The 55,971-nt window shown below is 47.2% G+C and carries 60 protein-coding genes (2 of these 60 only partly in view); 31 read left to right on the forward strand and 29 right to left on the reverse strand.

Annotation, left to right across the window (positions count from 1 at the left end):
- Together CWI81_RS07690 and CWI81_RS07695 are read right to left on the reverse strand one after the other, a co-directional pair.
- Positions 1–851, reverse strand: the 5' portion of a protein-coding gene (locus CWI81_RS07690; RefSeq protein ID WP_126784725.1) for an efflux RND transporter periplasmic adaptor subunit. Its footprint begins 151 nt before the window's first position; only the first 851 of its 1,002 coding nucleotides appear in the window; its start codon is at positions 849–851; its stop codon lies beyond the left edge, outside the window.
- Between the two features lie 72 nt (positions 852–923).
- On the reverse strand, positions 924–3,473 hold the full coding sequence (locus CWI81_RS07695; protein ID WP_126784726.1) for an EAL domain-containing protein: 2,550 nt from the start codon (positions 3,471–3,473) through the stop codon (positions 924–926).
- Positions 3,474–3,595: 122 nt separating this feature from the next.
- On the opposite strand from CWI81_RS07695, the gene greB reads away from it, so the two are divergent.
- Positions 3,596–4,084, forward strand: coding sequence for a transcription elongation factor GreB (greB, locus tag CWI81_RS07700; protein ID WP_126784727.1), 489 nt, complete (start codon positions 3,596–3,598; stop codon positions 4,082–4,084).
- A gap of 41 nt (positions 4,085–4,125) precedes the next feature.
- Complete coding sequence (locus CWI81_RS07705) at positions 4,126–6,444, forward strand: Tex family protein (protein ID WP_126784728.1); 2,319 nt, start codon at positions 4,126–4,128, stop codon at positions 6,442–6,444.
- Between the two features lies 1 nt (position 6,445).
- Here the strand turns inward: CWI81_RS07705 and CWI81_RS07710 are convergent, their stop codons facing one another.
- The 3 genes from CWI81_RS07710 to CWI81_RS07720 form a co-directional block, all read right to left on the reverse strand.
- Positions 6,446–7,261, reverse strand: coding sequence for a putative metalloprotease CJM1_0395 family protein (locus CWI81_RS07710; RefSeq protein WP_241970386.1), 816 nt, complete (start codon positions 7,259–7,261; stop codon positions 6,446–6,448).
- Positions 7,262–7,295: 34 nt separating this feature from the next.
- The gene (locus tag CWI81_RS07715) at positions 7,296–7,607 is read right to left on the reverse strand and encodes a flagellar basal body rod C-terminal domain-containing protein (RefSeq protein WP_126784729.1); all 312 of its coding nucleotides are present in this window, start codon (positions 7,605–7,607) and stop codon (positions 7,296–7,298) included.
- Between the two features lie 88 nt (positions 7,608–7,695).
- Positions 7,696–8,829 (reverse strand): acyl-CoA desaturase, encoded by a 1,134-nt coding sequence (locus CWI81_RS07720; protein ID WP_126784730.1) that lies wholly within the window; start codon positions 8,827–8,829, stop codon positions 7,696–7,698.
- A 167-nt stretch (positions 8,830–8,996) separates the two neighbouring features.
- Between CWI81_RS07720 and fabR the strand changes: the two genes are divergently transcribed.
- Together fabR and CWI81_RS07730 are read left to right on the forward strand one after the other, a co-directional pair.
- Positions 8,997–9,647, forward strand: coding sequence for an HTH-type transcriptional repressor FabR (gene fabR / locus CWI81_RS07725; RefSeq protein WP_126784731.1), 651 nt, complete (start codon positions 8,997–8,999; stop codon positions 9,645–9,647).
- A gap of 16 nt (positions 9,648–9,663) precedes the next feature.
- Positions 9,664–11,694, forward strand: coding sequence for a S9 family peptidase (locus CWI81_RS07730; protein WP_126784732.1), 2,031 nt, complete (start codon positions 9,664–9,666; stop codon positions 11,692–11,694).
- A gap of 53 nt (positions 11,695–11,747) precedes the next feature.
- Here the strand turns inward: CWI81_RS07730 and CWI81_RS07735 are convergent, their stop codons facing one another.
- The 3 genes from CWI81_RS07735 to pckA form a co-directional block, all read right to left on the reverse strand.
- Positions 11,748–12,950 carry an ABC transporter permease gene (locus CWI81_RS07735; protein ID WP_126784733.1) on the reverse strand — a complete coding sequence of 401 codons (1,203 nt, stop codon included), beginning with the start codon at positions 12,948–12,950 and terminating at the stop codon, positions 11,748–11,750.
- Positions 12,950–13,882 carry an ABC transporter ATP-binding protein gene (locus CWI81_RS07740; RefSeq protein ID WP_126784734.1) on the reverse strand — a complete coding sequence of 311 codons (933 nt, stop codon included), beginning with the start codon at positions 13,880–13,882 and terminating at the stop codon, positions 12,950–12,952. Before CWI81_RS07740 ends, CWI81_RS07735 begins: the two co-directional genes overlap by 1 nt.
- A gap of 104 nt (positions 13,883–13,986) precedes the next feature.
- Positions 13,987–15,588 carry a phosphoenolpyruvate carboxykinase (ATP) gene (pckA, locus tag CWI81_RS07745; protein WP_126784735.1) on the reverse strand — a complete coding sequence of 534 codons (1,602 nt, stop codon included), beginning with the start codon at positions 15,586–15,588 and terminating at the stop codon, positions 13,987–13,989.
- Between the two features lie 194 nt (positions 15,589–15,782).
- Between pckA and CWI81_RS07750 the strand changes: the two genes are divergently transcribed.
- On the forward strand, positions 15,783–17,108 hold the full coding sequence (locus CWI81_RS07750) for a sodium-dependent transporter (protein WP_198678658.1): 1,326 nt from the start codon (positions 15,783–15,785) through the stop codon (positions 17,106–17,108).
- A 17-nt stretch (positions 17,109–17,125) separates the two neighbouring features.
- Here CWI81_RS07750 and coaD read toward each other — a convergent pair whose 3' ends face one another.
- Positions 17,126–17,614: a pantetheine-phosphate adenylyltransferase gene (coaD, locus tag CWI81_RS07755; protein WP_126784737.1), complete on the reverse strand. Its 489-nt coding sequence runs from the start codon at positions 17,612–17,614 to the stop codon at positions 17,126–17,128.
- Between the two features lie 148 nt (positions 17,615–17,762).
- Between coaD and CWI81_RS07760 the strand changes: the two genes are divergently transcribed.
- From CWI81_RS07760 to CWI81_RS07775, 4 genes are read left to right on the forward strand one after another with little or no spacing between them, the layout of a single operon-like run.
- Entirely contained in the window at positions 17,763–18,953 is a 1,191-nt protein-coding gene (locus tag CWI81_RS07760) for a glycine C-acetyltransferase (protein ID WP_126784738.1), read from the forward strand.
- A gap of 23 nt (positions 18,954–18,976) precedes the next feature.
- Positions 18,977–20,002, forward strand: a complete 1,026-nt coding sequence (gene tdh, locus CWI81_RS07765) for an L-threonine 3-dehydrogenase (RefSeq protein ID WP_126784739.1) — start codon at positions 18,977–18,979, stop codon at positions 20,000–20,002.
- A gap of 4 nt (positions 20,003–20,006) precedes the next feature.
- The gene (gene glpE / locus CWI81_RS07770) at positions 20,007–20,330 is read left to right on the forward strand and encodes a thiosulfate sulfurtransferase GlpE (protein ID WP_126784740.1); all 324 of its coding nucleotides are present in this window, start codon (positions 20,007–20,009) and stop codon (positions 20,328–20,330) included.
- Positions 20,331–20,335: 5 nt separating this feature from the next.
- A complete protein-coding gene (locus CWI81_RS07775; protein ID WP_126784741.1) occupies positions 20,336–21,142 on the forward strand; it encodes a rhomboid family intramembrane serine protease in 807 nt (268 codons plus the stop codon).
- Here the strand turns inward: CWI81_RS07775 and CWI81_RS07780 are convergent.
- Entirely contained in the window at positions 21,136–21,594 is a 459-nt protein-coding gene (locus tag CWI81_RS07780) for a flagellar basal body-associated protein FliL (protein WP_241970387.1), read from the reverse strand. The two genes, CWI81_RS07775 and CWI81_RS07780, sit on opposite strands and share 7 nt — an antisense overlap.
- Positions 21,595–21,623: 29 nt before the next feature.
- Here CWI81_RS07780 and CWI81_RS07785 point away from each other — a divergent pair, with 29 nt between their 5' ends.
- Together CWI81_RS07785 and ubiA are read left to right on the forward strand one after the other, a co-directional pair.
- The gene (locus CWI81_RS07785; RefSeq protein ID WP_126784742.1) at positions 21,624–22,193 is read left to right on the forward strand and encodes a chorismate--pyruvate lyase family protein; all 570 of its coding nucleotides are present in this window, start codon (positions 21,624–21,626) and stop codon (positions 22,191–22,193) included.
- Complete coding sequence (gene ubiA / locus CWI81_RS07790) at positions 22,190–23,044, forward strand: 4-hydroxybenzoate octaprenyltransferase (RefSeq protein WP_126784743.1); 855 nt, start codon at positions 22,190–22,192, stop codon at positions 23,042–23,044. The genes CWI81_RS07785 and ubiA overlap by 4 nt, the downstream gene beginning before the upstream one ends.
- Here ubiA and plsB read toward each other — a convergent pair.
- Positions 23,039–25,492: a glycerol-3-phosphate 1-O-acyltransferase PlsB gene (plsB, locus tag CWI81_RS07795; protein WP_126784744.1), complete on the reverse strand. Its 2,454-nt coding sequence runs from the start codon at positions 25,490–25,492 to the stop codon at positions 23,039–23,041. The genes ubiA and plsB overlap by 6 nt on opposite strands.
- Positions 25,493–25,646: 154 nt before the next feature.
- Here plsB and lexA point away from each other — a divergent pair, with 154 nt between their 5' ends.
- The 6 genes from lexA (at position 25,647) to CWI81_RS07825 (ending at position 31,192) form a co-directional block, all read left to right on the forward strand.
- Positions 25,647–26,264, forward strand: a complete 618-nt coding sequence (gene lexA / locus CWI81_RS07800; RefSeq protein ID WP_126784745.1) for a transcriptional repressor LexA — start codon at positions 25,647–25,649, stop codon at positions 26,262–26,264.
- Complete coding sequence (locus CWI81_RS07805; protein ID WP_126784746.1) at positions 26,261–26,695, forward strand: polysaccharide deacetylase family protein; 435 nt, start codon at positions 26,261–26,263, stop codon at positions 26,693–26,695. The genes lexA and CWI81_RS07805 overlap by 4 nt, the downstream gene beginning before the upstream one ends.
- Positions 26,696–27,000: 305 nt before the next feature.
- Positions 27,001–28,122 carry a cytochrome c oxidase subunit II gene (gene coxB / locus CWI81_RS07810; protein WP_126785010.1) on the forward strand — a complete coding sequence of 374 codons (1,122 nt, stop codon included), beginning with the start codon at positions 27,001–27,003 and terminating at the stop codon, positions 28,120–28,122.
- A 10-nt stretch (positions 28,123–28,132) separates the two neighbouring features.
- Positions 28,133–29,719 carry a cytochrome c oxidase subunit I gene (gene ctaD / locus CWI81_RS07815; RefSeq protein WP_126784747.1) on the forward strand — a complete coding sequence of 529 codons (1,587 nt, stop codon included), beginning with the start codon at positions 28,133–28,135 and terminating at the stop codon, positions 29,717–29,719.
- A gap of 5 nt (positions 29,720–29,724) precedes the next feature.
- Positions 29,725–30,303, forward strand: a complete 579-nt coding sequence (locus CWI81_RS07820) for a cytochrome c oxidase assembly protein (RefSeq protein ID WP_126784748.1) — start codon at positions 29,725–29,727, stop codon at positions 30,301–30,303.
- 13 nt (positions 30,304–30,316) lie between these two features.
- On the forward strand, positions 30,317–31,192 hold the full coding sequence (locus tag CWI81_RS07825; protein ID WP_126784749.1) for a cytochrome c oxidase subunit 3: 876 nt from the start codon (positions 30,317–30,319) through the stop codon (positions 31,190–31,192).
- Positions 31,193–31,230: 38 nt separating this feature from the next.
- Here the strand turns inward: CWI81_RS07825 and CWI81_RS07830 are convergent, their stop codons facing one another.
- Entirely contained in the window at positions 31,231–31,446 is a 216-nt protein-coding gene (locus tag CWI81_RS07830) for a DUF2909 domain-containing protein (protein ID WP_126784750.1), read from the reverse strand.
- On the opposite strand from CWI81_RS07830, the gene CWI81_RS07835 reads away from it, so the two are divergent.
- Genes CWI81_RS07835 through CWI81_RS07855 form a run of 5 tightly spaced genes read left to right on the forward strand, consistent with a single transcriptional unit; the run spans position 31,424 to position 35,245 of the window.
- The gene (locus tag CWI81_RS07835) at positions 31,424–32,170 is read left to right on the forward strand and encodes an SURF1 family protein (RefSeq protein ID WP_126784751.1); all 747 of its coding nucleotides are present in this window, start codon (positions 31,424–31,426) and stop codon (positions 32,168–32,170) included. The two genes, CWI81_RS07830 and CWI81_RS07835, sit on opposite strands and share 23 nt — an antisense overlap.
- Complete coding sequence (locus CWI81_RS07840; protein ID WP_126784752.1) at positions 32,167–32,709, forward strand: hypothetical protein; 543 nt, start codon at positions 32,167–32,169, stop codon at positions 32,707–32,709. The genes CWI81_RS07835 and CWI81_RS07840 overlap by 4 nt, the downstream gene beginning before the upstream one ends.
- 6 nt (positions 32,710–32,715) lie before the next feature.
- The gene (locus tag CWI81_RS07845) at positions 32,716–33,705 is read left to right on the forward strand and encodes a COX15/CtaA family protein (RefSeq protein ID WP_126784753.1); all 990 of its coding nucleotides are present in this window, start codon (positions 32,716–32,718) and stop codon (positions 33,703–33,705) included.
- 11 nt (positions 33,706–33,716) lie between these two features.
- Positions 33,717–34,613, forward strand: a complete 897-nt coding sequence (gene cyoE / locus CWI81_RS07850; protein WP_126784754.1) for a heme o synthase — start codon at positions 33,717–33,719, stop codon at positions 34,611–34,613.
- Between the two features lie 14 nt (positions 34,614–34,627).
- Positions 34,628–35,245, forward strand: a complete 618-nt coding sequence (locus CWI81_RS07855; protein WP_126784755.1) for an SCO family protein — start codon at positions 34,628–34,630, stop codon at positions 35,243–35,245.
- On the opposite strand, the gene CWI81_RS07860 is transcribed toward CWI81_RS07855, so the two are convergent.
- The gene (locus CWI81_RS07860; protein ID WP_126784756.1) at positions 35,242–36,333 is read right to left on the reverse strand and encodes a polysaccharide deacetylase family protein; all 1,092 of its coding nucleotides are present in this window, start codon (positions 36,331–36,333) and stop codon (positions 35,242–35,244) included. The genes CWI81_RS07855 and CWI81_RS07860 overlap by 4 nt on opposite strands.
- A gap of 40 nt (positions 36,334–36,373) precedes the next feature.
- Between CWI81_RS07860 and CWI81_RS07865 the strand changes: the two genes are divergently transcribed.
- A complete protein-coding gene (locus tag CWI81_RS07865; protein WP_241970388.1) occupies positions 36,374–37,693 on the forward strand; it encodes an MATE family efflux transporter in 1,320 nt (439 codons plus the stop codon).
- Here CWI81_RS07865 and CWI81_RS07870 read toward each other — a convergent pair.
- The 3 genes from CWI81_RS07870 to CWI81_RS07880 all read right to left on the reverse strand — a co-directional run bounded on the left by CWI81_RS07870 (position 37,667) and on the right by CWI81_RS07880 (position 40,534).
- Positions 37,667–39,064 (reverse strand): DUF4397 domain-containing protein, encoded by a 1,398-nt coding sequence (locus CWI81_RS07870; protein ID WP_126784757.1) that lies wholly within the window; start codon positions 39,062–39,064, stop codon positions 37,667–37,669. The genes CWI81_RS07865 and CWI81_RS07870 overlap by 27 nt on opposite strands.
- A gap of 115 nt (positions 39,065–39,179) precedes the next feature.
- Complete coding sequence (gene nfuA / locus CWI81_RS07875; RefSeq protein ID WP_126784758.1) at positions 39,180–39,758, reverse strand: Fe-S biogenesis protein NfuA; 579 nt, start codon at positions 39,756–39,758, stop codon at positions 39,180–39,182.
- An 80-nt stretch (positions 39,759–39,838) separates the two neighbouring features.
- The gene (locus CWI81_RS07880) at positions 39,839–40,534 is read right to left on the reverse strand and encodes a ComF family protein (protein WP_126784759.1); all 696 of its coding nucleotides are present in this window, start codon (positions 40,532–40,534) and stop codon (positions 39,839–39,841) included.
- Positions 40,535–40,568: 34 nt separating this feature from the next.
- Here CWI81_RS07880 and bioH point away from each other — a divergent pair, with 34 nt between their 5' ends.
- The gene (gene bioH / locus CWI81_RS07885) at positions 40,569–41,339 is read left to right on the forward strand and encodes a pimeloyl-ACP methyl ester esterase BioH (RefSeq protein ID WP_126784760.1); all 771 of its coding nucleotides are present in this window, start codon (positions 40,569–40,571) and stop codon (positions 41,337–41,339) included.
- 1 nt (position 41,340) lies between these two features.
- Here the strand turns inward: bioH and mutM are convergent, their stop codons facing one another.
- Entirely contained in the window at positions 41,341–42,153 is an 813-nt protein-coding gene (gene mutM / locus CWI81_RS07890; protein WP_126784761.1) for a bifunctional DNA-formamidopyrimidine glycosylase/DNA-(apurinic or apyrimidinic site) lyase, read from the reverse strand.
- A 4-nt stretch (positions 42,154–42,157) separates the two neighbouring features.
- Entirely contained in the window at positions 42,158–42,649 is a 492-nt protein-coding gene (locus CWI81_RS07895) for a hypothetical protein (protein WP_126784762.1), read from the reverse strand.
- A gap of 85 nt (positions 42,650–42,734) precedes the next feature.
- On the opposite strand from CWI81_RS07895, the gene CWI81_RS07900 reads away from it, so the two are divergent.
- Positions 42,735–43,364 carry a 2OG-Fe(II) oxygenase gene (locus CWI81_RS07900; RefSeq protein ID WP_126784763.1) on the forward strand — a complete coding sequence of 210 codons (630 nt, stop codon included), beginning with the start codon at positions 42,735–42,737 and terminating at the stop codon, positions 43,362–43,364.
- A 59-nt stretch (positions 43,365–43,423) separates the two neighbouring features.
- Here the strand turns inward: CWI81_RS07900 and rpmG are convergent, their stop codons facing one another.
- The 3 genes from rpmG to radC all read right to left on the reverse strand — a co-directional run bounded on the left by rpmG (position 43,424) and on the right by radC (position 44,705).
- A complete protein-coding gene (gene rpmG, locus CWI81_RS07905; RefSeq protein WP_006953863.1) occupies positions 43,424–43,579 on the reverse strand; it encodes a 50S ribosomal protein L33 in 156 nt (51 codons plus the stop codon).
- Between the two features lie 12 nt (positions 43,580–43,591).
- On the reverse strand, positions 43,592–43,828 hold the full coding sequence (rpmB, locus tag CWI81_RS07910; RefSeq protein ID WP_126784764.1) for a 50S ribosomal protein L28: 237 nt from the start codon (positions 43,826–43,828) through the stop codon (positions 43,592–43,594).
- A gap of 202 nt (positions 43,829–44,030) precedes the next feature.
- Positions 44,031–44,705 (reverse strand): RadC family protein, encoded by a 675-nt coding sequence (gene radC, locus CWI81_RS07915; RefSeq protein ID WP_126784765.1) that lies wholly within the window; start codon positions 44,703–44,705, stop codon positions 44,031–44,033.
- A 112-nt stretch (positions 44,706–44,817) separates the two neighbouring features.
- Between radC and coaBC the strand changes: the two genes are divergently transcribed.
- Genes coaBC through slmA form a run of 3 tightly spaced genes read left to right on the forward strand, consistent with a single transcriptional unit; the run spans position 44,818 to position 47,133 of the window.
- Positions 44,818–46,044 (forward strand): bifunctional phosphopantothenoylcysteine decarboxylase/phosphopantothenate--cysteine ligase CoaBC, encoded by a 1,227-nt coding sequence (coaBC, locus tag CWI81_RS07920; protein ID WP_126784766.1) that lies wholly within the window; start codon positions 44,818–44,820, stop codon positions 46,042–46,044.
- A 13-nt stretch (positions 46,045–46,057) separates the two neighbouring features.
- On the forward strand, positions 46,058–46,513 hold the full coding sequence (dut, locus tag CWI81_RS07925) for a dUTP diphosphatase (RefSeq protein ID WP_126784767.1): 456 nt from the start codon (positions 46,058–46,060) through the stop codon (positions 46,511–46,513).
- Between the two features lie 29 nt (positions 46,514–46,542).
- Positions 46,543–47,133, forward strand: a complete 591-nt coding sequence (gene slmA, locus CWI81_RS07930) for a nucleoid occlusion factor SlmA (protein WP_126784768.1) — start codon at positions 46,543–46,545, stop codon at positions 47,131–47,133.
- 13 nt (positions 47,134–47,146) lie between these two features.
- Here the strand turns inward: slmA and gpsA are convergent, their stop codons facing one another.
- The 3 genes from gpsA to CWI81_RS07945 all read right to left on the reverse strand — a co-directional run bounded on the left by gpsA (position 47,147) and on the right by CWI81_RS07945 (position 49,194).
- Entirely contained in the window at positions 47,147–48,154 is a 1,008-nt protein-coding gene (gene gpsA / locus CWI81_RS07935; RefSeq protein ID WP_126784769.1) for an NAD(P)H-dependent glycerol-3-phosphate dehydrogenase, read from the reverse strand.
- A gap of 24 nt (positions 48,155–48,178) precedes the next feature.
- Positions 48,179–48,679, reverse strand: a complete 501-nt coding sequence (gene secB, locus CWI81_RS07940; RefSeq protein WP_126784770.1) for a protein-export chaperone SecB — start codon at positions 48,677–48,679, stop codon at positions 48,179–48,181.
- A gap of 83 nt (positions 48,680–48,762) precedes the next feature.
- A complete protein-coding gene (locus CWI81_RS07945; RefSeq protein ID WP_126784771.1) occupies positions 48,763–49,194 on the reverse strand; it encodes a rhodanese-like domain-containing protein in 432 nt (143 codons plus the stop codon).
- Positions 49,195–49,373: 179 nt separating this feature from the next.
- On the opposite strand from CWI81_RS07945, the gene gpmI reads away from it, so the two are divergent.
- The 3 genes from gpmI to CWI81_RS07960 are packed head-to-tail and all read left to right on the forward strand — an operon-like array spanning position 49,374 to position 52,854.
- Complete coding sequence (gpmI, locus tag CWI81_RS07950; RefSeq protein ID WP_126784772.1) at positions 49,374–50,909, forward strand: 2,3-bisphosphoglycerate-independent phosphoglycerate mutase; 1,536 nt, start codon at positions 49,374–49,376, stop codon at positions 50,907–50,909.
- Positions 50,910–50,915: 6 nt separating this feature from the next.
- Positions 50,916–52,076, forward strand: a complete 1,161-nt coding sequence (locus CWI81_RS07955) for a murein hydrolase activator EnvC family protein (protein ID WP_126784773.1) — start codon at positions 50,916–50,918, stop codon at positions 52,074–52,076.
- A gap of 4 nt (positions 52,077–52,080) precedes the next feature.
- A complete protein-coding gene (locus CWI81_RS07960; protein WP_241970389.1) occupies positions 52,081–52,854 on the forward strand; it encodes a divergent polysaccharide deacetylase family protein in 774 nt (257 codons plus the stop codon).
- On the opposite strand, the gene CWI81_RS07965 is transcribed toward CWI81_RS07960, so the two are convergent.
- The 5 genes from CWI81_RS07965 to ftsY all read right to left on the reverse strand — a co-directional run.
- Positions 52,822–53,073, reverse strand: coding sequence for a YkgJ family cysteine cluster protein (locus CWI81_RS07965; protein ID WP_126784774.1), 252 nt, complete (start codon positions 53,071–53,073; stop codon positions 52,822–52,824). The genes CWI81_RS07960 and CWI81_RS07965 overlap by 33 nt on opposite strands.
- 67 nt (positions 53,074–53,140) lie before the next feature.
- Positions 53,141–54,001, reverse strand: a complete 861-nt coding sequence (gene rpoH, locus CWI81_RS07970; protein WP_126784775.1) for an RNA polymerase sigma factor RpoH — start codon at positions 53,999–54,001, stop codon at positions 53,141–53,143.
- 149 nt (positions 54,002–54,150) lie between these two features.
- Positions 54,151–55,140, reverse strand: coding sequence for a permease-like cell division protein FtsX (gene ftsX / locus CWI81_RS07975; protein ID WP_126784776.1), 990 nt, complete (start codon positions 55,138–55,140; stop codon positions 54,151–54,153).
- Complete coding sequence (gene ftsE / locus CWI81_RS07980; protein WP_126784777.1) at positions 55,137–55,817, reverse strand: cell division ATP-binding protein FtsE; 681 nt, start codon at positions 55,815–55,817, stop codon at positions 55,137–55,139. The genes ftsX and ftsE overlap by 4 nt, the downstream gene beginning before the upstream one ends.
- Positions 55,814–55,971, reverse strand: the 3' end of a protein-coding gene (gene ftsY / locus CWI81_RS07985) for a signal recognition particle-docking protein FtsY (RefSeq protein WP_126784778.1). 1,054 nt of this gene lie beyond the right edge of the window; 158 of the gene's 1,212 nt are visible here — the last part of the coding sequence; its start codon lies beyond the right edge, outside the window — the gene reads right to left on this strand; its stop codon occupies positions 55,814–55,816. Before ftsY ends, ftsE begins: the two co-directional genes overlap by 4 nt.

The raw sequence follows: 55,971 nt of genomic DNA on the forward strand, positions 1-55,971 counted from the left end.
AATTCGCCACGCTCGAGCACCGCAGACGCTGGAATTTGTAATACCTCACGTTCACCAACCGCAACGTTAACTTTTACTAACATCCCCGGAAACAGAGAACCATCAGAATTAGTTAAATTAAGTCTTAACCTGAAGGTATGAGAACGTTCATCGGCATAGGGATAAAAAGTCATTGACCCGATAGTTAAAATTTTTCCAGCAGACGTTTCTATCTGCGCCTGTTGACGCTCACGAACATACTGAGCGTAGCTTTGCGGTAGTTCGGTCACCACACGCAGGTGCTCTAACGATAAACCGCTCATCAGTGGCTGGCCCGGTTGGACCGACTCACCCAACTCAACAAAACGTTCCGTCACTATTCCCGCATAGGGTGCTTCTACACGGGTGTAGCTTAGCTGTTTTTTTGCCTCATCAAGCGCCGCACTTGCCTCAGCAGCCATGGCTTTGCTGGTTTCAAGTTGAGTACTTGCTTGATCAAGCTCAGCCTGAGACGCAACCTGTTGCGCAGCCAGATTACTGATACGCCGGTAGCGTCGCTCTGCGTCAGTGACTGTCGCTCGTGCGCTTTCCAAATTGGCCTGAGCACGATTTAACCGAGCTCGTTGCTCAGTATCATCCAGTCGGACAATTAACTCACCAGCAGCTACGGGATCGTCGACATCAACCGGCAATTCTACGACAGTGCCTGCGGTCTGAGCTGAAACGGTGCTCTGCTGGATTGCTTCGACCACGCCTTCCAGCTCTATCTTGTCAGTGACTCTGCTGTTAACAACGTCAACCGTTTGCTGGGCACTCGCGTCAGCCGAAAGAACAACAGCCAGCAAAGTTGTGATCAAACCGAACATTTTCATGATTATTCCTGAGCACCATTAAAGGATTAAATTTAAGAAAATTATATTATGCTTTTTTATAAACTGATGCTATCACTGATTTAGCCAATACTCCAGTGGTTGTGGACGCCCTAATAAGTAGCCTTGGTAACGCTTACAGCCAAGCGTCAATAGCTTTTGCCGCTGTTCGTCAGTCTCAACGCCTTCGGCCAAGACCTCTAGTCCGAGGCTTTTAGCAAGAGCAATAATGGTTCGAACGATAGCGGCATCATGCGCATCGTTGAGTAAATCTCTAACAAACGACTGGTCTATCTTAAGCTGCCTTAATGGTAGTCGTTTAAGGTAACTTAACGAGGAATAACCCGTACCAAAGTCGTCCAGAGAAAACTGTAGCCCTTGGTTGTTCAATACATCCATTAATTCAGCGGTACCTTCAATATCGTCCACCAAAATGTTCTCTGTGAGTTCCAGTTCAAGATTTTTTGCATAAGGCGAATTAGATAAAAGTTGCTCAAGTTCTTGTAAAAAATTGGATTGTTTGAACTGACTCGCACTGACATTCACTGCCACGGTACACCGCTGATATTCTGACCGTGTCTGTAATCGCTGAAGCGCTGCTACCGACTGTTCTAACACCAACGAATGCAACGCCGGCATTTGTCCTGTTAGCTCCGCTACTGGAATAAACTCAGCAGGAGAGACGGTGCCCAATTGTTTATGTTGCCAACGTAGCAGCGCCTCAAAGCCAATACATTCGGTATTCGATCCCCTTTGTTCAAATTGAGGCTGTAGATAAATGACGAGATCTTTATGTTGAATCGCTAAGCGCAGCTCGTTTTCTAAACGCAACTGACGATTAAAGGCATGTTGCAGGCCTTGATTAAAGAATTGGGTGACTCCACCTCCCATTGATTTGGCTTTGGACATTGCCAAATCGACGGCTTTAAGCAGCGAATCTGCTGTGGTTGACTCATCAAAGAAGCTAACCCCCAGACTAACGGAGACGCCTTGTGTTTTAGCACCAAGTTGGTACGGCTGATCTAATTGTGAACGGAATTGTTGAAGACGCTGCTGCAGATAATTTTGTCGTGTTTCATGTTCAACCGGTAATTGTTGCAGCAGGATAAAGAATTCATCGGAGGCAAGTCGTCCCGCCAACTCGTGCGGCTGCATAACCTGCTCCAAACGCGACGCAAACTGCTGTAGCAGTATGTCACCCAACTCGTGACCCAGTGCGTCATTAATGTTTTTGAATTTATCAATATCCAGCACAACCAACGCATTCTCTCGTTGCGAATCGCTATGTTGGTATAAGTAATCTACTTTCTCCAGCAATAGCCGTCGGTTTGCCAACCCAGTTAATACGTCAAAATAGGCAAGCTCTTCGAGCTGGCTTTTTAGTTCTTCATACTCTGAAATGTCAGTCGAAATACCGCATAGCCCAATAGTTTTACCCTTGCTATCTTGCAAGGCGACCTTAACTGACCAAAATGCACGTTGAGTCGATTCTCCGGGAATTTGATTAAACTCGTGACGAGCCATTCGCCGGCCAGTTTTTATGACCTGTTGATCATTATCAGCTAATTGCTGCGCCGTTTCCTTTGCGAAGAAATCGCTGTCTTTCAGGCCGATAATTTCCTCAGCCCTACGTCCAAAAAGCTCCGCTACTTTTTTATTCACATACTGATATTTAAGTTCTGGGTTTTTTATAAATATATAAGCATCGACACTATTTAATATGGTCTCAAGCTTGTGTTCACTGTCCGACAATGCTCTGGTTTTTTCCTTAACTGCTTTCTTTAACAGCCGGTTAAACGCAAGCAAAAATAGACTCAGCAGTAACAATGCCGCTCCTACTGGCCAAACCCAGTTGGGCAGCACAAAAGATTCAGGCTGCGCATTCCAGCGATCCAGAATATTGTAGTAGACGGAATCCGAGTCAGACTTTAACTGAATTAATTCATTATCGATGGCCGCCAGCAGATCCCCATTTTTTCCGGCTGCGGTGGCAAAGTAGAGTTTATTAGGAAGAAACATAATCGGCGTCATAGCCACTGACGACTGAGCCACCTGTTGATTACCGTAGAACTGATTAGTCGCTACAGCATCAACCTTTCCATCTTTAATGGCTGCAAAACCCTCGGCGTATGAATCAACAAAAAACATGTCGATTTCTAAATCGAAACTGCTCGCCAAATTGTTTAAGTATTTTTGCTGTACTGAATCACTCAGCACGGCCACTCGCTTACCTTCCAGATCAAGTAAGCTACTGATCTGCTGTCCTGCCGACGCATACAGTTGAGACCAGCTTAATAGAGCGGGCTCCTGGTGAAAGTCGAAGAGCTGTCGCCGACTTGGCTCATCAGCAACGTCCGGCAACAAGTCCAGTTGACCGTCTTGCAGCCATTCAAGACACTGACTCCAATGACATTCTCTAACGGTTATTTCCCAATCATGTTGTTGTGCTATATGAGTTAGCAAGTCACCATGAATGCCACTTATTGTTTCATCAGCCAAAAATAGCTTGGGCGGATTATGATAAACCCCGACGACGACCTCTCGTGATTGGCTATGGGCAGCATTACTAAAACCTGTCGTCAGCAGCAACAGCAACAACCACACACTGACACTAATCGTCTTCAATTCGCCTCCGGCTTATCCGTTTACAATTTGTTCACAAATGTACTATAGCCAGCTGCAGGATTTTAGCCAATAGCATACAATGTAAAGTACGTTGTTTACCCCAATATAAGCACTCGAACTTTATGGCAAAAGCAAACCTAATTACCCGCGCAGGTTATCAAAAACTAGAGCAAGAGTTACGCGATCTGTGGCGAGTTGAGCGACGGGAAACCGTCGAAAAAGTTTCTTGGGCAGCAAGCCTTGGGGATCGGAGCGAAAACGCCGACTACAAGTACAATAAAGCGAAGCTCCGTAAAATAGACAGCCGCATCCGCTATTTATCGAAAAGGCTGGATCAGGTTAAGGTGGTGGACTATTCACCACAGCAGGATGGCAAAGTCTTCTTTGGCGCATTTGTCGAAGTGGAGAGCGATACTGGTGATATCCGGCGTTTTCAAATCGTTGGGCCTGATGAAATTTATCAACAAGCGAAGGTAATTTCTATTGACTCTCCAATGGCCCGCGCGTTGCTGAAAAAAACCGTTGATGATGAGGCTTCAGTGACAACTCCAAAGGGCGAACAACTATGGTACATCAATAAAATTCAGTACCAACCGTTCGCTGCCGAGTGAGTATGGTAAACTTCGCGCAATCGTTAATTAAGAGAGATGCTATGAACCTAATACGTCAGCAGTTAGCCAACGAACTTAATGTGCAGCAACAACAAATCCAGAGCGTGATCGAGCTACTGGACGGTGGCTCGACGGTGCCATTTATTGCCCGTTACCGAAAAGAAGTCACCGGAGGTCTGGATGACTCGCAGTTACGCCAGCTAGAGCAACGCCTGGTTTATTTGCGAGAACTGGAAGACCGACGCAAGGTTATTATTCGTTCGATCGACGAGCAGCAAAAACTCTCGCCTGAGTTAGAACAAAAAATAAATGCGGCAGAAACCAAAACCGAGCTCGAAGACCTTTATTTGCCTTATAAGCCAAAGCGTCGCACCAAAGGTCAAATAGCCATAGAAGCGGGTCTGCAACCGGTAGCCGATTTACTCTGGAGCAATCCCGAACAGCAGCCTGAACAGGTTGCCGACGATTACATCGATAGCGAAAAAGGTTTCGCGGACAAAAAATCGGTATTAGATGGAGCTCGCGCCATTTTGATGGAGCGGTTTGCCGAACAGGCAGATTTGCTTAAACGACTGCGCCAGTATTTGTGGCAGAACGGTCACTTGACCGCTTCGGTGGTAAAAGGCAAAGAAAAAGAAGGTGCTAAGTTTCGCGATTACTTTGATTTTAGTGAAGCCTTAAACAAAATTCCGTCACACCGTGCATTGGCTTTATTCCGGGGCCGTAACGAAGGTTTTTTACAGCTTACCCTCGATGCGGATCCAGGCAGCGAGGCGACCGAAGGCTCTCAAGCCGAAACGATAGTCGCGGATTACCTGCAATTTGAACACCAACAGCGACCCGCCGATGATTGGCGGCTGCAGGTGGTACAGTGGACATGGCGGGTAAAACTGTCGCTACACATGGAAACAGAGTTGATGGGAAAAATTCGCGAATCAGCGGAAGCTGCCGCCATTCAGGTTTTTGCCAGCAACTTGAAAGACTTATTAATGGCAGCACCGGCTGGGGCTAAACGGACTATGGGTCTGGATCCCGGCGTTCGCACTGGTATTAAAGTTGCGGTAGTTGACGAGACGGGTAAGACCCTCGGCACCAATACGGTATTTCCTTTCCAACCCCAAAATCAGGTCGACAAGGCCATTCGAACTCTGGCCGGTATGTGTAAACAACATAAGGTTGAACTGATCAGTATTGGCAACGGAACTCACTCCCGGGAGACCGATAAACTGATCGCCGACATGTTGAAACAAAATCCTGAAGTAAAAGCCACCAAAGTCATGGTGAACGAAGCCGGCGCTTCGGTCTATTCGGCCTCCGAATTGGCCGCCCAAGAGTTTCCTGATATGGACGTATCCTTGCGTGGCGCGGTCTCTATTGCCCGCCGGCTGCAAGATCCCCTGGCTGAGCTAGTCAAAATTGAACCCAAATCTATCGGTGTTGGCCAGTACCAACACGATGTCAGCCAATCACAGCTTGCACAAAGCCTTGATGCTGTTGTCGAAGATTGCGTTAACGCCGTTGGGGTCGACGTGAATATGGCCTCGGTACCACTATTACAGCGCGTCTCCGGGTTATCTAAAACGCTCGCCAAAAACATCGTGACGTTCCGTGATCAGCAAGGTGCATTTAAGTCTCGAAAACAACTCCTCGATGTTCCCCGCATGGGTCCAAAAGCGTTTGAGCAGGCCGCTGGCTTTCTTCGCATTCCTAATGGCGATCAGCCGCTTGATTCATCGGCAGTGCACCCTGAAGCTTATTCGGTTGTTGAACAGATTGCCAGCGACAATCAGGTACCATTGGGAGAGCTTATTGGCAATCACACACTGCTGACTCAACTAGATCCAGCGAATTACGTTGATGATAATTTTGGATTACCTACGATTACAGATATTCTTGTAGAGTTGGATAAGCCTGGTCGAGATCCTCGTCCTGAGTTTAAAACAGCCAATTTTAAAGATGGCGTAGAAAAAGTAGCAGACCTGAAAACCGATATGATCCTGGAAGGAGTTGTGACTAATGTTGCCAATTTCGGCGCGTTCGTCGATGTCGGGGTGCATCAAGATGGATTAGTCCACATTTCTGCCCTCTCGAACAAGTTTGTCAGTGACCCGCGCGATATCGTGAAGGCCGGAGATATCGTAAAAGTGAAAGTCATTGAACTGGATCTGGAAAGAAACAGAATCAGCCTAACCATGAAATTGGATGAAAAAGCCAGTGAACCGGCTCAAAAGCCAAAATCGGCGACTAAAAAGCAGCATTCATCACGCAATAATGGTGCTAAGCGGGATAACAAGCAGCCGGTTAACTCAGCGATGGGAAGTGCCCTTGCTGACGCCTTCGCGAAGGCTAAGAAGGACTAGTCTAGGCTGTAGCAGCAAAGCCCGTTTCTGACGGGCTGACGCGCTGCTGGTAAAAACTGGCGATCATTTCTCCACGTTCCGGAGCCGACAAAGTCTTTCGTTCGGAGCTCACACTTGGTTCACTATCTGAACTCGCTTCTTTGCCATCCCCTTGCCCTTCAAGAGATTTGGTTACCGGTCCCTGGACCTTGCTTTCGTTGTCAGAACCAGAGTTTTCAGCTCGTTCGGATTCCACAGGGTTGTTTTGTTGAGCTAACTCGGCTCGTGCCTGTGATGCCTTGGTCGAGGCCTCTGCGGCAATAGAGCGATCGGCTGCTGAGGGTTCTGCCGGCGCCAAGGCTGCTCGGCGGACAACCGTCATCTTTTGTATAGTCGCTTGCGGGTCGCCTGGTACCACACTAATATCAATGGGTACTTCACCACCGACAGCATAAGACTTTCCGTTCGGCCCTCTCTCATATTCGTAACTTGGGCTGCCAGCATACTGTCCACCGACCGCGGCATGTGCTTGCTCGTGATTCCTAACTTCAGTATCACGACTTTCGAGCTCACGCACTTCCTGCTGGATCTGTTGCTGTTCTCTCGGCGTCCGCTCAGATTCCTGCTTATTTTCAGCAGGACGACTATCTTGTCTTTCTGAGGTACGTTCAGCTTTTGAGGAATCTTGTGAGGACTGCTTTTTATCAGTGGCCGAGCCATTTTCTGCCGAAGCGGGTGACTCTGTAATCAGAGAGCGTTGCTGATTATCACGACCAACGAATTCCGACGCAGGCATCGGCGATGTTGGGATTGTCGGTAACGCGGTCGTGATATTCATGGGCTATTCCATGAGAGTAAAAGTAATTCAGTGCCTAAACACTTGTATCTATCATTGTGCCGAGCATTTCATCAGCAGTTTCCACAGTTTGAGCGCTAGACTCAAAACTGGTTTCACCTTGTTGTAGTGACACCAAAGAATCCGTCGACGTATTCGCGGTCACTGCCTGACTCGTTTCACTGGCCGTTTCTGTTGCAGCTACTGCACCACTATTTTGCGCGGCACCTTGTTGCTGAACATCATTGCGACCACTTGCGTTCGCTATTTCTGCACTGGCTTCTGAAACTTGCTGGCTTGCACGCTGGAGACCTTGAAGTCCCGCGTTCATTGCACCATTAATTTCCATAAACATCTCCAGTTACTGCTGCTGATTTAATCAATAGTATTGTACAAAAAGCGTTCGCTAGCAAGTTTTTTGTGCAAAAAGCACCCATCTAAGCATGCTGTTTTATTTGCGTTACTAACTGTCTCCAGTGACGCTTTTGTTGTTCAACAGAGCGTTGCAACTCTTCTACCTGTGCCTTCAAAGCGTCCATATTGACTTGCTCACGCAGGTGTTGAGCCTTGCTGTCCAACAGCTTCTTGCGCGCTTGATAATAACTCCGCAATTGTACCGCCATTTCATCATAATGTTGCTGGGCTTTCTCAAGCAAGGTTGGCGGCGCTTTATGCGCTTTCATTTGTAGCCGCTGTAACTGCATTTGCAATTTAGCTTTTTCGACCTGGTAACCGGAACTACGCTTTAATCCGGACGCTAATCCTAACCAGGAAAACGCACGGATAAGCCATTTTGTCGGGTCGAACTGCCACCAACGAATCCCGTTACGATAATCCGCAGAAAAAATATGATGGTAATTATGGTAACCCTCACCAAAGGTCAAAAACGCCAGCACACCATTATCCCGCGCCGAGTTTTTGTCCGTATACGGCTGAGAGCCCCATACATGGGCTAAAGAGTTAATAAAGAATGTCGTGTGATGGTTCAATACTAAACGTAGCACACCAACCACCAACAGCCCGGCCCATACGTCACCCAGCATTAGGCCTGCGACAACTGGCCAGCCAAAATTAAGCAATAAAGTTAGCGACAAATAATGCCGGTGTTGCCACATTACTATTGGATCTTTCTGCAGATCTTTTACATTGTTGTAATCACTATATCGGCTCGCATCATATTCGCGAAGCATCCAGCCAATATGAGAGTACCAAAAGCCGCGCTTCGCAGAATAGGGGTCCCTGTCATTATCGTCCACATGGGTATGGTGTACGCGGTGATCAGATGACCAATGAAGTGCACTGTTTTGTATTGCTAAGGCACCGCCGATAGCAAAAATAAAGCGCACCACCGGATGGGCATTGTAAGTGCGATGAGACCACAACCTATGATAACCGGCTGTTATCGAGATTCCGGCAAAGCAAAGCGTGCCAAACATTACCCACCAAAAAGAGCCATCAATGCCGACTGCCATGGCGTACCAGGGCACGGCTACGGCCGCAATCACAAAAGTGATGAGAAAAACTAAGGTATTTAACCAGATGATGGGGGGTTTTGCGTTATTTTCTGTCATTAACTGTATTGCCTGTTTACTACTTTGAAATACGGTACGATTATTAGCGTACAACCGTACGCTGAATTTAAGCCTTTTCTACTCAAAATACAAGCAATATTTGTGTAAAATCCTATGTTAGGATTAGTAAATTAGTACCAATCTGTTTAGCAAAAGTGAGCAACTGGGTGGGCAAACAATTAGTCAACGGCGTTCGGGCGCAGCAAAAAGAAAAAACTCGACGAGCCTTAATTAACGCGGCAATGAATCAGCTAAGCGCAGAAATAGGTTTCTCCAGCCTCAGTCTGCGAGAGGTTGCCCGAGAAGCTAATATAGCGCCAACCTCTTTTTACCGGCATTTTCGCAATATGGATGAACTTGGCCTGACACTTGTCGATGAATGCGGTCTTACGTTACGCCAATTGCTACGACAAGCTCGCCAACAAATCGACAAAGGTGGCTCAATCATTCGTGTTTCGATTGAGACATTTATGCAATATGTAGCCAGCAACACCGCCATTTTTAGGCTACTTCTGCAAGAACGCACAGGTCGTTCAAGGGAGTTTCGAAACGCCGTAGAGCGTGAACTGGAACACTTCAAAGCGGAACTCGAAGACTATCTAATTAACGAGCAAGACTTTAATGTCGAGTTGGCAGAGTTGCAATCAGACGCTATTGTAAAAATCGTTTTTAGTGCCGGGGCTGACTGTTTTGATGTTAATGATGAGGAGCGCCAGCAAATTGCTGAAGCAACAATTCAACAGGTCCGGCTAGTTGCTCGCGGTGCAGAGGCAACAAGGAAATTAACTCAATCAACACAACAATTAAAAAGTAGCTAAAACCAGGAGCAGAAATATGATGTTTAGAACTCTTGCCGGCGTTGGGTTGCTGGCGTTTGCTGTTACCGGGCAGGCGCGAGAAATGACGCTGCTAGAAACAGTGACCGCGGAATCCGTGGCCAGTGTCGATTTATCCCCTGACGGGCAATATACGGCAGTCTTGAAATACATTCCAAGAACCCCTTATGAGGATGACGATGGCTCCGGTTATACAGAGTTGGCGCTTATCGACCAACAGGGACAGGAGCGGATTTACTTAACACGCGACGAATCATTTTCTCGAGTTAGCTTTGGCCCCAATAGCCAATATCTTTACTTCACCGCAAAACGTGAAGATGATAAACACGCGGAACTTTACCGCATGCCGGTAGATGGCGGTGGTGTGCAATCTTTTTATGAATTCGAAGGCAACATCGGTTCCTACGATATTAGCGGCAACGGTAGCCAGCTTGTATTTATGTCATCCGGCAAGCCCGACAGTGATAAAGAAAAGCTAAGTAAGAAAGGCTTTAAAGCAGAGGTCTATGAAGAAGATCTCACCTACACTCACTTATACCATGTTGATTTGAACTCTGAAGAAAAAGCTGCGAAAAAGCTGTCCGCCGACGATCAACATATCCTTTCCGTAAAATTTCATCCAGATAATCAGCAGGTATTAGCCCGGGTAGCCCCGACGCCGCTAGTTGACGATAACTACATGAGCAGCCAATACCAACTGTTTGACTTAGAAGGTAACGTACAGCAGCGCTTTGAAACTGCCGGTAAGCTTGGACAGGCTGCATTTTCACCTGATGGTCGCTACCTTGCCTTAATAGCTGCGGCAAACTATAACGATCCATCAGCAGGCACACTGTTTGTCTGGGACCAGCAAAGCGGCGAAATGCGGAACGTATTGCCTGACTACCAAGGTTCAATTAAAGATTTTAATTGGCGAACAGACCAGGAGCTGGTGTGGTTAGGCCATCGCGGAACCGAGTCAGAAATACAAGCGTTAACGCTTAAATTTTTGGAAAACCGAGTGCTTGTTGAGCCAGGTGAAGCCATCTTTACCAGTATTGACGGCGAAGCGGGTATTGGTGACATTGTTTTACGCGGTAACCGCCCGGAGCACCCTAATGAGGCCTTCCGCTTATCCAGCAGTCAGCTTGAACGGTTAACAGTATCAAATCCATGGCTTGATGATGTGGCTATGCCTCGCCAGCAGACGATAACCTACAAAGCTCGTGACGGATTGGAATTGCAAGGTATTCTAGTTTATCCGACCGACTACCAGGCAGACAAACAATACCCCACGGTAATGGTTATTCATGGTGGTCCCGAGTCTCACTATAGTAACGGCTGGCTTGATCGCTATAGCGCCCCCGTTAAACACGCAGCAGCAAATGGGTACGCCTTGTTTTTCCCGAACTACAGAGGCAGCACAGGTCGCGGCGTCGAATTTTCAATGCTGAGCCAAAATGATTACGCTGGAAAAGAGTTCGATGACATTGTCGATGCAAAAAAACATTTGGTTGAACAAGGTATCGCCGATCCAGAGCGAGTCGGTATTACCGGTGGCTCCTATGGTGGCTATGCTTCAGCTTGGGGAGCGACCAAGCAAACCGAGCATTTCGCGGCGAGTGTGATGTTTGTCGGAATTAGTGACAATATTTCTAAATTTGGAACAACCGACATTGCCAAAGAAATGCATGCCGTTCACGCCCGCAGCTATCCGTGGGAGAAATGGCAATGGTACCTGGAACGCAGCCCAATTTACTATGCTGAGCAGGCACGCACACCAATCTTAATCATGCACGGCAAAGAAGATACCCGAGTGCACCCCTCACAGTCGATGGAACTGTATCGTTATCTGAAAACTCACGGCAATGTGCCGGTCCGTTTGGTACTCTATCCGGGAGAAGGACACGGCAATAGGAAAATGGCCGCGCAGTTGGATTACAGCATGCGAATGATGCGATGGATGGAACAGTTCCTGGTTGAGAAGGCAGAAACTAAACCGCCATTTGAGCTTCCTCACTTAGAAAACTTGAAGGCAAGCGACGAATAAACCATTAGGTTTAAAACAAAGCCCGTACTGTGCAACACAGTACGGGCTTTTTATTATCCTTTTATCGCCTGCCAAATATCTTTCCACTTAGGCTCTTTGCCGTAAAACTGGATACCCATGGTAAATAACCGACCGGCTACGTTTCGCATCCACACGACAAAAACAATGAGTAACGCCAAGCTTAGTAGCTGTTGCCACCAACTGACGTCCGTTTGTAGCAGCCTTACCGGCATCATCACAAACGATGAGATAGGAATAATACTCATCACTTGAGCTAAACCGCCGTCCGGGTTGTCGAGGATACTAAACGATAAAAATACCGGTAATAATGGCAACAACATAACAGAGCTGCGAGACGAGTGATTTGGGTCATCAATAGTTGCCGAAAAGCCAGCCAGCATTGAATTAATGAGAAGCAGCCCCAGCAATACAAAGATCACGGACAGCAGAGCACCATAATAACGATCAAACGTCGCTGAGTTATCACCAGCACCAGAAAACATCGAAGCCACAAAGCCAATGGCAATAAAGAACAACGCCAAAAACACCATAGACTTAATACTATGTAACGTAATACCCAGTATCTTTCCGTCCATCCATTGTTTTGGGCTAATCATGGTGAGCAGTTGTTCCGTTACGCGCTGCTGCTTTTCAGAGGTAATCGACATCATCATTAGACCGAAACCGGTGAATACACCAACAGTAATCGAAATTGTCACCAACATTGGCAGTGCTTCGCTAAACCCTTCGTCAGCGGCTTCATCAGCGTTAGCACTCTGGCTTTGAGTTACCTGCTCCACGTTAGGAACCTGCTCGACAACATCTCGTTGAGTGGGCGTTAGGTCCAATTGTTTGATGCGTTCATCCTGAAGTTGGCTTTCTAACGCCTTAATTAGCGGTTGCTGCCAATCTTCTTTCTTTCGCGTTACGACCTGCGCCTCAAGCTCCTTACTAATTATGACCAGTACATCAAGATCTTCTGGTAGGCTCTGTTGCCACTGTTCAATCTCCATCGAGCCGGCATCGCGCAACGGCACCGAGTGCGGGGGCTCAAACTGCCACTGCTGCTGTTGTTTGTCCTGGTAAAACACGGCGCCCTGATGCTCTTCGGAAAAAACCTCGGTTATAATTCCCCAACCGGCGCTCACCAGAAAAATAATCAGCAACAAGGCAATTGAGATGAGCTCCTGCTTCCATTTAAAAAAACGCTTAAACTCCCACCAGACAATAGTTTTTAACTGTGAAGACGTGGACATTACTGTTCCTCCCTGGTGGGCTTGCTTTGACGAATAGTATCGAGATATAGCTCGTGCAGGCCAGGTTTGCGCAGCGCAAAGCCCTGGATTTCACAAAGTTCAGAAAGCCGTGGCCATATACTGGCAGCATTGGCACTGCTATCCAGGGTAAGTTCTACTTCATGCTCATCAATCGGTGTCAGACACTCGATTTGTTCAATGCTGGCCCAGGCTGTCTGAGCTTTAAAGGCATCACATTGAACTCGGTACAAGCGTTTCGGTTGAAGGGTACTTCTGATTTCATCCAAAGTCCCCTGCGCCAGCGCCCTTCCCTCTGACATAAGCAGCATTTTATCGGCTAAACGTTCCACCAGGGCCATTTGATGAGCGCTTAACAAGACGGTTTTCCCTTGCTTCTTTAAGTCTCTTAAAACGTTGAGAACATGTTCCTGATTAACCGGATCAAGCCCCGAAAAAGGCTCGTCGAGGATCACTAAACTAGGATCGTGTAAAAGAGTAGATATTAGCTGTACTTTTTGCTGATTACCTTTCGACAACTGACGCATTGGTTCCTGCTGTCGATCCGTCAACTCAAAGTATTTAAGCCAATGTTCAATACGAGGAGCGTAAACCGACTTATCGAGGCCGCGCAATTTCGCAATATAAACTAAGTTATCGTTTACACTACGGTCTTGGTATAAGCCTCGATCTTCTGGCAGATAGGCGAAATGCTCTGGCCGCAACTGTATTTCAGCACCTTGCTCATTACTGATACTGATGGTTCCGTTATCAGGGGACGTTAGCCCAACCAACATTCTTACCAGAGAAGACTTGCCGGCACCATTGGGCCCGAGCAACGCGTGAATTTGTCCTGAACTAACGTGTAACGAAATCGCATCGACAGCCGTAACTGTTTTGTAGCGCTTACTAACCCTATCGATAGTTATATTCATGTTGCCAGCCTGTTATTAATGTCGGGCCTATAGTACCTAAGCAAAAAGGCCTGTAACAGGGTGTTACAGGCCTTTTATTTGTTTCAAAATGTGACTGCTGAGTTTTACAATTGAGGGCCCGCAGCGACTAATGCTTTACCATTTTCGGTGTCAGTAAACTTCTCAAAGTTGGCGACAAAGCGTTGTGCTAAGTCGCGAGCCCGAAGCTCCCACTCTTCCTTATCTTCGTAGGTGTTACGAGGATCCAAAATAGAGTTATCCTCAACACCAGCCAGGTCAGTAGGCATCGCCAGGTTAAAATGCGGCAGTTCAACCACTTCAGCATCCTCAATAGAACCATCTAAGATTGCATCAATGATAGCCCGTGTTGCTTTTATGGAGATACGCTTGCCGGTACCATTCCAACCGGTGTTCACTAAGTATGCTTCAGCGCCAGCTGCCTCCATCCGCTTAACTAAAACTTCAGCGTACTGGGTTGGGTGTAAGCTTAAAAATGCCGCCCCAAAACAACTTGAGAACGTTGGTGTTGGTTCTGTAACACCACGCTCAGTGCCAGCTAGCTTTGCCGTAAAGCCCGATAAAAAGTGGTATTGAGCCTGTTCTTTAGTTAATTTCGAAACTGGCGGTAATACACCAAAAGCGTCAGCCGTTAAAAAGATGACTTTCTTCGCATGTCCTGCTTTTGATACCGGCTTAACGATATTATCGATATGATAAATCGGGTATGAAACACGCGTATTTTCTGTCTTGGAGTTATCATCAAAGTCGACCGTGCCACCGTTGCCGACAGTCACATTCTCTAACAATGCATCACGGCGAATGGCATTATAGATGTCAGGTTCCGCTTCCTTCGACAAGTTGATTGTTTTAGCATAACAACCGCCCTCAAAGTTGAACACACCATCATCGTCCCAGCCATGTTCATCGTCGCCAATCAAAGCACGCTTAGGATCTGTCGATAAAGTCGTTTTACCGGTCCCGGAAAGGCCAAAGAAAACTACAACATCGCCCTTTTCTCCAACGTTTGCTGAACAATGCATTGAAGCAATACCCTGCAGTGGCAAAAAGTAGTTCATCATTGAGAACATACCTTTTTTCATTTCACCGCCATACCATGTGCCACCAATCAACTGAATTTTTTCAGTCAGGTTAAACGCCACAAAGTTTTCAGAGTTCAAGCCTTGCTCTTGCCAATCTGGGTTAATGCACTTAGCGCCGTTCATAACGACAAAATCTGGCTCAAAGGTTTCGAGTTCTTCGGCACTGGGGCGAATAAACATATTTTTTACAAAATGAGCCTGCCACGCCACTTCGGTGATAAAACGAACGGCCAGCCGAGTATCTTCATTGGCACCGCAATAGGTATCCACTACAAATAAACGTTTATCAGACAACTGTTCGGTGACCAGACCTTTTAAACTCGTCCAGGTCTCTTGCGACATTGGTTTGTTGTCATTTTTGCCTTGATCGGACCACCAGACGGTATCGCGAGTTGTATCGTCACGCACGATGTATTTATCTTTGGGAGAACGGCCGGTAAAAATTCCGGTGTCTACAGCAACAGCTCCCAGGTCAGTCACGGTTCCTTTTTCAAAGCCGTGCAAGTCATCACGAGTTTCTTCGGCGAATAGCACATCATAAGACGGGTTGTGAACAATTTCCTGGACGTTGGAGATGCCATAGCGGCTCAGATCCAAATTTGGCATGACGTAAGGCTCCTGAGAATACGGTCTTGTACGTTAACGTTAACTTACCGGATAGTGTAAGCCATCCTGGCTACGCTATCTTTGATTAAAATTCGGACGCGAATATTAGCGTTTATCGTAGAAAAAAGATAGGGCAAAATTTTCTGAGTCCGTTAGAATGCGCCCTTTACAATTACTTTTCATACCAGCTGTAAGTGAGTTTTATGCGCGAGTCGTTTCACACCCGCCTTGGGTTTATTCTGGCAGCCGCCGGTTCAGCCGTTGGGCTAGGCAATATATGGGGTTTTCCAACGCAAGTGGCAAATCACGGCGGTGGCGCGTTTTTGCTGGTATATCTGGTGGTCATTTTTGTACTTGCCATCCCGGCCCTCTACTGCGAAATGTTGATTGGCCATCACGGCCGAGCCAACCCCGTTCGCTCATTGGCTAAATTAAGTGAAGGAAAAGCCCAGCCCATAGGCGCAACCATGGGCTTTTTAAATGTCATTGGCTCCTGCTTAATGCTCAGTTTTTATCATATTGTTGCCGGCTGGATGTTAGTACATGCGCTAGGTTATATCGCCAACTTATTTGAGCTGACCAGTGTTGCCGACTTCCTGTTCAATGGTTCGCTAATTCGCGACCTTAGTTTTACCGCCTTATTTTTAATAACGACCGGCTGGGTAGTACTGCAAGGAATCGAACATGGCATAGAGCGTTGGTCAAAACGTTTAATGCCCACCCTGATTGTCTTGTTACTTGGCCTGATTGTTTATATCGGAAGTCTCGCAGGAGCCAGTAAAGGCTTCGATACCTATCTAATTCCTGACTTCGCACAACTGAGTGACCCCAACATCTACCTGGCAGCAATGGGCCAGGCATTTTTCTCACTATCGATTGGTCTGGGCGGAATGATGATTTACGGCTCCTATTTGCTCCCTGGCGCCAAATTAGGAAGACTCAGCCTATCCGTTGCCGCGCTGGATACCGGTATCGCGTTTCTTGCCGGTTTATTAATTATCCCGGCACTTTACGCCGGTATTGAGTTAGGCGTAAACGTAACGAATGGAGAGCAACTGATTGGCGAGGGGCAACTTATTTTTGCGGTGCTGCCACAGCTATTTAGCAGCATGGGCGCAGTCGGCCCCTATGTCGGCTTTGCTTTCTTTATTTTGTTAAGTATAGCGGCACTAACATCAACTATTGCCCAAGCGGAAGTTCCCGTTTCTTATCTTATTGAAGAAAAAAACCTTAGCCGCAAAAAGGCCACAGTCACTGCCTTGTGCACTATTGCGGTATTGGCGTTTAGTTTAGTGTTGTTTTTCGAACCACTGTTTGGCTGGGTAGTCACGGCGGTCACTCAATTCCAGCTTCCGCTTTCGGGTATCTTTTACTTAGTCGTAGTAGGTTGGCTATGGCGCCGCAGTAATCACTTACAAACGGTCGCCAAAGGTAGTTTCTGGTTAACTGCATTGCGCTGGCACCTGCGTTACATTTGCCCGATTTTAATGACTCTGGTATTTATCAACACAGCGTTCTAGCGTTTTCAGCGGAGCGTTTAACTACGGTTAGCGAACTTTTGCTCTAAAGATTCGGCGACACGCTTATCGACAAAGCCGGTAACGTCGCCGCCATGTAATGCCACTTCTTTGACCAGAGTCGAGGAAATAAACGAGTTTTCTTCGGCAGGTGTTAAAAATACGCTCTCTAAATCAGGGTACAGTCGCCGGTTCATATTGGCTAACTGAAATTCATACTCAAAATCTGAAACGGCTCGTAACCCGCGTAACAAAACAGTTGCTTGTTGCTCTTTCGCAAAGTTAACCAGTAACCCGGAGAAACCAACGACCGTTACATTATCTAAACGCTCGGTTACCTGTTGCGCCAAAATGACACGCTCTTGCAACGAAAATAACGGCTTTTTACTCGGACTTTCAGCAATCCCGACCACTACCTGTGCAAACAGATTAGCTGCTCGCTCTATTAAGTCGTAGTGCCCATTGGTTATGGGATCAAAGGTCCCCGGATAAACGGCTTTGCTATGCATAATGGCCTCTTTTCGTGTGTTTTCGCTAAAGAGTACACCTTAATGAACGGCTGACTCAAACGCTAAATAAAAATTAAGGATGCGAGTTACCTATAACATCAGTAAAATAACCCATAAATCAGCCACCATCGAATGATATGGAGCAATTATGAATTCAGCCTTTTACCAACAACTTAATGATCAGTTGGAAACCACCCGCAGCGAAGGCCTTTATAAAAAAGAACGCGTTATTAGTTCTGACCAAAGTTCTGAAATAACCGTTAACGGTCAGCGCGTACTTAACTTCTGCGCCAATAATTACCTTGGTCTGGCAAACCACCCCGACTTAATTGCAGCCGCCAAAAAAGGCCTCGACGAGCACGGGTTTGGTACTGCCTCTGTGCGCTTTATTTGCGGCACTCAGGATATTCACAAAACTTTAGAGCACAAACTTAGCGAGTTTTTAGGAACAGAGGACACTATCCTATACTCCTCGTGTTTTGACGCTAACGGTGGTCTCTTCGAAACCATTATGACGGCTGAAGATGCAATTATTAGCGATGAGCTAAATCATGCCAGCATTATCGACGGGGTGCGCTTGAGCAAAGCCAAACGCTACCGTTACAAAAATAACGATCTGCAAAGTTTAGAAGAGCAACTCAAGCAGGCCGACGCTGATGGCGCACGCTTTAAGCTGATTGCTACCGACGGTGTATTCTCGATGGATGGAGTAATTGCTGATCTGAAAGGTATCTGTGACCTGGCCGATAAATATGACGCTTTAGTTATGATGGACGACTGTCACGCCACCGGATTTTTGGGTGACAACGGCCGTGGTACTCATGAATACTGCAATGTCCTGGGTCGAGTCGACATTATTACAGGAACCCTTGGTAAGGCCCTGGGCGGTGCTTCCGGCGGCTACACTTCAGGTAAAAAAGAAGTGATTGACTGGTTGCGGCAACGTTCCAGACCTTATTTGTTTTCCAATTCAGTGGCGCCCGCCATTGTGCAGGCATCGATACAAGTACTCGATATGCTAGCGCAAGGACATCAATTACGTGACCAGCTTTGGGATAACGCGAGATATTTCCGTGAACAAATGACAGCCGCTGGATTTACCCTGAGTGGTGCAGACCATGCCATCATCCCGGTAATGATTGGCGATGCGCGATTAGCCTCAGAAATGGCTGACCGTCTGCTAGAACGCGGTATTTATGTGATCGGCTTTTCTTTCCCGGTAGTACCTAAAGGCAAAGCTCGTATCCGTACTCAGATGTCTGCAGCACACACTCGCGAACAACTGGATCGCACGATCGAAGCGTTTACCGAAATTGGCAAAGATCTGGGTGTCATTTAACACCGGGGTCGAAAGGAGATTCTATGAAAGCGTTAGCTAAGTTGCACGCCAAGCCTGGCATCTGGATGACAGATGTCGAAAAGCCGGAATGCGGTTACAACGACATTCTAATCAAAATCAAAAAGACGGCTATTTGTGGCACTGACGTGCATATCTACAAATGGGACGACTGGTCGCAAAAGACAATTCCAGTGCCAATGGTCGTTGGCCACGAATACGTAGGCGAGGTAGCAGCCGTCGGCGACGGAGTCCGCGGTTTTGATATTGGTGACAGGGTCTCTGGTGAAGGCCATATTACTTGTGGCCACTGTCGCAACTGCCGGGCCGGACGTCGACATCTGTGCCGCAATACCTATGGTGTCGGTGTTAATCGCCCGGGAGCATTTGCCGAGTACCTGGTCATTCCCGCGGATAATGCGTTTAAACTGCCCGATGACGTCAGTGACGATATGGCAGCGATTATGGATCCGTTTGGTAATGCCGTACACACCGCTCTGGCGTTTGACCTGGTTGGCGAGGATGTACTCATTACCGGTGCTGGCCCAATAGGAATTATGGCAGCGGCGGTTGCACGTCACGTGGGAGCGCGCCATGTTGTAATCACCGACGTCAACGAGTATCGCCTTGATTTAGCTAAACAGATGGGTGTAACCCGTGCCGTTAATGTTGCGGAAGAGAAACTCTCTGACGTAATGAGTGAGCTGGGAATGCGAGAAGGATTTGATGTTGGCTTAGAAATGTCGGGAGTGCCCTCTGCTTTCTCACAAATGCTAAAAACCATTAATCACGGCGGCAAGATTGCGATGCTCGGTATTCCGCCGGAAAACGTCGCCATTGACTGGAATGAAGTTATCTTTAAGGGCTTGGTCATCAAAGGCATTTACGGTCGCGAAATGTTCGAGACCTGGTATAAAATGGCCAGTTTGCTACAGTCAGGACTCGATATATCACCGATATTAACCCACCAGATGTCAGTGGATGATTTTGAAAAAGGCTTTGAGACCATGATTACCGGCCAGTCTGGCAAAGTCATTTTAAATTGGGATTAGTGCAATGGCACAAGAAATTACGCTAACAGAAGCTCACCAGCAGTGGCAGCAACAAGATGCTGCCACTGTATTCGTCGACATTCGAGACTCACAGTCATTTGCACAAGCTCATATTCCGGGCGCACAACCTTTAAATAACGATAATGTTGCACAGTTCATTCAGTCCACAGCAGCTAGCACGCCAATCGTGGTTGTTTGCTATCATGGTATCAGCAGCCATCAGGCCGCAGATGTCCTTGAGCAACAAGGTTTGACTCAAGTGGCCAGCATGCAGGGTGGGTTTACCGCCTGGCAGGCGCAGTTTCCAAACGATACCACCGGGAGTTAAACGACATGCGCAGGGTACTGACTAGCAGTGATGCCAATTTTATGGGTAATCTTTATCAGTATCTGCGTCAACATAACATCCCGGTAAGCGTCTCTGAACAAGGGGAAAAGCTTGAGCTCTGGCTACACCAAAACAGCTATGAGGCGGTTACTAAGCAGTTGATAGCGGATTTTAAGAAGAACCCTCAGGCCGTAACGGTAACAGACAGCCCTTCCCCCAAGTTTGCGCCTAATTTACTGCGCAATACCGGCTGGCTCACACGCATAGTCGCCGGTGTCACTTTATTGGTTTATATCCTGCTGCAACTAAGCCCTGACACGGTACTTAACGGTTTAAGAGTTAGCCACCTTTACGATACGCTTCCATTTGCACAGCCTTGGCGATTTTTATCACCGGTGGTATTGCACTTTTCTCTCATGCATTTGGTCTTTAATCTATTCTGGTGGTGGTATCTTGGTGGTCGGCTTGAAAGCTATTTAGGCAGCTCGTGGTTGCTCGCCGTGTTGCTATTTAGTGGCGTCACCGCCAATCTAATTCAGTACTGGGTCAGTGGACCTAACTTCGGCGGTTTGTCAGGAGTGGTCTACGGCCTACTGGGCTTCTGTTGGATCTATAGTTTTGGTCGCAGAACCGAATTGTCACTGCCAACCGGGCTGATTATTTTTATGATTGGCTGGCTAGCGCTTGGCTACACCGGCGTTTTGTGGGTCGATATTGCCAACGAGGCTCATCTGGCGGGCTTACTGTCTGGGTGTTTGGCGGGATTCGTTGTGCGCATACTCAATCCCAGACCAAAAGCCAGTCTTTACTGATAAATATATTTGGTAAATAGTACTTCCTGAATAACCGGGTTTCCTGTTTCTTGACGCATAAGCTCTTGTGCTTTCTCAAGGCATTTCATCCGTAACTGGTCGCGTCCCGTCATTGTTTTTATCTGACGCTGCGGTGCGGTACTTAAGATGTGAATAAAAGCATCTCGTAGCAGCGGCGCATGATGTTCAACGATCCCCACGTACTGCGGATTTGGCACCATCACCTCGATAGCTACACGAATAAACCCTAGACGATAGTCACTGCCATCTTTCACAAAATTAGTGGTGATATCCGGTTCAAAGCCGTAATAGGACACACTGCTCTGCAACGCGTGGCCCGGGCTGCTTATAAAGGTTGCCAATAAAACCAATAGAGTTGCAATTTTTTTAATCATAGTACCTTCTATCTCGCGCATGGTTAAGCTGTTAACTATCAGCAGCTTTGCTATCATAGCGGTATCGTCTTTAATACCCAACTAATATGACCATTAGGTTTCCACTTGCTCAACCCAGTCACTGGCAACGTCCTGAAGTAACGGATCTACCCGCCGCAGCTGAAAGCTGGCTGCTTGCAGAGGGCTCGTTAACGCAAAAACTTAAACTACACAGTCAGCACTTTAGCGTTCATGTTATTGGTCAGCAAACTGCCCCAGTATTTGAGTCAGAGTTTGATATGTTCCGCCGTCATCACAAACGTGTGCCATTCGAAGCCGTTGTTCGTGAGGTTATACTGAGTTGCGATGATACGCCATGGGTATTTGCCCGCAGTATTTTTCCGTTATCGGCCGTTAACCAAAAAAACCTAAATTTATCCAATATTGGTAGCACATCACTGGGGCAGTCGTTATTTGATCAAACGGATTTGTTGCGCAGCCCGTTTGAGGTCAGCAAATTGGACATTAACAATTCAATCGCTAAGCTTAATAAAAAGTTACACGAAAAATCTCATCCGCTGTGGGGGCGCAGAAGTCTATTCCAGACCTCTGGACAGCAAGTGCTGGTCAGTGAAGTTTTTCTTTCGCCGGTACCCTTCTATCAGGAGTTATCATGAGTAAATTGAACGCCTACTGGCGATTAATGCGGGCAGACCGCCCAATTGGAACTTACCTGTTAGCGTGGCCCACTATTTGGGCATTATTAATCGCCGCATCCGGTGAGCCATCACTTAAGTTGTTCACGTTGTTTATGATTGGTACTTTTTTGATGCGTTCAGCGGGGTGTGTCATCAATGACTTTGCCGATAGAAATTTAGACGGTCACGTTAGTCGCACTCATCAGCGCCCTCTCCCCGCCGGAGAAGTATCACCAACCGAAGCCGTTTTGTTATTCGTCGTATTGCTTTTCGCGGCGTTTATTATCCTGCTGCAATTTAACACGCAGACCGTCATGCTAGGTTTTGTCGCAGCCGGTGTGGCAGCGCTCTACCCGTTTTGTAAGCGCTGGACGCATTTGCCACAGGTGGTGTTGGGCGTCGCTTTTAGCTTTGGCATTCTGATGGCATTTAGCGCCCAGAATTCTGAACTATGGTTTACTGCCGGAGTGTTATTTGTCGCGAATGTTGTATGGACTGTAATGTACGATACAGAGTATGCAATGGCCGACCGAGAAGACGATTTGCAAGTTGGTATACGTAGTACCGCAATATTATTCGGACGCTATGACCGACTCGTAATTGGCTTATTGCAAATTATCACCGCCGGATTATTAGCGTATATCACCTTCTTATTTAGCTGGAGCTGGCCGCTAACAATAAGCCTACTGATTATTTTAGGGTTATTTGGTTACCAGCACTGGTTAATTAAAGAGCGCGAGCCAGGCAAATGCTTTCGCGCGTTTTTACATAACCATTATGTCGGTATGACTTATACCGTGGGGCTTGCCTGGCATTACTGGTTTCTATGATTTCATTTCTATCAATAATTGCTGAACCGACTGTCGAATAGTCTGTAAGACGGGCGGATCGATAAGCTCATCAATCATGTCGCTTAACGGCCCGATCTCCGGTGCAGCAATCTGTTGCCCATCGTCATTTACCTGCAGCAGCTGCTGTGACTTAAGGCTACCGATAAACGTCGTCATCACTTTTTTATCGTAGAACTCAGGCGCGTTAATACCATGAATGGAGCTCAGCCTTTCTGCCAGTGTTATTGAGTGACGCTCTAATTCTGCGCGCTGTATTGGCTGCGCCTGCTGTAGTAACTCTAAGACGATACTGTAGCGCTGCAATGTCTCGCTGGCACTACGACCTAATAATTGCAACTGCAGCCACTGCGGCGATTCACGCGAGACCATATGGTAATTACCATCGCGATAGGTAATTAGCTGCTGTCGTTGTAACTCCTCTAATATTGCTGAAACCCAAAGTGCAATATCCTCTGTTTCGTGCGACAAAAACAGCTCTGCTTGTATCATCGGATAAACTTGCTGTATGCGGTCGACAATTTGTTCGGCTGTTTGCTGTTTTTTTGCAACCATGATGGTCGCCACAATGCCCGGAACAATCATCAAATGCAGTATGTTGTTGCGATAGTAGGTCATAGCAATAGCATTGGCGCTTTCCAGCGACACTACCTGCCCCATCGCATCATCTTCGATAGTGAATTTATCGGTTCTACTGGCCTGTCGCCACAATTCCTCAGCCGAAACTTGCGGTACATTAACGCGTTCGGTGTAAGGTACTTCTTGCAGAAGACCTAAATAAACTTGCAGCTGCAGTAACAGCTCTTCGCGCGTTAGAGCATGATGCTCCGAACTGAGCAAAGCTAACGCGCTAAGGTTAACGCTGTTGGCGGCTGCTGAATCATTAATGCCTCGCATCACTGTCTCCGCCAGCCGGTTTACCGTTGGCGTTAACCAGTTTGGGCGCTCCGGCTCTTCCGCTCCCCGGGTTATAGACGACTGCCAATTATCAACTTGCTGGTCAAGAAAGCTTTTTAGGTTAATAGGCTGACCAAAGGTCACATAGCCCTGCCCAAAATTTTTAAGGTTTCTAACCGAACCTAACACTTTCCACATCGACTCTTTTTCTTTGCTTTTACCTTTAAGCTCCTTCAGGTAGGTCGAAACCTCCATGATATGCTCATAACCCAAATACACAGGAACCAGAGAAATAGGTCGCTGTTGACCACGCAGCATGCCCTGCACTGTCATCGCCAGCATTCCCGTTTTAGGTGGCAGCAAACGTCCGGTGCGCGACCTGCCTCCTTCAGCAAAATACTCAACCGGGTAACCTTTTTGGAATAACCAGCAAAGGTACTCGCGAAATACAGCTGAATACAATTTATTACCACGGAAACTGCGACGTATAAAAAATGCGCCACCGCGCCGGAAAATTGAACCAACCGGGAAGAAATTAAGGTTAACGCCTGCGGCTATATGCGGAGGTACCAAACCCTCTTTATAAATAACATAGCTCAACAACAGGTAATCCATATGGCTTCGGTGACAGGGAACGTAAATCACTTCGTGTCCTTGCTGCGCCAATTTTCGGATGTTGTCCCCACCCCGGACCTCGATACCGTTGTAAATACGACTCCACATCCAGGTCATAAAGCGATCTAAAACACGTACCAGCGTTTCACTATAATTTGCGGCAATTTCGTTTACATAGCTCAACGCTTTCTTACGCGCTGCCGCAGCAGAGGTCTTATTACTTTTTTGTTCGTCAGCCACGGCCTTTTTAAGAGCCGGTGAATCAATCAGACTTTGCATTAACTCATTACGATCACTCAGCTTGGGGCCCGCAACTGCATGCCGCATCCGAACGAAATGCACTCGTGCAACCCGTGCCAACTTGTGCGCTATTTTAAAATCGCTACCACTTTGTTGTGCCATCGTTCCCAAACTAACTGGGCGTGAAAAACGACACAAAACCTGGCGTCCGGAAAATAGCACTAACCAAAATTTAAGTAATGGACCAGGATCGTCAAGATCTCCCGTCATTGCTGCACCGGCATTCGCCTCCTGACCGGGCTTACGGCCCCAGAAAACGCCGACCGGGCACACTTGAATATCCAGTTCAGGATCCGCTTGGTGAGCACTTAGCAGTTGCTGAAACTCTTCAATAGCTTGTTCATTTGAATCACTTTTAGCCTGCTCCAGAAACATCACCCGCGGAAATGATTTACCATTTACCGTTAGCGGATGCTGTGGATCCGGCAACTTCTTCGCCGCGGCAGCCCGCTGTAAAATCGAGAAATCCGCTTTCGAGGTTGACCGCATGACGTAGACTAATGGCTGAGTTCCTAACGGACTCCGCTGCTCATCCACATCATCAGCAATTGCGATAAAACGAGTCATCCACCGCAGTGGATGTTTAACCATCGAATAAAGCCAGCTTTGAGTTGCCATCTAATTCCCAAGCGTCTGTCGCGTTTAAAACAAAACTAATAGAAGTATACAGGATAACAACTGCTGGCAAAAAAGTCGTTGTTGAAAATCTACTTGCGAAATAAATTTACCTGTATATACTCACAGTATACTGTACAAATAAACAGGTAACATTATGCGACCTTTAACAGCCCGACAATCGGAAATTCTGGAATTAATAAAAGATAATCTGCACGCAACAGGAATGCCACCAACGCGCGCAGAAATAGCTACTAAATTAGGTTTCCGGTCGGCTAACGCCGCCGAAGAACACCTGAAGGCTTTGGCGCGTAAAGGTGTTATCGAGATTCTGCCAGGAATGTCACGCGGTATTCGACTCGTTAGCGACGATTATGAAATAGAGGAAGGTTTACCGCTCATAGGTCAGGTCGCGGCCGGTTCCCCAATACTCGCTCAAGAACACATTGAGGGTCACTTTAAGGTAGACGAAAGTCTGTTTTATCCAGCGGCCAGCTTTTTGCTAAAGGTTAATGGCATGAGTATGCGTGATATAGGCATTTTAGATGGTGACATGCTTGCCGTGCATAAAACCGAACAGGCGAAAAATGGGCAGATTGTAGTCGCCCGCGTAGAGGATGAAGTCACTGTTAAACGATTTGAACAAAAAGGTCGTCAGGTATTGCTGCATCCGGAAAACGAGGAATTTTCAACAATTGTCGTCGACCTCTCACAGCAGGTATTTGCTATCGAGGGATTGGCAGTTGGCGTTATACGCAATGGAGCTACACTATGAAGTTTCAACAGACAATCAAACATCAACACCCAGGACTGTGGCAAAGTAGTACCCCCACGAGCCACCCTATAGATGTTAATAATAAGGCTGAGCAAACCGCAGCAGAACCGCTACAAGCTGTTATCGACTATTGCCTCGCTTGTTCTGCTGAACAATGGATCACGGTTGTTGGCGGTCAACGGGAGTTCATCGCTCAATTATTATCGGCGGGAATTCCGATGAAACGTATTCGTTGGTTCAGAACCGCTAATCAGCAACAACGCGAGTGGGCTTTGGAACAAGCAACCCTCGCCGGTACCAGCGGCGTTATCATTGGATGGCTTAATGGTATCGAAGCCCGTTTTAATCAACGAATAAAAATGGCAAGCCGACTCAGCCAAACCGAAAGTTTTTTGTTTGAAGAGGACACATTATTTTCTCACCTGCACTGAGCCCCACTCAGTTGATCTCCACAAAATAATGTGTTCAGGCTGCCTCGGCAGCCTTTTTTTTTAACAAATCAGCTTATTTTTCATGCAAACGGCACATTTGATCTGGATCTTTGTGCTTAAATTCGTTAATAAATGACACTACCCAACTATATAAATTAATATAACAAATAAAACGACAACAAAGAGTTGGTAGGGAAAGAGATTTCTGGGGAGATGCTGTTCCTTTTTCTGCTTACCTCTTTGTTCTTCATCAATAGCAACAATTATCATGCTTGAAGAAGAATAAGAGGAGAAGTCACGTGAAAATGAAGCCGCTGTTGGCACTAATGGCTTTATTTGGGTTTTCTGCACAAGCCCAAAACCGCCTAAACCTGACCGAAGGTGTCACCGACGTCAGTAACCGTGTCTACGACCTCCATATGACCATTTTTTATATCTGCTGTGTCATTGGTGTGATCGTATTTGGCCTGATGTTCATTTCAATGATACGGCACCGAAAATCAAAAGGCCGGGAACCGGCTAAGTTCCATGAAAGTGTAAAGGTTGAAATTGCCTGGACCATCATTCCTTTTTTAATTTTGGTAGGAATGGCAATACCGGCGACCTCAACACTGATCGCCATGGAAGATACTTCCGATGCTGACGTAACGGTGCAAGTTACGGGTTCTCAATGGAAGTGGCACTACGAGTACTTCGAGCATGAAGTCGAGTTCTTTAGCCGTCTCGCAACGCAGCAAGAGCAGATTCAGAATAAGTTTGAAAAAAGCGAGAACTACCTACTCGAAGTTGATAATCCATTAGTCGTACCGACCGGCAAAAAAGTTCGCTTTTTGGTCACCTCCGACGACGTTATCCACAGCTGGTGGGTACCTGATTTCGCGGTTAAAAAAGATGCCAATCCAGGTTTTATCAATGAAGCCTGGACTCGCATTGAAGAACCCGGTATTTATCGCGGACAGTGCGCAGAGCTTTGCGGTAAAGATCATGGTTTTATGCCAATTGTCGTTATAGCCAAGGAACCGGCCGAATATCAACAGTGGATTGAAGAAACAGAAGCGGAGCAAATCGCTGCTAAAGAGCGTGAGCAGGAGCTACTGGATATGGAAATGTCTATGGACGACCTAATGGCCATGGGCGAAAAAATTTATAACAGCACCTGTGCTGCATGTCACCAGGCGAACGGCCAAGGAATTCCAGGAACTTTCCCTGCGTTAGCAGGTGAAGGCGTTTCTGTGGATCCTGACCAGCGCCAACAACACATTGATATTGTCGTTAACGGTGTACAAGGCACTGCAATGCAAGCTTTCGGGCAACAGCTTAGTATGCAGGAGCTAGCGGCGGTTATCACCTACGAGCGTAACGCTTGGGGTAACGACACCGGTGAAACGGTGCAAGCCGCAGACATCAACGAACTAATGAATCAATAAGGAGACGGTGATGAGCACAGTAGTGGATGATACACATCACGACGAACACCACGATCATAAGCCGTACGGCATTACTCGTTGGTTGTTTACCACAAATCACAAAGATATAGGCTCTCTTTATCTTTGGTTTAGTTTTATTATGTTTTTCATCGGCGGTGCCATGGCTATGGTTATTCGCGCCGAGTTGTTTCAACCAGGCTTGCAGCTGGTAGAACCTAACTTTTTTAACCAAATGACCACAGTGCATGGTTTGATCATGGTATTCGGCGCGGTCATGCCGGCATTTACTGGTCTTGCTAACTGGATGATTCCGATGATGATCGGAGCTCCGGACATGGCACTTCCGAGGATGAATAACTGGAGCTTTTGGATTTTACCCTTTGGCTTCGCAGTTATGTTGTCATCACTGTTTATGGAAGGGGGCGGCCCCAACTTTGGCTGGACCTTCTATGCTCCTCTATCAACCACCTACAGTAACGACTCCACTGCGTTTTTTGTGTTCGCTATACACATTCTTGGCATCTCATCGATTATGGGCGCCATTAACGTTATCGTGACAATAACCAACATGCGTGCGCCAGGCATGAGCTACATGAAAATGCCACTATTTGTTTGGACGTGGCTCATTACAGCGTTCCTGTTAATTGCAGTCATGCCGGTGTTGGCCGGGGCCGTCACCATGGTACTCACCGACAAGTACTTCGGTACCAGTTTCTTTGATGCCGCCGGCGGTGGTGATCCGGTGATGTTCCAGCACATATTCTGGTTCTTTGGGCACCCCGAAGTTTACATAATGATCCTGCCGTCATTTGGTATCATTTCCGCCATTATCCCGGCGTTTACCCGAAAACGCTTGTTTGGCTACGCATCAATGGTTTATGCCACTGCTTCGATCGCCATTTTGTCGTTCTTAGTTTGGGCTCACCACATGTTTACTACCGGCATGCCGGTATTTGCAGAACTGTTCTTTATGTACTGTACGATGCTGATAGCAGTTCCTACCGGGGTCAAAATATTCAACTGGGTTGCGACCATGTGGCGGGGAGCAATGACGTTTGAGGCGCCAATGTTGTTCGCCTTGGCGTTTGTCATCCTATTTACCATTGGTGGTTTCTCTGGCTTGATGTTGGCAATAACACCGGTCGACTTTCAGTATCATGACACTTACTTTGTTGTTGCTCACTTCCATTATGTGCTAGTTACCGGCGCAGTGTTCTCAATTATGGCCGCAGCCTATTACTGGCTACCCAAGTGGACCGGCTATATGTATGACGAAACACTAGCCAAACTGCATTTCTGGACCTCATTGATTTCGGTTAATGTACTTTTCTTCCCAATGCACTTTGCTGGTTTAGCAGGTATGCCAAGACGGATACCGGATTATGCAGTGCAGTTTGCAGATGTTAACCAAATTGCCAGCATCGGTGGTTTCGCCTTTGGCTTATCACAGCTTATTTTCTTATGGCTGGTGATTAAATGCACTCGTGGTGGTGAAAAGGCAGCGGCCAAGCCGTGGGAAGGAGCAGAAGGGTTAGAGTGGACAGTACCGTCACCTGCGCCTTATCACACCTTCGAAAAACCACCTAAGGTAGAGTAATTGGTATGTCAGACTCGAACGCTAATCGCGCTGATAACGGCAAAATTGTGAAGCGACTGTTACTAACAGTCGCTGGCATGTTTGCTTTTGGGTTTGCACTCGTGCCGCTTTACGATGTTTTTTGTGAAGTTACCGGTTTTAATGGTCGCACAAATAACGAGGCGGTTGCGGTAACCCACACCGAAGTGGATAAATCCAGGACTGTCACCGTGCAGTTTATCACTCGCAATGCACAGGGGATCCCCTGGAAATTTGAACCGTCGATCAAGCAAGTAAAGGTGCACCCTGGAGAGGTCCGGGTGGTGAATTTTCTCGCCGATAACCCGACACGCTCCGACATGGTTGCTCAAGCAATTCCATCGGTAGCACCAGCGGAAGCTTCACTGTATTTAAATAAAGTGGAATGCTTTTGTTTTAATCAGCAGCCGTTAGCGGCGGGTGACAATACCGAAATGCCAATGCAGTTTTACCTGGATCCGGAAATTCCGGACCATATAACCACATTAACACTGTCATACACGCTGTACGATATGACAGCCAATGCGACGGCTGAGACTTTGGCTCAGCTACAAACATCAGAATAAGGAAAACGTCGTTATGGCAGAACAACAAAGTTACTATGTACCGCCATCCAGCCCCTGGCCCATCGTTGGCGCCATTGGTTTAGGCTTAATTGCCTGGGGCGCAGGCAGTACGGTTATCAACATCAGCAATGCTGAAGAAGGCTACGGTAGCACCGTATTAACGCTGGGCATTATTGTTATGGCCGTAATGCTCTTTGGTTGGTTTCGCGACCAAATTAATGAGTCCATGCAAGGCATGCATAGCGATCAACTTAATGTTTCATACAAACAAGGCATGAGTTGGTTTATTTTCTCGGAAATTATGTTTTTCGCCGCGTTTTTCGGTGCATTATTTTACGCCCGGGTAATTTCCATTCCATGGCTTGATGGCGCCAGCAATAACGCAATGACCGCAGAAGTTCTGTGGCCTCAGTTTGTTGCCCAATGGCCATTAGTTGAGACTCCCGGTGGCACCGAGACGCAGGGAATGGGTTGGTATGGATTACCGTTGATCAACACGGTTATTTTGGTAATTAGCTCAATAACCTGCCATTTTGCACACGTAGGTTTGGAAGAAAACAAGCGCAAACAGCTGACTATAATGCTGGGAGTCACTATTGTTCTCGGTTGTATCTTCCTATATCTACAAGGCGCAGAATACGTACACGCTTATGAACAACTGGGCTTGACCCTGGATTCAGGCATATACGGGAATACCTTTTACATGTTGACCGGCTTTCACGGCATGCATGTGACGTTAGGAACTATTATGTTGATTGTAATGTTCTTACGCGTTGTTAAGGGACATTTCTCACCAGATAATCAATTCGCCTTTCAGGCTACCAGCTGGTATTGGCACTTTGTCGACGTTGTCTGGATTTGCCTATTTGTTCTTGTATACGTTATTTAGTATCAACATCGACTATCAGCAAATGTGGCCCGCGGCCTTTAATAAGGTCGCGGGTTAAGTGGTAAAAAGCCTGCATATGCTGCAATTATCATGGCCAGCAGCACAATAGCTGCAATGCCTACCCGCTTACCTAAATATTTTGTCATTGGTGGTTTGTTGGGGTCGTTTCGGAGCATTACAAAGAGCGCCCGAAATAAGTTAAAGACCATATAGAGAAGTAACGCGACAATAATGACTTTAAAAATAGCTAGCATAAAAATTCCTTTAGTGGCTTTGATTATTACTCTGCTTGCAGTTGCAGTAATGGTCAAGTTAGGATTTTGGCAATTAGACAGAGCGGCACAAAAACAAGCGCTATTCGATGACTACAACACCAGCCAGACATTGGCAGCAAGCCAGCGAACCAACCTTAATACTGTTAACCGACCACCGGAACGGTTTGAGCCAGTAGCCGTTACTGGTGATTTTGATCAAACTCGGATTTTCTTAATCGACAACCAACTGGTCGATGGCCAACCAGGCTATCACGTTATTGGGTTATTTGAAGCGGCCTCAAAAGAGCAGTACATACCAGTAAACTTGGGCTGGGTAAAAGCGCCCTCGTCACGCCAGCAACTACCAACCATTGAGCTTCCTACACAAAAAATCACCCTAGAGGGTCTCGTTCAATACCCGGAAGCAAACGTATTTATCAATCAGGTGGTAGAACCCCAAACGGTCAGCTGGCCGAACCGCGTACAACAGTTTATTCCGGGAGAAATAAACGAAATAACAGGCATACCCCTAACGTCTTTTGTGGTATTACTTGATAAAAATTCGCCACATGGTTTTAAACGCAACTGGCAACCTGAAGTTATGCCTCCGGCTAAACACCACGGCTATGCATTACAGTGGTTTTCGCTTGCTTTCGCTGCATTGGTGATTTTTACTATTGCTATTATAAAAATTAATAAACAAAAACGAGAGGAGACCTCATGAGCTCCCTAAATCGCTCACGACGTACATTACTTATTGTCTTAGTCGCCTTTTTATTGCCAGTTATTGTTGCCTGGGTTGTTCTTAATCAGCACTGGTATCAGGCTGGCACCAATAAAGGCACCTTGATAGCCAATCCAGTATCACTGCAGGAAGCGACAGACCTGCCGGACGGCTGGAAGTTAGCGTATCTGGCCCCAGCCTCATGTGAACAACGCTGTCAAAATGCCATCTTCGTCATGAATCAGGTTGACGTCGCCGTTGGCAAAGACTCTGATCGCCTCACACCCATTGTGTTAAGCGAATCGAAAGGACCTTCTGCGGAGCAATACAGCAATCAGTTTGATATTCAGACAATGGTTGCCCCGAAGCTTATAGATACCTTATCCGAACTGCCTGAAGCTAGCCTGTTTATCATCGACCCTCTGAATAACGTGATGTTGTATTACCCCACTCACACCGACAAAGAAGCGATGATTTTGGAAGGCAAAAATGTCCTTGCAGACATTCGTAAGTTATTAAAACTTTCTAGAATAGGATAAACCGGCATGCGTGCGCTCGTTAAAATAAGTGTGGTTTTAGCCTTTTGTGTCATTGTTTTAGGTGCTTTCACTCGTCTAACTGAAGCCGGCCTGGGTTGCCCGGATTGGCCGGGCTGTTACGGATTTTTATCGGTACCATCGCAGGCGGATCAAATCCAACAAGCTGAGGCACTTTATCCAGACTCTCCGGTAGAAATCGACAAAGCCTGGTATGAAATGATTCACCGCTATTTTGCCGGAACGCTGGGACTATTAATTTTGGCAATTGCGATTACCTCCTGGTTCCAAAAACGACAGCCAAGCCAAAAACCAACGCCTGTTAAACTTCCCGGCTTTTTATTGGCACTGGTTATTTTCCAGGCTGCGCTGGGAATGTGGACGGTCACGATGAATTTGCAACCGCTGATTGTCATGGGTCATTTGCTGGGTGGCTTCAGCATTGTTTCCTTACTATTTTTACTTAGCTTAAGATTAGAGCCTTACCGGGTTGGCGGCGGCGACCCAGAACTTAGGCGCTATCGAGGACTGGCATTTTTCGCTTTGATAGTGGTTATCTGCCAAATCGCCCTAGGTGGCTGGGTGGCAGCGAACTACGCTGCGGTTGCCTGCACAGAACTACCATTTTGCGAGGGAAACTGGACTAGCAACCTGGATTTTTCCGGAGCCTTTAGCATCCCTGAAGCCAACACCTATCAATTTGGCGCTCACGATTACGATGATCGTATGACCATGCATGTCATTCACCGAATCGGAGCTATCATTACGACGTTGGTGGTTGGCTGGTTGATTTTTAAATGTTGGAGAAAAGCAGTTTCCAGCTTTTTCCGCAGCTCATTGCTTGTTACAAGCTTGTTATTAATTTTGCAAATTGCGCTCGGTATTAGTAACGTAGTCTTTAACTTACCGCTTTCGGTAGCCGTCTTCCATAACGCAGTGGGAGCCTTGTTATTACTGTCTCTGGTGGCGTTAAACTATAACTTATCCAGAAAGGCATAAAGGAGTTTACTATGCCCGCTCACGTTGCAACAAAAAAACTAGAACAACGCAGCGCTCAGTGGCGAGACTATCTTGAGCTCACCAAGCCTCGGGTAGTTGCTTTACTACTTTTAACCGCCGTTGTTGGTATGGCATTAGCACAGTCCGAATGGGTTGCGTTTTCTATATTGTTACCGGCTTTAACGGGCATTGGCTTAATGTCAGCAGCTGCAGCCGCTATTAACCACTTAGTTGATCGCCACATTGATGCGAAGATGGCCCGGACATTGCGGCGTCCATTACCACAAGGCAATCTGTCACCGGTTAAGGTTGCTACTTTTTCAGCCATTATCGGCTTGTTAGGTTTTGCCACCTTGTATGTCTGGGTTAATGCGCTTACTGCCTGGCTAACATTTGCCAGTATGGTCGGGTATGCGGTGGTTTATACCATGTTTCTGAAGCGTGCTACTCCGCAAAATATCGTTATTGGCGGGCTCGCCGGAGCCGCGCCACCACTACTCGGCTGGACCGCGGTAACTAACGAGATTCACGCACCTGCTATTTTATTGGTAATGATCATTTTCACCTGGACGCCGCCCCATTTTTGGGCTCTTGCCGTTCACCGGGAAAAAGACTATGCACGCGCTAAAGTACCTATGCTGCCGGTGACCCACGGCGTAGAATTCACTAAAACGTGCATTTTGTTGTATACCATTTTGCTGTCAGTAGTCTGTTTATTACCCTACTTAATTGGCATGTCCGGCTCGATATATTTAGTCGGCGTAACCGTCCTCAATGCAATATTTCTCGGATATGCCTGGAAACTTAAATATGCTCCGAGCAAGAAGACAGCGTTTAACATGTTCGCTTTTTCTATCTGGCACCTAATGTTGCTATTTGTTGTGCTACTGATCGACCATTATCTATAGGCGAGCGTTAACTTATGCAAAAAATCCTCTATCTTGTGGCCGCATTACTTGCCGCTATTATTGGCTTCACGGCCTATCAAATGTGGCCCAAGCCAGAGCCCGAAGCGCTTATTTATGAGCCACCTCGTGCCTTAAAAGCTTTCGAACTGCAGTCGACCGACTCGCAACAAGCCATCAGTAATAATGCGCTGAAAGGACAATGGACGATCCTATTCACAGGCTACACTTTTTGTCCTGATATCTGCCCAACTACCATGTCGGACCTGAAACAAGCGTTGCCAGTACTGCAGGATGAAGCTGACAAACCGGTTAAAGTTTGGATGATATCGGTTGACCCGAAGCGCGATAATATGGAGCGGTTAAAGCAATATACCGGCTATTTCGGTAAACAATTCGTCGGCATTCGGGCAGACCACCCCGAGTTATTCCCGTTTGTTCGAGACTTAGGCCTAATGTATTCACTACCTGATGAAGGCGAAGAAAACTATCTGGTTAATCATAGTGCCGCCATCATCTTGGTCAACCCAGACGGTAAACGAATTGCTATTTTCAACGCAGAACATGAACCTGGCGAAATCCCGGTAGTTGATATGCAGCAGTTACAAAAGGACTTCGCCATTATCGCCGGCTAATCTGGCCAGCTGCCGTTTTCGTCAGGCCGGATAAATGCAGCTGAGAACCAATAATACGAATCTGTCGCTTTAGATGGCGCCGTACAATTAATTCGCGAACGCCCAATTGGTAAATCGTTGCGTACTGTGACTGTAAAGGTCTGTTCGGAGACCCATTCCGGACTTAACACCTCTGAGCCCCGAAAACACTGTAGTGCATCGGTTCGTACCTCTTCGTTATATTCCAGCTCAACTTGTAGTGTTGGCGTTTTTTCTGAGTGCGCAAGCAATGGCACACTTGGGGAATAATTCACCACAGGAAGTGCCAGACTGTTTAACTTCGTTTTAAGTGTTTCCAGATTTGCATAGATACCCGAAGCTGGAAACCGTGTGATCGCAGTTTTATCACTATAGGGGCTCCACGGGCCGCTATGTTGAGCAAATCCCAAAAAACCCCATTGCGCTAGTAAATTTTGTAATGCGGGATCGTATTCACCGTATGGATAAGCAAAGTATTTAGGCTGTTCACCAAGGTTTTTGTCAATTGCCCGTTGCGCGGACATTACATCGTAATGCATACGCTCCTGCCACTCTTGTTCAGTCTCTTGTTCATGACGCCGAATTAGATGATCATGAGTTTGGCCATGATTAACGATTGTCGCACCTCGCTGCTGTATGTCCTCTAGCTGTTGCCAGCCCATATAAGCGGACGGGCTTTTTTCCATTAAATCCGGATTTACAAACACCGCATAAGGCATATTGTACTGTTCTAACAAATCCGCCGCGTTGTGATACACATTCTTGTATCCATCATCGAATGTAATAACCACGGCTTTAGCCGGAAAGCTCTCACCTGACTCAATTCGTTCATGCGCTTTTTCGATAGAAACAACCCGAAAATCATTGTCTTTCAGGTAGTCCAGGTGAGCTTTAAATTGCTCCGGCGCAATAGATGTTACCGACGGCGTGCTGGCCGATACATGATGGTACTGAAGAATAGCAACACTTGGCTCGTGCATCTCGCTAGCATCATTAGTCGCTTCCTGCGAAGCACTATCACCACAGGCCGATATCAACACAGTGGCTAACGCCAGTGACTTTATTTTCATGCTACACTCCTCAATTCGCTCGATAGTCTGAGAGAACCCATTGTTGTTTAGATTGTTCAGTTTTCCGAAAAAAGATCACAAAACCGTCTTTGCCATCGCGCTGCCAATGATCTTATCGAATATTGCTGCGCCAATGCTGGGTTTAGTCGATACCGCCATCATAGGCCATTTGCCCGACGCTATCTACTTATCGGCGGTGGCTATCGGAGCGATGGTAGTCAGCTTTATCTACCTACTGGCGGTTTTTTTACGAATGGCGACGACTGGCTATATCGCCCAGGCGTACGGTGCCGGTAGTCTCAGTCAACAGCAACAGCACCTCAGCCACGGCCTCATTCTAGCCATAGGTATAGGCCTGCTGTTAGCACTACTGGCTCCCTTTATTAGTGACTTTTCCTTGTGGGTCGTCGCTCCGCAGGCGGAACTTGTCCCGTTAGCCAGCCAATATATAGAAATCAGGCTTTGGTCAGCTCCAGCAGCACTCGTTACGCTAGTGACGCTGGGCGTCCTGTTAGGACGGCAACAAAGCCGGCAGGCAATGTGGTTGGCGATAATCACCAATGCCGTTAATGTGCTAATGGACGTCATCTTAATTATCGGCTTTGATTTAAATGTAGTCGGTGCAGCCACAGCATCACTTGTAGCGGACTACGTCACAGCGGCCATCGGCCTTTATTGGTCCGCTAAAGCGCTGCAATGGTCATTCCGGTCAGTCACTATTAATAAGCGAGCTATTACTCAATTTTTAGGTGTTAATGGCAATATTCTAATTCGTAGCCTGGTGTTGCAATTATGCATGGCAACCATGACAGGCTACGCAGCACGATACGGTTCAACTCTGGTTGCCGTTAACGCTGTGCTCATGCAATTTTTGATGCTTATTTCACTTGGCTTAGACGGAATAGCCTACTCGGTAGAGGCACTCGCCGGTGCAGCAAAAGGTAAAAAAGATCCAACGCGCATTAGCTACTGGTGTCGGATAACCTTGCTATGGTCGGTGATATTCGCTGTTGCCTACACTTGTATTTTCGCACTGGCTGGTGCCCAAATAATTGGTTTAATCACTGACATACCTGAAGTCATTAAACTAGCAAAGGAATACCTACCCTGGATCATTATAATGCCATTGGTAGGTCATTGGAGTTACTGGTTTGATGGGGTTTATATTGGCTTATCGTTAAGCCGGGGAATGAGAAACACAATGATTATGGCGGCGATATTTGGCTTTTTGCCGCTTTGGTGGCTAGGATTGCCGCTGCAGAACCATGGCTTATGGATGGCTCTGAGCGGCTTTTTACTAATGCGGGGGCTGTTTCAAGCCCTATTGCTATGGTTACTCGGCTACAAAGTCATCCAATAGAATAACTTGTGGTGGTAAACCGCTACCGTCAGCATCAACCGCAACAATGGTATAAAGCCCGCTATCAGTTAGCGTTAACTCGACTGGACCAATAGCTGCCTCTTTGGTGCCTGCAGCGGTAACTGTCGCAAAATACTGACCAGGGAAAACCTGCACGTTACCGGTAGTAACCAACTCATCCACGACAAATGGAATACCGGTTAGCACTGGGTCAGCGTTTGAGATGTCGTCTGTTTCTGTTAAATAGATATCAACCTCACCTGCCGATGGCGCAGCATGAACAATTTGTAGCTGTGCTGCGGTGGCTATAGTGCGACGGTTTTCTGTAAGAACCTGTAATCCCAGGCTACCATCTTCGACGGCTCCGACTGCATAAACGCTATAACTGGTCGAATTTTCAAGTGCCAATTCACCACTTAAAACATTAGTACCATCAGCAGCCACAGCAACATCGACCGAATAATCGCCAGCAGGAACGTTTAGATAGGGCGTGAATTCGGTAAAGGCAAGTTCACTGACTTGTGGCTCTGCTGCCTCATTCAACGTGACATTAACCGCAGGGGCATCAGCAGCTGCATGAATAACCCGCAAATCGCTACCTGCGTCAGCACTTGGTACTAACAATGTATCGGCACCAACGCCCGTAGCAATTTGCAGCGCAACGGGGCTACCTGCTGTTTCGACATCATCGGTTGCTGACACCACATAATCTCCACCGTCGGCTAACGGCAGTGTACCTGAATCGTAGACTACTGTTGTTTCGCCAGCAGGCGTTAAGCGGACTCGGTAATCCCCCGCATTGACGTCTATTTGTCCGGTGTAATCACCATATTCAAGTGTCGCAGCTGCCGAAGCGCTGGCTAACTCTTCATCCGGTGCGGTTAAATAAACATCAACAGTTGGCGCATCGTAGGCAGCATGCACAACCTGCAAACGGCTTTCTCCACTAGCAACCTCACTGACCGGGTTGGCTATGACTAACGGCTCCAGAGATTCATCACCAACATTACCGATAGCGAATACGTCGTACCGTGTATCTGCCTCTAAGTCCAAATCAACAGGCCCGATGGCGTCAACGGTTGTGTCGTCCGGGAGGATACCCTGAACAGTAACGGAGTAGCTGGCAGCATCAACTTCCAGAATATCTGATGATGCTTGGTATGGAACGTTCTCAAGCAGCGCACTGCCATCGGCCAAAACATTAACATTGGGCGCATCAGCCGAGGTGTGGTGTATCCTCAGATAAGACGACTGCGGCTCGGGTTCCGGCGGAGTTACCGATGATGTGTTGTCGTTATCATCGTCAAGCCAGCAGCCAGACAAGACAAATAACGATAAAGAGAGTACACTGAGCTTCGTGATTCCTCGCATGATAATTTCCTCGTAATGATTAGGGCAAATATCAATACGCGGTTTTTAAGTGCGAGGGATCACATCTTGTTAACAATAAAGTGTAAAGACCCAACTCCTTGTATAGGCCACAGACTCAATAGTAAGAATGTTCTCCACGCTCATGTTCAGTTACGTCACGAACACCTGTCACTTCATCTGGGAAGCGCTCTAACAGCTCCTTTTCTATCCCATTTTTAACGGTGACATCGATCATACTGCAACCGTTACAACCGCCACCGAACTGCAGCACGGCAAAGCCTTCATCGGTTATTTCAGTCACCATGACATGCCCACCGTGATTAGCTAATTGTGGGTTAATTTCAGCCTGAATAACGTACTCAACTCGCTCTATTAAGGGTGCATCATCGGCTACTTTACGAGCCTTGGCATTGGGTGCTTTTAGAGTAAGCTGTGAGCCCATTTCCTGTTCTTCAAAATCGATAACCGCATCTTCAAGGAAAGGCGCACTGCCGGAGTCCACAACAGCGTCAAAGCCATTAAAGGGTAACCGCTCATCATCCGCTTCGAACGAATCCGGTGGGCAATAAGATACGCCACACTCAGCATTCGGTGATCCTGGATTAACCACGAAAACACGGATGCCTGTTCCTTCAGGTTGTTCGGCTAATAGTTTACCGAAATGCTGCTGTGCAGCTTCCGTAATTCGAATCATACTGCTCACCTCTGGAATTTACCTGAGTAAAACTTGACTAATTTACTAGGTTATAGTCTACCGTATGTTAGTCTCGCTGGCTAGTCGCCTTGATTATAGATAACTGCCCAGCCATGCACCGCTGTAGCGCCCGCTTTTTTTAAGGCCGAGGCCGCAGCGCCCATCGTTGCGCCGGAGCTAATCACATCATCGAGTACAGCCACTACCTTGTCCTTAACGTTCAATCGACAAAATTGACTGCCACGAGCGGCTTGCAATCGTTCAGCACGAGTCTGGCCTTTTTGGACCGGTAAGGGCCTAATAACCCTTAATACTCCGGCATAATATGGAACGCCAAGTAGCTCGCTCACTTTCTTTGCAATATATCCGGTATGGTGGAAGCCGCGCTGCTGCCAGCGGGAACGAATCACTGGCATGGCAACAATACAGTCGGGCAAGTCCAGTCGGTGTTCCCGATAGCAGCAAACTAGATGCCCCGCTAAGCAATGAGCTAAACATACCGATAGTTCAGTTTGGCCGAGCTCTTTATAGCGATAGATTAGCGCTTTACTGAACTGATTCCAGCGGAAACAGGCAAACCAGTAGTCACAAATTAGCACGCCATCAACCTGAGCTCCTGTCTCTGAGGCTAAGTGCAAACAACAGCGAGGGAACCAACGGGGGATTGCTTGAGAGCAGTCTGCGCAAATACCCAGTTCGTTAACGGTTGTTAACCTGCAAAGTAAGCAATAATTGGCATTAAAAGCATTGGCTAAATGCCGCAATCTGGTTAGCATAAAGCTCCCTAAGCTAGCGAGTGGACAAACTATAGTGAGTATTTGGCAACAAACACAAGGTAACGGGTCTGATATCGTCGTGCTACATGGCTGGGGAATGAATGCTAATGTATGGACCCCGTTAATTCCTGAGCTGGCTCAGCATCATCGTATTACAGTTATCGACCTCCCAGGTTTTGGTGATAGTAACCAAGAGATATTAAGCGACAACCTAGGGGAAGTGAGTGCCCACATAGTAAAGCAGCTACCGGCTAAGTTTCATCTTCTCGGCTGGTCGCTCGGTGGACTTATTGCAACCGAAATAGCATTGAACTATCCGCACCGAGTGCAAACGCTTGCAACCGTTGCATCGTCACCGCACTTTATCGAAGCACCGAAATGGCCCGGCATTAAGCCGGTGTTAATACGTCAATTCCACCAACAAATAGAGCAAGATTTTGCCAAAACTATTGAACGATTTTTGGCGGTCCAGGCTATGGGAAGTCCACAAGCGAAAGAACAGATTAAGCAAGTCAAACGTTGGGTCTTCGACAAACCGCTGGGTAATCCCGAAAGTTTGAAAAATGGCTTAACTATTTTAGAAACGGCTGACCTGAGAGAGCGCTTAGAAGACATCACCTGCCCTTTTACGCGCTTTTATGGTCGCCTCGATACGTTGGTACCCGCTAAAGCTATACCGCTAGTCAATCGCTTAGCGCCAAGCTCCAGCCAATATTTGTTTGAACACTGCGCGCACACTCCTTTTGTTTCAGCCAGCCAGTCTTTCGCCGACAACTATCGGCAGTTTGTCCAGCGCCACGACTAAACTAGCGCTGGCAATGAGTGCAATAAACCGTACTACGTTGCCCCAGCCTAATTTCTTTAAGTTGTCCGTGACACTGCCGGCAGCGCTTGCCGCCACGCCCATAGACCAATAATTTCTGTGCAAAATAACCCGGCGCGCCATCAACATTAGTAAAATCACGTAATGTAGTACCGCCTTGCTGAATCGCATCAGCGAGGGTTTCTTTAATCAGTGGCACCAGCTCTTGAAAACGCTTTTTACTGACTTTTCCAGCTTGCCGTTTAGGATTGATGCCCGCCTTAAACAAAGCTTCATTCGCGTAAATATTCCCAACCCCGACAACCACTCGATTATCCATAATAAACGTTTTTATCGACTGAGTACGTCCTCGTGAACAGTTATGAAGGTAGTCTCCAGTAAAAGCATCGGTTAACGGTTCGGGACCCAGGTGGGCTAATAATTTATGATGATCGACCGTTTCGTCGGTATACAACAACGCGCCAAATCGTCTCGGATCATTAAGCCGCAACACCTGACCGTGTTCAAACTCAATTTCAATATGGTCGTGCTTTTTCAATGACGTTGTTTTAGGGACGACTCTAAGCGCCCCCGACATACCTAAATGCAAGATCAAGGTGCCAACCGCTGTTTCCAGTAACAAATATTTTGCCCGCCGAGTAACCCGCTGCAATTGATAACCTTCGACCCGCTTAACCTGATCAGGCACAGGCCAGCGCAGCCGTGAGTCATGAACTCGCAATTGACTAATCACTTTGCCTTCAATATGAGGGCTAATGCCCAGGCGACTTACTTCAACTTCCGGTAACTCTGGCATAACTTTAACGACCTACCAATTGTTCAATTGTAACCCCGACCGGCTCAAACACTTTATCTTGCTGAGGCAGCCTTAGTAACAGCTGGGGCTCAAGGAAAAGCTCGAGACGAGCGTGTTGGTTATCTGCAAAATTAAGATATACGTCAACCAGCTTATTTTCGGGCTGCCTATCGGTTGCTTTAATTTTTAAATTCTGCCAGCTTGAGGCGAGCGCATTAGCTTGTTGAGCTGACAATGAACAAGGAGCCGCGCACCGCCAGCCAGCGTCGGTTTTTTCTATAGTCTGGTCATCAATTAAAATTGAATCCAGCACACTGCTATTAGGCAGCAACATTACCGCATTATCACCTGCGTCTTCCTTAAACGTACGTTCAGAGCTCGGCGCCGAAAACCAAAGCAACACCATCAATAGCAATACCGCATATACCAATACATTATTCCAACCACGCTTGGACAGGGTAATGCCAAACACGGTACGTTTCTCTTCTCGTCTCATTTTTATACCCATAAAGCGCTTGTCGATATGCTAAGAATACCCTATATTCCTGCTGCCGTGACAACCATTTAATAAACGAGTTTGGATGCCCTTGGAAGCTCACCTGGAAGACATCTTAAATAATCTAAGTCAGCAAGGCTACTGCGTTGTGCCAGGCTTTCTTAACGGCGATTTATCTCAGCAGCTTTATCAACACGCGGTGGAAATTCCCAGCCAGTTCTGGAATACCGCAGCTATTGGTCGAGCGCAGCAACAAACCATTAATACTATGGTTCGAACTGACCGAATCTACTGGTTATCACTGCATCAACCGATACAAAAGCTATATCTGAATATTATGGAGTCCTTACGCACTGCGATAAATAGAGATTTATTTCTTGGGCTTTTTGACTATGAATGTCACTTTGCACATTATCCCGATGGTGCCTTTTACAAGAAACATTTAGATGCCTTTAAAGGCCGCAGTAATCGAAAACTAACGACGGTATTATATTTAAATGATGGCTGGCTAGATGAGCACGGCGGGCAGCTGGTCATATACGGGAAGCGTGGGGAAGTACTAGAAACAGTCAAACCCGAGCGGGGCACATTAGTGGTTTTCTTAAGTGATAAATTTGTCCATGAAGTATTACCTTCGCGCCGAGACAGGTTGAGTATTACTGGTTGGTTTCGGCTTAACTCTAGTTTATCGGGCGTTATCGATCCGCCCCGTTAAGCTTTTTCCAGACATAAAAAAACCGGCTAATAGCCGGCTTTTTATCAGCATGAAATCAATTACTTGATTTTTGCTTCTTTGAAGATCACGTGTTTACGAACCACTGGATCGAACTTTTTGATCTCCATCTTTTCTGGCATGGTGCGCTTATTTTTGTCTGTAGTATAGAAGTAACCTGTACCAGCAGATGACACCAAACGAATCTTATCGCGCATAATATCTTTTCCTTACACCTTGATACCACGGCCGCGGAGATCCGCTAATACCGAGTCGATACCGTTTTTATCAATGATACGCATACCTTTAGTAGAAATGCGTAATTTAACCCAACGCTTCTCAGTTTCTACCCAAAAGCGGTGTGTTTGTAAGTTTGGTAGAAAGCGACGCTTAGTCGCATTGCGTGCGTGCGAGCGGTTGTTACCGACTATCGGACGCTTACCTGTAACCTGGCATACTTGTGACATGTCTTTACTCCAAAATTGCTGCAAGCTCGCCTGTCGCCCAACGTGACCTTGCCTAGAAATCCGAGGGCGCATTTTATACAGCAAACAGGCCCGCTAATCAAGCTAAAACGGCGGTTTTTTGATCTTTCCCGATCATTCGCGCCGAATTCTACGCTAAATCGTCACGTTCTTCCAGCACTTTCGGTGTTTCGATTAAAGCTTCCTATAATAGCCCTCGTTCAGCAAATGAGACCGGGTCACCACTGCCGATAACAAAATGATCGAGTAACGCTACATCAACCAAATTCAAAGCCTTTTTAAGGCGCTCGGTGACCCTCTGATCGGCTTGGCTAGGCTCAGCGACTCCGGACGGATGGTTGTGGGCTAAAATAACCGCTGCAGCGTTGTGCTGCATCACCATTTTCAGCACTTCCCTAGGATAAACCGGGGCTGCATTAATAGTGCCCTGAAATAGCTCCTCATAACGCAGCAGACGATGTTGACTGTCTAATAGCAATACCACAAAGACTTCGCGCGACTGATGGCGTAGCTGAGTTGTAAGGTAGTCTTTTACCATCCTCGGTTCAGTAAACCCATCGTTACGTTTTAACTGCCATTTTAGGTAACGCTTCGATAATTCCAGTACAACTTGCAGTTGCGTTACACGTGCTGGCCCGATCCCGGGGAATGCTAACAATCGATTAGGGTCCGCGCAAAGCAACGGCCCGATACCTTCGAATTCATTAAGCAGTTGCCGCGAATAAGAAACAACGTCTTGTCCTTGCCGCCCGCTACCTAACAAAATAGCCACAAGTTCCGCGTCAGTTAACGCAGTCGCGCCATCAGACTGAAGTTTTTCGCGCGGCCGTTCGGTCGCCGGCCATTCTTTAATTTTCATTAGTCCGCCTGCTGCCATGGAGGTACCGCCAGTATAGTCTGCTACTACCCTGTCAGCAGTGACCATGTTATCTTTACAACTCTTTACCAACCCAACTTGATGGAAGGCATCCATGCAACCATTGCTGAATAAAAACGTGGTTTTAGGTGTTTCCGGAGGAATAGCCGCCTACAAAACGCCAGACTTAGTAAGGCGTTTAAAAGAGGCCGGTGCCGACGTAAGAGTCGTTCTTACCCGTGGCGGAGAAGCTTTCGTAACCCCACTAAGCTTACAAGCGGTGTCTGCTAATCCGGTCAGTACAGACTTACTGGATCCGACAGCAGAAGCAGCAATGGGTCACATCGAGTTAGCAAAATGGGCGGATATTATTTTAGTAGCCCCTGCCAGCGCGAATATTATTGCGCGGCTCGCCAACGGTTTGGCAGACGATTTACTCACCACACTCGTATTAGCAACCACCGCCAAGGTTGCGATTGCCCCAGCGATGAATCAGCAGATGTGGGCGGCCAGTGTGGTGCAGGAAAATACTCAGCGTTTAGCAACACGAGGGGTGAATATTTTAGGCCCCGCTAGCGGCTCTCAGGCGTGCGGTGACGTCGGTGAAGGTCGCATGTGTGAACCGACAGACTTAAGAGATCAGCTCATCAACTTATTCGAGCAGCAAAGTCATGCCCAACATCAAAAGCTTTGGAATAATGCCCGAATCACTATAACTGCCGGCCCTACGCGCGAAGCGATAGATCCGGTGCGCTATATTAGCAATCATAGTTCCGGCAAGATGGGCTATGCACTCGCCGCTGCAGCTGCGCGAACGGGCGCTCAGGTGACACTTATTTCCGGCCCAGTTAGCCTTGAACCACCGGCTGGAGTCACCCTAATAGCGGTAGAAACAGCGGAACAAATGCTGGCTGCGACTGAGGAAACAGCGATGGATGTGTTTATCGGCTGTGCCGCAGTTTCCGATTATCGCCCTGCCGAAGTCGCCTCGCAGAAGATAAAGAAAGAACAACAGCAAGGCGCCCCGTCACTGTCATTAATAAAAAACCCAGATGTTTTAAAAACAATCGCGACCAGCAAGCAGCCTCCGTTTTGCATTGGCTTCGCCGCTGAGACCAACAACTTGCGCGAGCATGCATTGGCTAAACTAGACGCCAAAAAATTAAAGCTTATCGTAGCTAATGACGTCAGTGATAAGACAATTGGCTTTAACAGCGAACAAAACGCAGTAACTGTTTATTGGCAAGACGGCAAAAAAGCATTTTCCGCACAAAATAAAACTTCCTTAGCCGAAGCCTTAAACCAATTATTTGCAGAGCACTTTTTTAACGAGAATAAATGAGGATACGAAACCCATGACCTCGGTCGAAATAAAAATACTAGACGCCAAAGTTGGCACCGAGATACCACTGCCAGAGTACGCCACTGCTGGCTCCGCGGGTATGGATTTACGCGCTTGTTTGGATCAGCCTTTAACCGTAGCTCCTGGCGAGTCAGTGTTAGTCGGTACCGGTATTGCCATGTATATCGGCGACCCCAGTCTCGCAGCAACTCTGCTGCCACGTTCAGGACTCGGCCACAAAAAAGGTATCGTACTTGGAAATCTGGTTGGCCTGATCGATTCCGATTACCAAGGGGAACTCAAAATTTCTGTCTGGAACAGAAGTCAGCAAAACTACACCATTGAACCCGGTGAACGAATCGCACAACTGGTTATTGTACCGGTGGTTCAGGCGCAACTAGAAGTGGTCGAACACTTTACCGAAACGGAACGCGGCAGTGGCGGCTTTGGTCACTCTGGCTCGAAGTAATTATTAATCGAACATAACGAGGATCTACGATGGCACAACAGAAGCGCAATCGTCGTGAAGAAATTTTGCAAGCTTTAGCGGCAATGCTAGAAACCAGTCCCGGCCAACGCATTACTACCGCCAAGTTAGCCGCTAACCTTGGCGTCTCAGAGGCGGCGCTTTATCGCCACTTCCCGTCAAAAGCGCGGATGTTTGAAGGTCTTATCGAGTTCGTCGAAGATACCTTGTTAACCCGTATCAATCGGATTATGAGCGAAGAGAAAGACACGATGGTGCGCTGTCAGGCAATTCTTCAACTGCTGCTGACCTTCGCTGAGAGAAATCCGGGCATTACTCGGGTTATGACCGGCGACGCACTAATGGGCGAGCATGACCGCTTACGCGCTAGAATGGATGACCTATTTAACCGTATTGAAGCACAACTGAAACAAGTACTGCGGGAAAAAGCGATACGAGAGCAGCAGCCGTTCACCGTTGATGAGGGAATATTGGCAAACCTATTATTAAGTTTTGCTGACGGAAAAATTTCTCAGTTCGTTCGTTCTAACTTTAAACGCCTACCGACTGAACACTTTAGCGAACAGTGGCAGGCGATACAGCAACAACTCGCAGCCAGCTAAAAGACTGGAGTCATTAATCCGACTCTGTTTTGCGTGTACGACTGAGTAAATCAATCGCCGCCTGGCGCGGCGCTTTACCGTCGTACAGCACAGCATAAATTTGCTCGCAAATAGGCATTTCTACATTAGCTCTATTGGCTAACGCTACAACTTCCCGCGTGTTTCTATAACCTTCAACGGCCTGCCCAATTGAATCTAACGCTTGCTCTACCGACTTACCCTGTCCCAAAGCCAAACCAAAACGCCGATTTCGCGATTGGTTGTCAGTACAGGTCAAGATTAAGTCGCCCAACCCGGCCATACCGGTGAAGGTTTCGCTTTTGGCGCCTAGAGTGAGACCAAGTCGGGTAAGCTCCGCCAACCCACGGGTAATTAGCGCGGTGCGGGCATTAGCGCCAAAACCAATACCATCAGCCATACCGGCTCCGATGGCGATAACATTTTTTACCACGCCACCGAGCTGAACACCGATAAAGTCTTCGTTGGTATAAACCCGAAACGAACGCTCACAGTGAAGCATTTCAGAAAGCTGCTGGACGAAGTCTTCATCAGTTGATGACATTGAGATAGCTGTCGGCAAACCTTTTGCCATCTCTAACGCAAATGTAGGCCCTGATAATACAGCCAATGGGTGATCCTGACCTAGCACATCTTCTGCAACTTCATACAGCAAACGTCCCGTTTCAGGCTCTAACCCTTTGGTAGCCCAAGCGACCCTAGCTTGTTTCGAAAGCATAGGTTTTATTTGCTTTAACATGTCTGCAAACGCGTGGCTGGGCACAACAACCAACACATTTTCCACGCCATGAACGGCCTGTTCCAGATTATCGGTTACTTGTATAGACTCAGGAAAAGGGCAATCAGGGAGGTAGTGAGCGTTTTCATGAGCTTCACGCATTGCCGCTACTTGTACAGGATCTCTACCCCATAAAGTGGTGGTAATACCTTTGCGGGCAAAACAAATAGCAAGGGCGGTCCCGTAAGAGCCCGCCCCTAATATCGCTACGGATGCTTTTTTCATAAAAAGCCTGTCGCGTAGGTACGCTTACGCGTCCGCTTGCTGCTGGTTTTGCTCAGTCTGCTGTTGCATATGGCGAGCAAAAATTGCGTCAAAGTTAACCGGTGCTAAGTTCAGCTGTGGGAACGTTGCGCGATTGACCATGTTAGCCACACACTCACGAGCATATGGGAATAAAATGTTCGGGCAGAACGAACCAAGCATGTGCGCCAATTGGTTATCCTGGACTTCTTCACCAATTGTGAAAATGCCGGCTTGATGCACTTCGCATAAGAAAGCAACTTCTTCTTCTACTTTGTTCGTTGCAGTCAACGTCAAGATCACTTCATAAACGCCGTCTTCAATTTTTTCGTGTTTTACATTCAAGTCCAACTTAAGGTCTGGCTTCCACTCTTTGCGGAAGATTGACGGTGAGTTTGGTGCTTCAAATGAAACGTCTTTTGTATAAATACGTTGAATGGCAAACTGCACTTGTGATTGTTGTTCGTTCTCGGCAGCTGCGCCATTTGTTTGCTGTTCTTCAGCCATGATGTTACTTCCTATTACTAATTAACTAATGAGTCTGTGGGTACTTTTCGAGACGAAACTGTACCTAATTTTTTTAACAAAAACTACTTACCAGATGCTACCGGCAGTTTGTCATTGCGCCAACCATTCATGCCTCCGGCGAGCACGGCTACTTGATCAAAGCCTTGCTGCGTCAGCTGATGTGCTGCTCCGCGGGCGGTTGTTCCTGTCTGACACACTACTACAATGGGGGCGTCTTTATATTTTTCAATTGCGTCGACACTTTTTTGCTTTATTTGGCTTGCCGGCAATGATTGAGCCCCATGAATATGTGCTTTTTTGAAATCATCCTGGTTGCGTATGTCGACGAACACGCCATTTTCGCGATTAACCCAGACAGTCGCCTGGTGCGCGGAAAGGTCTTTTACTGGTGATGCCTTGGAGCGGATCCAGGTAACAATCAGGGCGATTAAGAGCACCACCCAAAGGCCACTCATAAAAGCATTCTGACGAGCGAATTCGAGAATTTCCTGCATATCAGTCACTGCTCTATTTATAAAAAAGTCTAAAACGAATTAAGCCACAGAGTATACCTGCACAAATTTCAGTTGCCAGTAAAATCTTAAACGGATGCGGAACGGACTAAAATCACGTAAACTAAAAGCATTGTTAGTACTTATCAGCTATAACCGTTTAACTAAGATGGGTGTTGTTCATGAGCCAAGGAAAAAAGCCGTTAGTTTTAATGATTTTAGATGGTTGGGGTCACCGCGAAAACGCGCCTGACAATGCAATTGCAGCCGCTAATACACCTATAATGGATGAGCTTTGGAACAACTATCCACATTGCTTAGTGGACGGCTCTGGAGCGGCTGTTGGCCTGCCGAAAGGTCAAATGGGTAACTCAGAAGTTGGTCACGTTAACTTGGGAGCCGGCCGAGTTGTCTATCAGGACTTTACCCGCATATCTAAAAGCATTCAGGACAGAGACTTCTTTAGCAACCCGGTTTTGGTCAAAACCTTAGACAATGCCCAGCAGCAAAACGGAGCAGTTCATATCATGGGGCTCCTCTCTGCCGGCGGGGTTCATAGCCACGAAGATCATATGCTGGCTATGGTAGAAATGGCCGCGCAAAAAGGCGCTCGTGAAATTTATGTACACGCTTTTCTGGACGGTCGTGATACCCCTCCCAAATCAGCACGACCTTCGATACAGCGTTTCGATGCTCTGTTTGAACGTTTAGGTGTGGGCCGATTCGCATCGTTAAGTGGTCGGTTTTTTGCTATGGATCGCGACAATCGCTGGGAACGCATTGAACAAGCGTTTAATGCCATCTACCACGGCCGCGGTTCGCACCATGCGGTGAACGCACTAGAGGCCCTTGAGACCGCATACGAAAAAGGTGAGACGGACGAATTTGTCGTTCCTGTCACGATCGGTAAACCCGTCGCCATAAAGGACGGCGATGCAGTATTCTTTATGAACTTTCGCGCCGACCGTGCACGTGAAATGACTCGTGCATTTACCGACCAACAGCTGGACACCTTTGAGCGTGGTCAACGCAGAACGCTGGCTGGTTTTGTCATGCTCACCGAATATTCTGACGAGTTGCAATGCGACTGTGCATTCCCGCCAGAAAAGCTGGACAATGTTTTTGGTGAGTGGTTAGCGAAAAATAATAAGACTCAACTGCGTATTTCTGAAACAGAAAAATACGCCCACGTTACCTTCTTCTTTAGTGGTGGCAGAGAGCAAGAGTTTGACGGTGAGAAACGGGTACTAATCCCGTCACCTAAAGTCAAAACTTACGACTTACAACCAGAAATGAGCTCCGAAGAACTCACTGATGCGCTGATCAAAGCGATTGAAGATGGTGAATTCGACACCATTATTTGTAACTATCCAAACGGAGATATGGTTGGACATACCGGCAACTTCGATGCAGCAGTAAAGGCCTGCGAAGCAGTTGATAAGTCAGTAGGAAGAGTGGTTGACGCGTTACAAAAAGTCGGTGGTGAGTGTTTGATAACGGCTGATCACGGTAATGCAGAGCAAATGAGTGATGCTGCAACCGGCCAGGCTCATACTGCTCACACAAATGAGTTGGTACCCTTTATATATGTTGGTCGTGACGCTGAGCCACGCGACGGTATTCTATCGGATGTCGCACCGACAATGCTGCACCTGATGGGATTAGAGCAACCATCGGAGATGACTGGTAAGTCTCTGATGCAATTAAAAACGCAGTAATTGCAGATGACCCGTGGTGCATTCTCACTGTTACTGTTGGTCACCGGTGTTGTGTGGGTTAGCATCACCGGTCTACCGACGGCTTATGCACAACAGGCAAGCGCCGCTGATAAAGCCGAAAAACAGGCACAGCTAGAGGCGATTCAGCAAAAAATCGCCTCTCGGCTGGAGGCTTTAGAGCAGCGCCAACAGCGTTTAACTAAGACCGAACAGAGGCTAAGGGAACTTGAGCAAAAGACCGCTAGCCTGGCAACAGACCTCCGAAATACTCGCCAACAACAGCAGCAACTGGAACAGCGTATTGACGCTAATAAGCAGCGGCAACAACAGTTACAGGCCAAGCAGCAGCAACAATTAAAATGGCTGCAGAAACAGCTTGTCAGTGCTTACACCAATGGCCAGCATGACTTTTTAAAACTATTACTCAACCAGCAAGATCCGGCTAAGCTAGAGCGAATGCTTAGTTATTACCAGTACTTTAATCAAGCCAGGGTTGAGCAGATAGAACAAATCAAAGAGCTCGCTAGAGAACTGACTGCGCTAGAGCAGCAGTTGCTGCGCCAGGATGACCAGCTTAACGCGTTGCGAGAGCAGCAGCAGCGTCAACGTCAGCTACTTACAGACCAGAAACATGAGCAAGAACAATTAATAGCAGATTTACAGCGACAGCAACGGAGCGATCAAGCACGGCTCGAAGATCTTGAGCAAAGCCGCGAGCAGTTAGAGCAAGTTATAGCAACCATTGAGCAGGCGTTACAGGCTGATGTGCGGCTGGTCGGCCTCAAACCGGTCAAAAAGCAACTGACCTGGCCGACGGACGGTCGAGTGAAGAAGATTTTTGGTCAGTCCCGGGAGGGGCCGCTTCGTTGGAAGGGCATATTAATAGAAGGCGACAATGGTCAATCCGTTAGGGCCATTGCTGACGGCCGGATCCTTTTTGCAGACTGGTTGCGCGGCTTTGGGCTGGTAACGGTTATCGACCACGGAGAGGGCTATATGAGCCTTTATGGTCATAACCAAACGTTAATTAAGGCGGTTGGCGAAGAAGTTAAGATGGGTGAAGAAATTGCGCTGATGGGCCAAAGTGGCGCACGCTCTCGTGCATCCTTATACTTTGAAATTCGCTACCAGGGAACACCGCAAAACCCGACACAATGGATTAATTAAGCCAATGCGAATATTCAACTGCATGGTTATTTTGATAGTGGTGGCAATGTTATCTCCGGCCACCGCCGCAAACCAACAACGACCACAAATTGCCATTATTATTGACGATATTGGTAATAGCAGAAGCGACCTTAAGGCTGCCATGCTGCCGGGTAAACTGACGTTCGCAGTGCTTCCTTTCACGCCTTACGCCAGAGCATTCGCGTTGCGTGCGCACCATCAGGACAAACAAGTGATGTTGCACGTGCCGATGCAGGCCATCGAAGGTAATAAGCTGGGTCCGGGTGCTCTCACAACGCTAATGAGCACCAGCCAGATAAAGCTTGAGTTACAGCGTTCTCTGGATGCAATCCCGTACGTTGCCGGTATTAATAACCATATGGGAAGTTACTTTACTCAGGTTGAACAACCAATGCAGGCAGTCATGGAGACTTTACAAAATCGACGCCTGTTTTACGTTGATAGCCGCACTTCGGAGTTCAGTGTTGCTGAGCGTGTTGCCAGTCGTTATGGTGTCCCTGTAGCTCATCGGCATGTGTTTCTGGACAATCAAACCGATCATCGCTATTTAGAGCAACAATGGCAACAATTGATTCATTTGGCTAGAAAACAAGGCCAGGCAATCGGTATTGGTCACCCTTATCCAGAAACTTTAGCCTTTCTGAAAAAGTCATTAGCAACCATCGACACGCTTGGAATAGAACTGGTTTACGCTTCCCAAATCGTGGCCACAAAGCCTTCCAGCCTACCCAGTCAACTGCTCAAGACGAGTGAGTAGAATTAAAGCTTGTCCACGATCATCACCGCAAACTGAATAGTCAGCATCGAATTGCTGGCAGACCTGAGGTCGATCGGGGTGACCAAATAACTGGCATAAATTATTCTCGTCTAACTGCACGCAGCGTTCTCCAGCAGCCTTACCATTAGGCATTCCCGGAATAGGTGAACTAATGGAAGGGGCAATACAACAAGCACCACAGCCTGCTCGACATTGCATAAAACCTCCTTAAGCAGAAACAAAAAAGGCGTTGCCAAGCAACGCCTTTCTCAATCATTGAATCAGTTTATGCCATGACATTACGCAGTTTTTTCATCGCGTTTTGCTCTAACTGACGCACGCGCTCCGCAGATACCTGATACCTGGCTGCTAAGTCATGCAGTGTGGCTTTACTCTCCGATAGCCAGCGTGACTGAACGATATCCTGACTACGGTCATCCAACTCTTTCATTGCTGTCAGCAACTTCTGCTGTGTATGAGCTTCGTAATCTTCTGCTTCAATTTCTTCGGCCAAATCCGAACGTTTATCTTCCAGATACATGGCTGGACTATAGGTGCTACCTTCTTTAGAGTCATCGTCATCAGAACTCAACTCAAATGCTTGGTCGTGGGCGCTCATGCGCGCTTCCATTTCCATTACTTCTTTGGTGGTCACACCTAATTCGTCGGCCACCGTCTGTACTTCTTTCTGGCTAAACCAGCCCAAGCGCTTTTTCATTTTCCGCAAATTAAAAAACAGTTTACGCTGGGCCTTAGTGGTAGCAACTTTTACTACCCGCCAGTTACGCAATACATATTCGTGTATTTCCGCTTTTATCCAATGCACTGCAAATGACACCAAGCGCACACCGACTTCTGGATTAAAGCGTTTTACCGCTTTCATCAAACCGATATTACCTTCCTGAATCAGATCGGCTTGCGGCAGACCATAACCGGAATAGCCTCGGGCAATATGCACAACAAAACGCAGGTGCGACATGATCAGACCCCGTGCGGAATCTAGATCGCCTTCATCCTGCAATTGAGTTGCCAGTTCTTTTTCTCGTTCCGCAGTCAACATTGGAATGCGGTTAACAGCCTGAATATAACCGTCAAGACCGCCCCCTTGTGGGACTGACAACGCCATGGTTTGTAATTCAGTGCTCATCGATAACCTCTATGCTACAAGACTTTGGTATACATCACTTTACCTGTCTTTTATGACCTTTTTTTGACAGCAAAGTTCCTGCATAAATCGGTTGCTGCCCTAGTTTCAGGCAAAAAATAAGTATATCTAAGATCTATACGATCGCAACCCTATTGTGGTTCAATACTTTTAATATGCCGACGCACAGCAATGTAGGAGCCCGCTAAACCTAAAACAATGGCAATTAACCAGATAGCCAGCATTTCGTTAAAATTGAGTCCGGCTAATTGAAACTGCGTTTCGTAAAGGTCGGTAACCGCGACTACGGACGATTCTATCCACCATATCAGCAGAGCCGTCGCAAACCACGCTAAAATACCGCCAATAAAACCATACCACACGCCAGTATATAGAAACGGCCGCTGAATAAAGGCATTCGTCGCCCCAACCAACTTCATCACAATAATTTCTTCGCGTTGACTTAAAATATTTAGGCGAATCGTGTTACCAACAATCAATACCACCGACAAGCACAACAAAAACGCCAGACCACCCAAAATATCCTTCGCCAAATCCAACAACGCTTGTAGTCGCTCCAACCATTCAACATCCAGTTTACCAAAGTCTACTTCGCGGGCTTGCTCCAACTCTGACAGTAATCTCTTTGCCGCCTGCGGAGAGCGAAAGCCCTCGGCAGGAATCACCAACAACACATCGGGCAACGGGTTTTCCTCAAGGTAATCGAGCGTTTCGCCGAACCCCGACAACTGACGAAAATCTTTTAGGCCCTGCTCTTTAGATATCAGCGTTACCTCATCTATTTCCGGCTTTAAAGACCATTGTGTCTTTAGTGTATCAATAGCCTGAGTATTAATATCTTTGCGCAGGAATAATGACATCTGCGAAGCTTGTTGCCACTCACCCGAGATCGTAGCGGTATTCTTAACTAACACATAGAGTGCTGAAGGCAGCGTCAAACTCAAGCCTAGTACGGCCATTGTCAGCAAACTAGCAAAGGGATTACGCCAAAGTTCACCTAAACTCGCCACCGCTTGCTGCAAATGATGAACCGGCAACATGATTAAACGGCGAAACCAAGGCAGCTTATGCCGTTTCCGCGCCCCGGCTTCAGTCTCCCTGTTGCGGAACAGCAAACTCATAACGCTTGTTCCTCTTCTAACCCATCATTAATCAAACGCCCTTCTTTTAAGGTCAGCGTACGGTACTTAAGTCGTGCAATAAGTCCGAGGTCATGGGTCGCAATAAGTACTGCCACCCCGACTTTGTTAAATGACTCAAATAACCGGATTATTTCCATCGATAGTTTGGGATCAAGATTACCAGTTGGCTCATCGGCCAACAACAGCGGCGGCTTATTGACAATAGCACGGGCAATGCCAACGCGCTGTTGCTCACCGCCGGACAACATTTGCGGGTAATGCCGGTATTTATCACCAAGTCCAACTTTCTCTAACGCTGCTAAAACGCGTTTGCGTGCTTCCTGCACACTGTAGCCCTCAATCACCAGCGGCAACGCCACATTATCAAACACCGATTTATCCATCAGCAACCGATGGTCCTGAAATATCATACCAATGTCACGGCGCACAAAAGGTATCTGAGACGGCTTTATCTTGCGCAGATCGTTACCGTTTATCATCACCCGTCCTGCAGTGGGTCGCTCCATAATGCTAATCAGTTTTAGCAGGGTACTCTTACCCGCACCGGAATGGCCTGTCAAAAATGCCATCTCGCCCGGCTGAATATGAAAATCAACCTGGCTCAGGGCTTGATGTCCACCTGGATAAGTTTTGCTAACCTGATCAAATCGAATCATTCTGTTTCCGTTTCAATATCGGATAATGATTCCAGCTTACGGTCAAACAGCGCACCAATAAAGTCTTTCGCAACAAAAGGCCGTAAATCTTCTAACTGCTCGCCAACACCGATGTAACGAATGGGTATCGAGAACTGGTCGGCAACAGCAAATA

It is taken from the genome of Idiomarina seosinensis, from assembly GCF_003987275.1.
In the GTDB taxonomy this organism is placed as follows: Bacteria; Pseudomonadota; Gammaproteobacteria; order Enterobacterales; family Alteromonadaceae; genus Idiomarina; species Idiomarina seosinensis.

What these genes read in the sequence shown, in the direction of transcription:
- greB (WP_126784727.1), top strand. Translation starts at nt 3,596, where the DNA reads ATGGCAAAAGCAAACCTAATTACCCGCGCAGGTTATCAAAAACTAGAG.
- CWI81_RS07705 (WP_126784728.1), top strand. Translation starts at nt 4,126, where the DNA reads ATGAACCTAATACGTCAGCAGTTAGCCAACGAACTTAATGTGCAGCAA.
- CWI81_RS07710 (WP_241970386.1), bottom strand. Translation starts at nt 7,261, where the DNA reads ATGAATATCACGACCGCGTTACCGACAATCCCAACATCGCCGATGCCT.
- CWI81_RS07715 (WP_126784729.1), bottom strand. Translation starts at nt 7,607, where the DNA reads ATGGAAATTAATGGTGCAATGAACGCGGGACTTCAAGGTCTCCAGCGT.
- CWI81_RS07720 (WP_126784730.1), bottom strand. Translation starts at nt 8,829, where the DNA reads ATGACAGAAAATAACGCAAAACCCCCCATCATCTGGTTAAATACCTTA.
- CWI81_RS07730 (WP_126784732.1), top strand. Translation starts at nt 9,664, where the DNA reads ATGATGTTTAGAACTCTTGCCGGCGTTGGGTTGCTGGCGTTTGCTGTT.
- CWI81_RS07735 (WP_126784733.1), bottom strand. Translation starts at nt 12,950, where the DNA reads ATGTCCACGTCTTCACAGTTAAAAACTATTGTCTGGTGGGAGTTTAAG.
- CWI81_RS07740 (WP_126784734.1), bottom strand. Translation starts at nt 13,882, where the DNA reads ATGAATATAACTATCGATAGGGTTAGTAAGCGCTACAAAACAGTTACG.
- pckA (WP_126784735.1), bottom strand. Translation starts at nt 15,588, where the DNA reads ATGCCAAATTTGGATCTGAGCCGCTATGGCATCTCCAACGTCCAGGAA.
- coaD (WP_126784737.1), bottom strand. Translation starts at nt 17,614, where the DNA reads ATGCATAGCAAAGCCGTTTATCCGGGGACCTTTGATCCCATAACCAAT.
- CWI81_RS07760 (WP_126784738.1), top strand. Translation starts at nt 17,763, where the DNA reads ATGAATTCAGCCTTTTACCAACAACTTAATGATCAGTTGGAAACCACC.
- tdh (WP_126784739.1), top strand. Translation starts at nt 18,977, where the DNA reads ATGAAAGCGTTAGCTAAGTTGCACGCCAAGCCTGGCATCTGGATGACA.
- glpE (WP_126784740.1), top strand. Translation starts at nt 20,007, where the DNA reads ATGGCACAAGAAATTACGCTAACAGAAGCTCACCAGCAGTGGCAGCAA.
- CWI81_RS07775 (WP_126784741.1), top strand. Translation starts at nt 20,336, where the DNA reads ATGCGCAGGGTACTGACTAGCAGTGATGCCAATTTTATGGGTAATCTT.
- CWI81_RS07780 (WP_241970387.1), bottom strand. Translation starts at nt 21,594, where the DNA reads ATGATAGCAAAGCTGCTGATAGTTAACAGCTTAACCATGCGCGAGATA.
- CWI81_RS07785 (WP_126784742.1), top strand. Translation starts at nt 21,624, where the DNA reads ATGACCATTAGGTTTCCACTTGCTCAACCCAGTCACTGGCAACGTCCT.
- ubiA (WP_126784743.1), top strand. Translation starts at nt 22,190, where the DNA reads ATGAGTAAATTGAACGCCTACTGGCGATTAATGCGGGCAGACCGCCCA.
- plsB (WP_126784744.1), bottom strand. Translation starts at nt 25,492, where the DNA reads ATGGCAACTCAAAGCTGGCTTTATTCGATGGTTAAACATCCACTGCGG.
- lexA (WP_126784745.1), top strand. Translation starts at nt 25,647, where the DNA reads ATGCGACCTTTAACAGCCCGACAATCGGAAATTCTGGAATTAATAAAA.
- CWI81_RS07805 (WP_126784746.1), top strand. Translation starts at nt 26,261, where the DNA reads ATGAAGTTTCAACAGACAATCAAACATCAACACCCAGGACTGTGGCAA.
- coxB (WP_126785010.1), top strand. Translation starts at nt 27,001, where the DNA reads ATGAAGCCGCTGTTGGCACTAATGGCTTTATTTGGGTTTTCTGCACAA.
- ctaD (WP_126784747.1), top strand. Translation starts at nt 28,133, where the DNA reads ATGAGCACAGTAGTGGATGATACACATCACGACGAACACCACGATCAT.
- CWI81_RS07820 (WP_126784748.1), top strand. Translation starts at nt 29,725, where the DNA reads ATGTCAGACTCGAACGCTAATCGCGCTGATAACGGCAAAATTGTGAAG.
- CWI81_RS07825 (WP_126784749.1), top strand. Translation starts at nt 30,317, where the DNA reads ATGGCAGAACAACAAAGTTACTATGTACCGCCATCCAGCCCCTGGCCC.
- CWI81_RS07835 (WP_126784751.1), top strand. Translation starts at nt 31,424, where the DNA reads ATGACTTTAAAAATAGCTAGCATAAAAATTCCTTTAGTGGCTTTGATT.
- CWI81_RS07830 (WP_126784750.1), bottom strand. Translation starts at nt 31,446, where the DNA reads ATGCTAGCTATTTTTAAAGTCATTATTGTCGCGTTACTTCTCTATATG.
- CWI81_RS07840 (WP_126784752.1), top strand. Translation starts at nt 32,167, where the DNA reads ATGAGCTCCCTAAATCGCTCACGACGTACATTACTTATTGTCTTAGTC.
- CWI81_RS07845 (WP_126784753.1), top strand. Translation starts at nt 32,716, where the DNA reads ATGCGTGCGCTCGTTAAAATAAGTGTGGTTTTAGCCTTTTGTGTCATT.
- cyoE (WP_126784754.1), top strand. Translation starts at nt 33,717, where the DNA reads ATGCCCGCTCACGTTGCAACAAAAAAACTAGAACAACGCAGCGCTCAG.
- CWI81_RS07855 (WP_126784755.1), top strand. Translation starts at nt 34,628, where the DNA reads ATGCAAAAAATCCTCTATCTTGTGGCCGCATTACTTGCCGCTATTATT.
- CWI81_RS07860 (WP_126784756.1), bottom strand. Translation starts at nt 36,333, where the DNA reads ATGAAAATAAAGTCACTGGCGTTAGCCACTGTGTTGATATCGGCCTGT.
- CWI81_RS07870 (WP_126784757.1), bottom strand. Translation starts at nt 39,064, where the DNA reads ATGCGAGGAATCACGAAGCTCAGTGTACTCTCTTTATCGTTATTTGTC.
- nfuA (WP_126784758.1), bottom strand. Translation starts at nt 39,758, where the DNA reads ATGATTCGAATTACGGAAGCTGCACAGCAGCATTTCGGTAAACTATTA.
- CWI81_RS07880 (WP_126784759.1), bottom strand. Translation starts at nt 40,534, where the DNA reads ATGCTAACCAGATTGCGGCATTTAGCCAATGCTTTTAATGCCAATTAT.
- mutM (WP_126784761.1), bottom strand. Translation starts at nt 42,153, where the DNA reads ATGCCAGAGTTACCGGAAGTTGAAGTAAGTCGCCTGGGCATTAGCCCT.
- CWI81_RS07895 (WP_126784762.1), bottom strand. Translation starts at nt 42,649, where the DNA reads ATGAGACGAGAAGAGAAACGTACCGTGTTTGGCATTACCCTGTCCAAG.
- CWI81_RS07900 (WP_126784763.1), top strand. Translation starts at nt 42,735, where the DNA reads ATGCCCTTGGAAGCTCACCTGGAAGACATCTTAAATAATCTAAGTCAG.
- rpmG (WP_006953863.1), bottom strand. Translation starts at nt 43,579, where the DNA reads ATGCGCGATAAGATTCGTTTGGTGTCATCTGCTGGTACAGGTTACTTC.
- rpmB (WP_126784764.1), bottom strand. Translation starts at nt 43,828, where the DNA reads ATGTCACAAGTATGCCAGGTTACAGGTAAGCGTCCGATAGTCGGTAAC.
- radC (WP_126784765.1), bottom strand. Translation starts at nt 44,705, where the DNA reads ATGAAAATTAAAGAATGGCCGGCGACCGAACGGCCGCGCGAAAAACTT.
- coaBC (WP_126784766.1), top strand. Translation starts at nt 44,818, where the DNA reads ATGCAACCATTGCTGAATAAAAACGTGGTTTTAGGTGTTTCCGGAGGA.
- dut (WP_126784767.1), top strand. Translation starts at nt 46,058, where the DNA reads ATGACCTCGGTCGAAATAAAAATACTAGACGCCAAAGTTGGCACCGAG.
- slmA (WP_126784768.1), top strand. Translation starts at nt 46,543, where the DNA reads ATGGCACAACAGAAGCGCAATCGTCGTGAAGAAATTTTGCAAGCTTTA.
- gpsA (WP_126784769.1), bottom strand. Translation starts at nt 48,154, where the DNA reads ATGAAAAAAGCATCCGTAGCGATATTAGGGGCGGGCTCTTACGGGACC.
- secB (WP_126784770.1), bottom strand. Translation starts at nt 48,679, where the DNA reads ATGGCTGAAGAACAGCAAACAAATGGCGCAGCTGCCGAGAACGAACAA.
- CWI81_RS07945 (WP_126784771.1), bottom strand. Translation starts at nt 49,194, where the DNA reads ATGCAGGAAATTCTCGAATTCGCTCGTCAGAATGCTTTTATGAGTGGC.
- gpmI (WP_126784772.1), top strand. Translation starts at nt 49,374, where the DNA reads ATGAGCCAAGGAAAAAAGCCGTTAGTTTTAATGATTTTAGATGGTTGG.
- CWI81_RS07955 (WP_126784773.1), top strand. Translation starts at nt 50,916, where the DNA reads ATGACCCGTGGTGCATTCTCACTGTTACTGTTGGTCACCGGTGTTGTG.
- CWI81_RS07960 (WP_241970389.1), top strand. Translation starts at nt 52,081, where the DNA reads ATGCGAATATTCAACTGCATGGTTATTTTGATAGTGGTGGCAATGTTA.
- CWI81_RS07965 (WP_126784774.1), bottom strand. Translation starts at nt 53,073, where the DNA reads ATGCAATGTCGAGCAGGCTGTGGTGCTTGTTGTATTGCCCCTTCCATT.
- rpoH (WP_126784775.1), bottom strand. Translation starts at nt 54,001, where the DNA reads ATGAGCACTGAATTACAAACCATGGCGTTGTCAGTCCCACAAGGGGGC.
- ftsX (WP_126784776.1), bottom strand. Translation starts at nt 55,140, where the DNA reads ATGAGTTTGCTGTTCCGCAACAGGGAGACTGAAGCCGGGGCGCGGAAA.
- ftsE (WP_126784777.1), bottom strand. Translation starts at nt 55,817, where the DNA reads ATGATTCGATTTGATCAGGTTAGCAAAACTTATCCAGGTGGACATCAA.